This window comes from Pseudomonas californiensis, from assembly GCF_021147775.1.
Lineage (GTDB): Bacteria > Pseudomonadota > Gammaproteobacteria > Pseudomonadales > Pseudomonadaceae > Aquipseudomonas > Aquipseudomonas californiensis.
Genome location: NZ_JAGTPK010000017.1, coordinates 1 through 56,981 on the forward strand (window position 1 = coordinate 1; position 56,981 = coordinate 56,981).

The window sequence follows — 56,981 nt, forward strand, 5'->3', positions numbered from 1 at the left end:
GAATTCTACAGCGTTACAACCGCATGTCAAACTCTTTTTTCTCACCGCTGTCGATCAACTTTCAATCGACCTCCTTCCTCGCTGACTCTCTTCGAGAAACCCTTACAACGCGTTGATCTACAAGGCTTTTTCGTTTCCGTCTACGCCGGAAGTGGGGCGAATTATAGACACTTCAGAGAGGGCGTCAACAGTTAATTTCAAAATGGTCGAAATTAGTGCTTCAGGCTGGTGCAGAGCCGGTCAACAGCCCTGTAATAGCTATATAGAAGCCTCCAAAGCGAACGACGCTTCTATATATAGCTAGATCACGCCCGCCTCCCGCAAGGCCAGGACTTCATCTGCGCCCAACCCCAGTACTGCCTGAAGCACTTGCGTGGTGTGCTCGCCCAACAGCGGAGGTGCGTTTCGATATTCAACCGGCGTTTCGGACAGTCGAATCGGACTGGCCACCTGGGCAACCTTACCGCCAAGCACATGCGGCAACTCGATAGCCAATCCCCGCGCCAGCACCTGCGGGTCTGCAAACACTTGAGCCAGGTCGTTGACAGGCCCGCAAGGGACGCTTGCTGCGCCCAGCTCGCTGACCCACTGCGCCGTCGTCTTGAAGACAGTAGCCTGCCGAATCAGAGGAATCAGCTCGAGACGATTCGCCACTCGCAGCTTGTTAGTAAGGAAGCGTGGGTCATCCGCCCATTGGGGCTGACCGGCCACCTCTGCGAACCGCCTGAATTGGCTGTCATTGCCCACCGTCAGGATGAAATCACCATCCGCGGTAGGAAACGCCTGGTACGGCACGATGTTGGGATGTGCATTACCCAGGCGCTTCGGAGCAACACCCGTGGTCAGGTAATTCATGGCCTGATTGGCCAGACAGGCAACCTGCACATCCAGCAGTGCCATATCAATGTGCTGGCCGATGTCGTGCTGATCACGATGAGCCAGCGCTGCAAGGATCGCCGTCGTCGAATACAGACCGGTGAGAATATCAGTCAGCGCAACACCTACCTTTACCGGGCCGGCGCCTTCACTTCCATCAGCCAGGCCGGTCAGACTCATCAGACCGCCCATTCCCTGAATCATGAAGTCATAGCCTGCGCGCCCGGCATACGGGCCGCTTTGACCAAAACCGGTGATGGAGCAGTAGATCAATCGAGGATTGATCGCCTTGAGCGCGGCGTAATCCAGCCCATAGGCCGCCAGCCCACCGACTTTGAAGTTTTCAATGACGATATCGGACCTGCCAGCCAGTTCACGCACCAGCTTCTGCCCTTCCTCCCGAGTGAAATCAATCGTCACGGACTGCTTGTTACGGTTGGCGGACAGGTAATAAGCAGCCTCTGTCGTGTTCTGACCCTTCGCATCCTTGAGAAACGGCGGCCCCCAGGAACGAGTATCGTCGCCACAACCAGGTCGCTCGACTTTAATGACATCAGCCCCCAGATCGGCAAGGATCTGCCCCGCCCAAGGACCGGCCAGCACTCGGGACAAATCCAGCACCCGAACATGCGAAAGCGCACCCATGATCAGCCCTCCTTAATAGAAGGCCTGAATGCCGGTCTGCGCACGACCCAGGATCAGCGCGTGCACGTCATGAGTCCCTTCATAGGTATTGACCACCTCAAGGTTGACCAAATGACGCGCAATGCCGAATTCGTCAGAGATACCGTTGCCGCCCAACATGTCGCGAGCCATGCGCGCGATGTCCAGAGACTTGCCACATGAGTTGCGCTTCATGATCGAGGTGATCTCAACCGCCGCAGTACCTTCGTCCTTCATCCGCCCAAGACGCAGACACCCTTGCAAGGCCAATGTGATCTCGGTCTGCATGTCGGCGAGCTTCTTCTGGATAAGTTGGGTAGCCGCCAATGGCCGTCCGAACTGCTGACGATCCAGCGTGTACTGCCGTGCCGTGTGCCAGCAAAACTCGGCCGCACCCAACGCACCCCAGGAAATACCATAACGGGCCGAATTCAAGCAGGTAAAAGGCCCCTTGAGGCCGCGCACGTCAGGGAAGATGTTCTCTTCAGGCACAAATACATTGTCCATCACGATCTCGCCGGTGATTGATGCGCGCAAACCGACCTTGCCGTGAATTGCCGGCGCACTCAGACCGGCCCAGCCTTTCTCCAGCACAAAGCCTCGAATATCCCCGGCGTCATCCTTGGCCCACACCACGAATACATCCGCGATCGGACTGTTGGTGATCCACATCTTGCTGCCGGACAGGCGATAACCACCTTCAACCGATCTTGCGCGCGTGATCATCGCTCCCGGGTCGGAGCCATGGTTGGGCTCGGTCAGGCCGAAGCAGCCAATCCACTCCCCAGAGGCCAGTTTGGGCAGGTACTTTTCTTTCTGTGCCTGCGTGCCGAATTCATTGATGGGCACCATGACCAGCGAAGACTGCACACTCATCATTGAGCGATAACCCGAATCAATGCGCTCGACCTCGCGTGCGATCAGGCCATAGCAGACGTAGTTCAGGCCGCTGCCACCAAACTCTTCTGGAATAGTGGCGCCCAGCAACCCAACTTCCCCCATCTCGCGAAAGATCGTCGGATCGGTCTGCTCATGACGAAAGGCTTCCAGCACACGCGGGGCCAGCTTGCTTTGAGCGAACTGCTCGGCAGTGTCGCGCACCATGCGCTCTTCTTCGGTGAGCTGTTGATCCAGTAGCAGTGGATCGATCCAGTTGAAGCTTGCCTTGCCGCTCATAAACCATCCTCACGTGTGCCGATTGTTGTGAGGATGATCCTAGACCCGGATCACTCACCCGACAAACGAGGATTCATCAAGCTGCTGTGCTAATTTCTCACTCCGTAAGCAAAACCTGAGCCCCAATAACCAGTCATCAGTGAGAATAAGGTACATGAGACGCAAAATACCCAGCACCACCGCTCTGGTGAGTTTTGAGTCTGCCGCTCGGCACGAGAGCTTCACCAAGGCGGCGCATGAGCTTTCCCTGACCCAAGGGGCAATTTGCCGCCAGATAGGCGGCCTTGAGGAATACCTCGGCGTGGAGCTGTTCAGACGCTCCCGACGCGGCGTGAAACTGACCGAGGCCGGACTCTCCTACAGTCGACGCGTCGCCACACAACTGGATGCGGTCGAGAGAGACACGCTGTCAGTCATGGGCCAACAGGGCGCCAACGTGATTGAGCTGGCGGTCGTCCCCACCTTTGGCACTCAGTGGCTATTGCCACGCCTGAAGGACTTTCAGCACAAACACCCCGACGTGACCGTCAACCTGACCAACCGCACGCGACCGTTTCTGTTTGCCGACACCGACTTCGACGCAGCCATCTATTTTGGCGATGCTGACTGGTCCGGCACCGAAGCCCATCGTTTGATGAGCGAAAACTCGATGCCGGTCTGCAGCCCCGCGTTTATGACTGGCCGAGACAGCCTCGAAGCGGATGAACTGACCGAACTGCCTTTGCTGCAACAAACCACCCGCCCCTATGCATGGCGTCAGTGGTTCAACGCGCAGGATTTGAATGTGGCGCGGGACATGACCGGACCGCGATACGAGCTTTTCTCGATGCTTGCCCAGGCAGCCATACACGACATGGGCGTTGCACTGATCCCGCCCTTTCTTATCCAGCGCGAGCTGCAAGAAAAACGTCTGGTAATTGCCAACGCTCATTCGCTACCCAGCAACAAGGCCTACCACCTGATGATCCCAGAGCGAAAGGTCGAATCCGCTTCGATGCGCGCGTTTCGAGACTGGCTGATTGATCAGGCGATGAGCTACAGCCTGCCAAATCAGAGGAGTTGAGTCGCAGGTAAAAACGTAGTGCAACTCAAAAACCCCCTACAGATGTAAGCTTTTGTCGCATAAATAGAATCTGCCACTTCCTGCCAAACCTCGCCAAATCCCCAGTGTTTAAAGGGGATATGGCAATAAAACGTGTACGCTGCCTTTGCTGCAACAACAAAGCAAAAAAGCAACGTTTTAGCCCCAATACTCCTGAAATACCCGTAATCAAAGGCCAAAACCGTAATAGTGCGACCATAGGTCACAGGGTGACTTGTAGTTAATTTATAGTCTCGTTACAGAATATGTTGAAGCCAATGAACTTCGACTGCAAAATGCGCCGCTCCCTGTTTTCAGGCGCTTGCCTTGTCAGCGACATGATTTCTGGAGCGTGCCGATTAGCCTCCCAGGCACCAACCGCAGTGCATTGGGCTATTACTGAATACAAGAAGATCCAGCAGGAGATTTGCCGTGCACATTGGTGTTCCTCTCGAAACCCAAACGGGTGAAACGCGGGTTGCTGCCACCCCGGAAACGATCAAGAAGCTGATTGGCCAAGGACATACCGTCACGGTGCAAAGCGGCGCAGGCATTCAGGCCAGCGTGCCGGACAGTGCTTACGAGGCCGCAGGCGCCATAATCGCAGGCGCTTCAGAGGCCTTCGCCGCAGAGCTGATTCTCAAGGTCGTGGCGCCGAATGACGATGAGCTGGCGCTGATCAAGGGCGGCACGATCGTGATCGGGATGTTGAATCCCTTCAACAATACAGTTATCGCCAAGATGGCCGAACGCGGCCTTACCGCCTTCGCCCTTGAAGCCGCTCCGCGCACCTCCCGCGCGCAGAGCCTCGATGTGCTGTCCTCGCAAGCCAACATTGCAGGCTATAAAGCTGTTCTGCTCGGCGCTCAGCATTACCCTCGTTTCATGCCCATGCTCATGACTGCGGCTGGCACCGTCAAAGCCGCTCGTGTACTGATCCTCGGCGCAGGCGTTGCGGGTCTTCAGGCCATTGCTACCGCCAAACGGTTGGGCGCGGTGGTGGAAGCGTCCGACGTGCGCCCCGCTGTCAAAGAACAGATCGAGTCGCTCGGCGCCAAGTTCATCGACGTCCCATACGAGACCGATGAAGAACGCGAATGCGCGGAAGGTGTGGGTGGTTACGCTCGCCCGATGCCAGCCAGCTGGATGCAGCGCCAGGCCATTGCCGTACATGAACGCGCCAAGCTGTCGGACATCGTTATCACCACCGCGCTCATTCCCGGCCGCAAGGCACCCGTATTGCTCAGTGCCGATACCGTCGCTCAGATGAAACCCGGTTCGGTGGTCATTGATCTGGCTGCGGCGCAAGGTGGCAATTGCCCGCTCACCGTGGCCGATCACGTCACTGTCGAGCATGGCGTCACCATTGTCGGCCATACCAATCTGCCTGCTCTTGTCGCAGCGGACGCTTCGGCCCTGTATGCACGCAACCTGCTGGACTTCATGAAACTGCTGTTCGACAAGGACGGCACGCTCTCGATCAACCTGGAAGACGACATTGTCGCCGCGTGCCTGATGTGCCGCGATGGCCAAGTCATCCGCAAGAACGGCTGAGGACATATACATGGAAGACTTGATCTCCCCCGGCATCTACAACCTGATCATCTTTGTACTGGCGATTTATGTCGGTTATCACGTGGTCTGGAACGTTACGCCTGCCTTGCACACCCCACTGATGGCCGTGACCAACGCCATCTCCGCCATCGTGATTGTCGGCGCCATGCTCGCTGCAGCATTGACGGTCACGCCACTGGGCAAGACGATGGGCACGCTGGCCGTCGCGCTGGCAGCCGTTAACGTATTTGGCGGTTTTCTTGTCACCCGGCGGATGCTGGAAATGTTCAAGAAAAAAGCGCCCAAGGTGAAGGATGAGGTGCAGAAGCAATGAGCATGAACCTGGTAACACTGCTGTACCTCATCGCCTCCATCTGCTTCATTCAGGCGCTCAAAGGATTGTCCCACCCCACGACCTCGCGCCGAGGCAACCTGTTCGGCATGCTCGGCATGGGTCTGGCCGTCATCACCACGATCGGGCTGGTGTTCAAGCTGGCAGCAATGTCGACCGCTGAAGGCACAAGCGCCGGGATCGGTTATATAGTCGTAGGGCTTCTGGTGGGCGGCACGGCGGGCTCGATCATGGCCAAGCGCGTCGAAATGACCAAGATGCCGGAGCTGGTAGCGTTCATGCACAGCATGATCGGTCTGGCGGCGGTATTCATCGCGATTGCCGCAGTGGTCGAGCCTCAGTCGCTGGGGATCGTTCGCAATCTGGGCGACGCCATTCCGGCCGGCAACCGACTGGAACTGTTCCTCGGCGCAGCCATTGGCGCGGTTACCTTCTCGGGCTCGGTGATCGCCTTCGGCAAGCTGTCGGGCAAGTACAAGTTCCGGTTGTTCCAGGGCGCGCCGGTGCAGTTCAGCGGCCAGCACAAGCTGAACCTGATTCTGGGCCTTGCCACGCTGTTCTTCGGCCTGACGTTCATGTTCACCGGCAGCCTGACGGCTTTTGCGATCATGCTGGCGCTGGCGTTCGTCATCGGTGTGCTGCTGATTATTCCGATTGGTGGCGCCGACATGCCGGTGGTGGTCTCGATGCTTAACAGCTATTCGGGCTGGGCGGCTGCCGGCATTGGCTTTTCGTTGAACAACTCGATGCTGATCATCGCCGGTTCGCTGGTGGGCTCCTCGGGTGCGATCCTGTCCTACATCATGTGCAAGGCCATGAACCGGTCGTTCTTCAATGTGATCGGCGGCGGCTTTGGTGGCGCAGCGCAGGCTGAAGGGCCAGCCGGTTCAAAAGAGGCACGCCCGGTCAAGTCCGGCTCGGCAGACGATGCAACCTTCCTGCTGACCAACGCCGACAAGGTCATCATCGTGCCTGGCTATGGCCTGGCGGTCGCGCGCGCGCAGCATGCTCTCAAAGAGCTGACTGAAAAGCTGGTGCATCACGGCGTGACCGTGAAGTACGCGATCCACCCGGTCGCCGGGCGAATGCCAGGTCACATGAACGTCCTGCTGGCGGAGGCCGAGGTGCCTTACGATCAGGTCTTCGAGATGGACGACATCAACTCCGAGTTTGGTCAGGCTGATGTGGTGCTGGTACTGGGCGCCAATGATGTGGTCAACCCGGCTGCCAAGAACGATCCCAAATCACCCATCGCCGGCATGCCGATCCTTGAAGCGTTCAAAGCCAAGACCATCATCGTCAACAAGCGCTCAATGGCGAGCGGCTATGCGGGCCTGGATAACGAGCTGTTCTATCTGGACAAAACCATGATGGTGTTCGGAGACGCCAAAAAAGTGATCGAGGACATGGTCAAGGCCGTCGAGAACGCATGACGTCCGCTGCGTAAATACAGCCCCGGTTCGCTGGTCGACCGGGGCTTTTTACATTCTGCGCAACAGTGTTTTACGCTGAGAACCACCATTTAGAGCCTCCAATGCGACCTTGGTAGCAGGACGAGAAATCCTCAACTCTCTAGACTTATCTCTCGCTTTTACCTCCGAGACAGAATCAATGTACCGTGACCGTATCCGCCTGCCCTCTCTGATGAGCAAGGTAATGAGCGCAGCCGACGCCGCTGCCTTGATTGAAAATGGCATGACTGTCGGCATGAGCGGCTTCACCCGCGCCGGTGAGGCCAAGGCTGTACCAAAGGCCTTGGCCGGGCGCGCCAGGGTCACGCCGCTGAAGATCAGCCTGATGACGGGCGCCAGCCTGGGTAACGATCTGGACAAACAGTTGACCGAGTCAGGTGTGCTGTCACGACGCATGCCCTTTCAGGTCGACAGCACACTGCGCCGGGCCATCAACGACGGCACCGTCATGTTCATTGATCAGCATTTGTCCGACACCGTCGAACTGCTGCGCAACCGGCAGATCAAGGCCGTGGACCTCGCTGTTATCGAGTGCGTGGCCATTAACGAGGAAGGCCATCTGGTCTTGAGTACCTCCGTGGGCAACTCGGCCAGTTTCGCCATTCTCGCCAAACAGGTCATCGTGGAGATCAACCTGTCTCAGCCGCTGGAGCTGGAAGGTCTGCACGACATTTATATACCGAGCTACCGTCCGACGCGCCTGCCGATACCGGTGCTTGAAGCAGACTCGCGCATCGGCAGCCATGCGGTGAAGATCGATCCGGCCAAGATCGTGGGCATCGTCATCAGCAATCAGCCTGACTCTCCTTCCACAGTGCTGCCACCCGACGTCGAGACCCAGGCCATCGCCAATCACCTGGTGGAGTTCTTCAAGAAAGAAGTCCGCGAAGACCGGCTGACCAATACGCTCATGCCTCTGCAGGCCGGTATCGGCACCATCGCCAATGCGGTGATGCATGGCCTGCTCGATTCCCCATTCCATGACATGACCATGTACTCCGAGGTGTTGCAGGACTCGACGTTCGAACTGTTCGATGCCGGCAAGCTGAGCTTTGCCTCGGGCAGTTCGATGACGCTGTCTGCGTCCAAACATGCGCAGGTGTTCGCCGACTTCAATCGCTACAAATCCAGGCTCGTGCTGCGTCCTCAGGAAATATCCAATCACCCGGAGGTCATCCGCCGCCTGGGGATTATCGGGATCAACACCGCGCTGGAGTTCGACATTTACGGCAACGTCAACTCCACTCACGTGTGTGGAACACGAATGATGAACGGCATCGGTGGCTCTGGCGACTTTTCACGCAATGCGCACCTGGCGATCTTCGTCACCAAGTCGATTGCCAAAGGGGGTTCGATTTCCAGCGTAGTGCCCATGGTCAGTCACGTGGACCACACCGAACATGACGTCGATATTCTGGTGACCGAACAGGGACTGGCGGATCTGCGCGGCCTGGCGCCCCGCGAGCGCGCTCGCGCCGTCATCGATAATTGCGTGCATCCCGACTACCGCGATGCGCTGAACAGCTACTTCGATGCGGCCTGCGCTCGTGGCGGACACACACCTCATCTACTGAGCGAAGCACTAAGTTGGCACACTAACCTTGAAGAGCACGGACGCATGCTGCCTGTGTGAGGAGGACAGTTTGAAGTGAATATGTGCTTTCCTGATCCGTTTCACGAACTGCATCAACTGGTTTTAAAAAAACTGTACTTCTGTACCGGTCATAAAACTGCCTCAAAAGGTAAAATCCACCACCCCAGACCGTAAAATGCACCACAAAGGTGCCGACCAGTACAGTTGCCCCATTTACGAACAAAACAGTGCCCTTTAACAGTTAACTGAACCCTTACAATACAGATGAACTGTGTCTATTGAAGCTGGCCAATCAGGAGGAAGATGGGCACCAGTCAAGCAACTCACTAATCCCGCCACAAGCGGAAGGAAGTCACACCATGGAACGTACAATCAGTTCCGATCTGTTCAAAGAAAGCACCGTAAACACTGCAACTGGCTCCTTGCCTCTGCGCGTATTCGCTAACCTGATGCTCTGGCAGCGTCGCCTCTCCAGCCGCCATCAACTGGCTCGTCTGGACGCACGTTTGCTGGCTGACGCCGGTATCAGCGAATCCCAGCGTTACGAAGAGCTGAGCAAGCCGTTCTGGCGCTAATTGAGCGCCCGCTGGTCCCGGGCTTCAACAGTCCACCGCCAGCAACCCGAATTGCTTAACACAAGGCCCGTCCATGAGACGGGCCTTGTCGTTTCTGGCTGTATGTGTCTGAAGGCTGAGCTTGCGATAAGTACAGTTTTATATGTTACGAAAATCAGGCAGTACAGTTACCAAATACCTTTAGCCGTCCGGCTTTTCAATGACGCGCAACCATGACAAGGGCTGCGCGGCTGGGATAGGCTGCAAGCCACCTCTACCCTTGCTGCTGACCGCTGGCAGCCAAGGTTTCGATACCCATGCTTTACCCCATTGATGGAACCCGACCATGTCTTTGCTCCGTACCCTTGGCGCTGCCTTTTTGCTGACCGCTGCCGCCAGTGCAAATGCCTCCAGCTTTATCGTGACTACCGACACGGTAGTGGGCGCAGTTGCCGCATCGACCGACGCCACGTCCGACGTCTCTTCCTCGCTGAAAGACGACAAGATCGTTCGCGCAGCACGTGACGAAGCTGCCAGTTTTGTAGCCAGCGCAGGCGAGATTCGTGGCGTTCAGCTTGAAGGTGCACTGCAGCACATTCGTCAGCAGATGCCCCAGTTGCAAGCGACCGACGCACAACTGGCCCAGGCCATTCTGGCGATCTGACGAGTCCTTCCCCGGCAGCGATCCTGCCGGGGTAGCCCTGGCTTGAGCATTGCGCTAGCCTTGGCGCCTGTTTTGCCGGTTCGTGAAAGCCATGCGTTTATTGCACCTTCTGTTCATCACACCCCTCGTCAGCCTGATCTGTATCAGCCCGGCCCAGGCGTTCGATACGACGACACAGAGCCTGGTGAAAACCGGGTACGTCACCAGTCAGGTCACGACCGCCCCTTTCGATAACAAGTTGATCATGGCCGCCCAGGACGATGCAGCAGCGTATGTTGCCAGCGACGGACAACTGCGGGGCGCAAGGCTCGAATCTGCCCTGCACGCCCTGCGCGAGGCTCATGCAAAACTTCATGCCAGCGACCTTGAACTGGCACAGGCAATCCTCGTCCAATAGCCACCTTGCCCTTTTGCCCAACTGGAGACGTTACTAAATGCGTACCCCGCTGATTGCTGTTTCCCTTGGCCTGTTGTTGATGGCCGACTTCGCACAGGCCCAGACAGTTGTGGCCACCAGCAACATCATTGTTCGCGCTTTCGGTCGCACCATTGACTTCACGTCCGACACCACCACTTCGATCCGCGACTCCAAAGTTGTGATCCAGGCCAAGGACGACGCCGCCAGCTACGTAGCGAGTAACGGCGACATTCATGGTGCTCAGTTGGACGCTGCTTTCGATACGCTGCGCGCTCGCGTACCAGAAGCACGCAGTGCCAGTGACCAGACGCTGGCTGAAGCAATCCTCGCACTGTGAGGCGCCTTGGCGTCTGGCTACTTGCTGGTGCGTTGTCGCTTGTCGGGACTAACGCCTTTGCCAGTCTCAGCCTGGAATTACAGACTGACGGTCTCGACAAAGCCCAGCAGCAAGCCAGCCAGACGCTGCTTGACGAAGCCATGCACAAACTGCCGCCCAGCTTCGTTCAGGCGCTTGACCGCAAGGTCGAGGTCAGTTGGTCCAGCGACATGCCAAACAACGCCTACGGGCAGGCAGCCGGCCCTTACCAGCTTTACCTCAACAGCAACCTGCTGGCATCGCTGACCGATGGCTCAGCCGCAAACGCCCAGACAGGTCGGCCACACGGCACCGTTCGCCGGGAAATGCTCGCCACTGTGCTGCACGAACTGACCCACGTCTATGATCGCGCTCGCCTGTGGTCTCCCGCCGAACGCACCGCAATCACCCGCTGTTCGCGCAATAACAGCTCTTTGGGCAACGTTGGCCTGCCCGACAGTTGCCGTGGTCAAACTGAACGCCGCTTCACGATGAGCGATGACCCGCGTCTGCTGGACCTCGCAGGCTGGCAGCAATATGTCGGTCGTCGTGGCGAACGCGAGCAACACAACGGTCAAGTGGCACGCAGCCCCGATATCTACGAGACCACCAGCCCGCTCGAGTTCGTGGCGGTGAACATGGAGTACTTCCTGCTCGACCCGGCTTACGCCTGTCGCCGTCCTGCCTTGTACGCTTATTACAAGGAACGCTTTGGCTGGGCACCCGAAGCCCGGGACGCTTGCCCGACGTATTATCCGTACCTGAATGCGGGCAGTGACTTCGGTAGAGAGCCGCTGGGCAAGCTGGACCCTGAGCGGGTGTATGCCGTCGATTACCTGTTGGCCGAGGCAAACCAGAACTGGGTCAGCCGTTGGGGCCACAGCATGTTGCGTCTGGTCATCTGCAAACCGGGGCGGCCTCGCGGGCCAGACTGCCGGCTGGACCTTGATCAGCATCTGGTGTTGTCGTACCGCGCCTTTGTCGGCGACGTTCAGCTATCCAGCTGGGATGGTTTGATGGGCGCCTACCCTTCCCGGCTCTTCGTCCTGCCATTGGCGCAAGTGATTGACGAGTACACCAAGACCGAACTGCGCAGCCTTGCGTCAGTGCCGATCACGCTGTCTCGCCCCGAGATCGAAGGTCTGGTGCAGCATGCGGCTGAAATGCACTGGAGTTACGACGGCAACTATTACTTTCTCTCCAATAACTGTGCGGTGGAGAACCTCAAGCTGCTGCGCAGCGGTACACACAATCCAAAATTTGTGGGCCTGGACAGCATTTTGCCCAATGGCCTGCTGGAAGTTCTCAAAGGTCGGGGCCTCGCCGATACCAGCGTGCTGGACGACCCGAAGGAAGCGCTGCGCCTGGGTTATCGATTCGACTCGTACCGCGACCGCTATCAAGCCATGTTCGAGATCCTCAAGAAGCATCTGCCGATCAAACAGGACACGGTCGAGGAGTGGCTGACGCTACCGGCCAGCGAACGCAGGCAATGGTTCGAAAAAGCCGACCTGCGCACCAGCGCCGCCATGCTGTTGTTGGAGCAGGCGAGCCTGCGCCGACAATTGCTGTTGGCTCAGGACGAGGTCAAGCAGCGTTATCTGGGCGCTCGGGAGCAGAACAACGGTGGCGTTTCCAAGGCCACTGCCACGCTGCAGGAGCTGTTGGCCAGTAGCGGCTTTCTCAGCCGTCCCGCAGAGTTGCTGGGCACCAGTGGCTATGGTCTGCCGCAAGCCGGGGAATGGCAGCGACTGGAGAGCGAAAGCAGTCAGCGTCAGAAGCAACTCAAGCGTCTGACAGGCGATCTGGATACAGAGGTGCGTGCCTTGCTGGGACCGGAGCGCGCCAAGGAGATCGCGGCGAACGAGGCCAATCTCAAACAGATGGGTGAACACGTTCGCGCACTGCACAAGGCGGCTGGCGGTTTGCAGCTGCCGTAATCAGCGGCTCTTCTTTTTTGGCTTCAAATATTTGGTCAGGCCCTGGAACCAGATTACCAGGGCCGGGTTGCCCTTGATCTGGATGTCCTTGTCCTGAATGCCTTTCATGAAAGCCAGTTGCTTGTTTTTGGCTTGCATCGTTGCGAATCCAAAGGCTGCGTCGCGAAACGAGATGGCAAATGCCGGCTCTGAGACCCGGCCGCTCGCGCTGCTGATGCGTTGATCACGAACCACGAAGTGACGCGCGACTTTGCCGTCGGCGGTCTGCAGCTGGAACGTAAGGTCTTTGCCTGCCAGTTGCTGCTGAAAAGCGGGATTGTTGCGGCTGGCTCGTGCCATCAGCAGCCCCAGCATCCAGAGAAGAAAACGAAACTTCATACACCTGCCTCAGCGCGAAACGATTCGATGGAACGGCGCGGCAGTGTAGCGGGTTCTTTGCGTTAATCCTGTAGGACAAAACGCTTTTCGACGACGATCGGAGCGAAACACCTGTACTTCGGCAGAAGCACCGCCTGTCTCGAGGCGGCGCTCAGGCGAACCGTCAGCGGATGCTGTTGATGCTGCCTTTGTGGCCTGTCACTTTCACGTCCACTTTCTTGAAAATGAAGTAGTCCTTGACGCTGACTTCATAGCGCGGCGCCACGATCAGATCGGCACCGGAGGACTTCACGGCCTTGTAAGCCGCTGCAGCCTTGGTTGTCGAAACAGGATCAGGCAATGCCAGGCCAAGGCCACCACCACCCGCGCCGCCGTAGGCAACGCCATCGGCGAATTGAGTATCGCCGCCGATGCTCAGGAAGTTGAACAGGATGTTGGTGGAGGATTCGCCAGTGATGGTGCCGCCCACTTTGACGTCAGCCTTGAGATCGGTTTTGACCATACCTTCCAGCGGTGCCGTCGGCTGGCTCACGTTGTAGCTCACGCAACCACTGGTAGCGGCGATCAGGGTTGCAACGGCAGCAGACATCCATAGCTTTTTCATTCGTGACTTTCCCAAATATGTGCACTGCGGACCGGAAGGGTCAGCGGGAGCAGGACTTTAAGGGAACGTTCACGTAGAAAAAGTCAGGCATGGCTGCGCTGTAGGAAGGCAGTCGGACACATTCAGGTAGGAAACTTCTTAGGAGAGGTAGGACCAGCCCCTCGCGAGGTCGAAAATTCGAGTGATATAAAAAACGGGCACCCGATGTCATCAGAAGTGCCCGTTTTCGTGACCGCTCGCCTCCCGCCAAGGCGCGCAGCCGGGGTCAAGGATTTACGCTGTCTTTCAGAAATTTCCCTGGCTTGAAGGCGACGGTGTTGCTCGCCTTGATTTTGACTGGCTCACCCGTTTGCGGGTTTTTGCCGGTCCGCGCACCGCGATGGCGCTGCAGGAATGTACCAAAGCCAACCAACGTCACGCTGTCCTTGCGATGCAGGGCGCCGGTGATTTCTTCAAGAATCGCGTTAAGGACGCGGCTGGATTGTTCTTTGGTGAGATCCGCCTTTTCAGCAATGACGGCTGCGAGTTCAGGTTTACGCATTATGAAGCCTCTTTTACGGTTTTTGTTTTTATGTCCTGCGCTGCTTATAACGAGCAGTAGCAAGGTGCCGCGACGGCTCTACGTAGCGGCAGACGGAGTCGAGGATGGCATGCCGACGTTACCCGCGCCAGTGCGTGGGCAACGTTTATTGGAAGAAAAAGGCGACCTATCCGACAAAATGACCACAAGTCATGCCAATAACGCAGGTAAAACCTTGTTAAGTGCGAGTTTTTCCATAACGGCGGCGCCGGTCAACGCATAGCCCAGTACATTCCCCTCGGCGTCGTGACACAGTGCCTTGATGTCGGCCCCCTGCCCTTCGACGCTCCATGTGCCGTTTGAACCCAGCGGCGGTGGCGATACCACCAACGGGCAGGCAGGCGTTTTTACGGTAATCGGCATGGGCCCGTACTTCACGGCAGTCGGGGTGCCAGCCAACGTTTGAGCGAGGGCTCGGGCACAGCTCATAAGAGGCATGACGTAAAGCAGGTTCAGACCATCGACTTCAGCGCAGTCACCCAGCGCGTGGATATTGGCGTGGGATGTCTGCAGCTGACGGTCGACCCGAATGCCTCGACCGACCTGCAAGCCAGCGGCAGCGGCCAGATCAACGCGTGGGCGCAAGCCGATCGCAGACACTACCAGATCGCAGTCAATGACCTGCCCATCCGACAGATGCGCTTGCAGCCCGTCCCCGACGCGTTGCAGCCGCGTCAGTAGAGGCCCCAGATGGAAACGGGCGCCCAGGCTCTCAAGCCCTTTCTGCACAGCTGCGGCGGCCGCAGCGGGCAACAGGGTCGGCATCACGTGTTCGCAAGGCGCTACCAGATCGACTTCGTAGCCGCCCAGGATCAAATCGTTGGCAAACTCACAGCCGATCAGCCCTGCGCCCAGAATCAGGACGCGGCGCTTGCCTGCCGCTGCAGCCCGAAAGCGCGCGTAATCCTGCAAATCATTGATCGGGAAAATCGCATCGCTGGCGTCACCGTCCACCGGCACCCGAATGGTTTCAGCGCCCCATGCCAACACCAGGTCGCGGTAGTAGACGGCTTCTTCGCCAATCCACAAACGCTTGTGGCCGGGGTCTATGCCACTGATTCGGGTGTGAGTACGCACCTCGGCCTTGAGCTGGTCGGCCATGGCCCCAGGCTCTGCCATGCTCAGGCCGTCGGCTTCCTTGTTCTTGCCAAAGCCCGTCGACAGCATGGGCTTGGAATACGAACGGCCGTCATCGGCCGTAATCAGCAGCAGCGGAGTTTCGCCGTCCAGCTTGCGAAACTCCCGAGCAAGGTTATAGCCCGCAAGGCCGGTACCGATGATGACGACAGGTGCGCTCATTGCTTTTTCCCAAATAGAAGAATCAACCGATTTCAATCATTTCAAAGTCCATTTTACCGACGCCGCAATCAGGGCAGAGCCAGTCTTCTGGAACGTCCTGCCATAATGTGCCGGGCGCGATGCCGTCATCAGGCCAACCATCAGCTTCGTTGTAGATAAGGCCACAGACAATGCATTGCCACTTTTTCATGGTTCGTCTCTCTCAATTCAGGCTGGTACAGGCATTACGGTCGATCGCCGCTTGAACGGGCGTTGTACTGATCGACAGCCTCGGATGCAAGCCTGTTTGTGTCACTCGCCGTTTTGGCGACCGTCGGTCGGGCGTACCAATCATGCTAAGCTCGCAGCCTCGTTGGCTGCCGACAATGACTTACCGTGACCCAGCAAAACCCCGCTTTCATTACCCCTGACTGGCTTGAGCGCGAGCAATTGATCAATGCGCCAGCGCCGGTCATTCTCGACTGGCTGTTCAATCAGAATTCTCTGACACGCCGCTTGAATGATCTCTCCAGCGGGGGCTTCAGTGTTGCTCCGGTATATGAAGGCTGGCAGCGCTTGCGCGATGACGAATGCGAGGCGCTGGAGCTGCCCGTCTCCAGTGAGGGCTGGGTGCGCGAGGTGTACTTGCGGGGCAATGGCGCGCCGTGGGTGTTCGCACGCAGCGTAGCGGCCCGTGACGCGTTACAGGACGGTGGTCTGAACATGGGTGAGCTGGGTACCCGCTCGTTGGGCGAATTGCTGTTCACCGACCCGGCATTCGCGCGTGGCAAACTCCAGGTCTGCCGTTACCCTGATGCCTGGCTGCCTCAGGAACAGATCACTCCAGGCCTGTGGGCTCGTCGTTCGCGCTTTCGCCGTGGACCGCTGAGCATACTGGTCGCCGAAGTTTTCCTGCCCATCTTCTGGACCGCGATCCCGAACGAGGAACCCACCTGATGTACCTGTCGCTGCTCAAATCGCTGAACCGGCTGAACCCACGCGCCTGGGACTTTATCCAACTGACACGTATCGACAAGCCTATCGGCATCTACCTCTTGCTGTGGCCGACCTTGTGGGCAGTGTGGATCGCTGGCAAGGGCGCGCCGTCGCTGGCAAACGTGCTGATCTTCGTGGTCGGTGTGTTCCTGATGCGTGCAGCTGGCTGCGTGATCAATGACTACGCCGACCGCAAGGTGGACGGCCACGTCAAACGAACCGAGCAACGCCCGCTGGTCAGCGGCAAGGTTCAGGCACGCGAGGCGTTGGTGCTGTTTGCGGTACTGGTGGGGCTGAGCTTTGTGCTGGTGCTGTTCACCAACAGCACCACGATCTGGCTGTCATTCGGTGGCCTGGCGCTTGCGGCCTGTTACCCCTTCATGAAGCGCTACACCTATTACCCGCAGGTGGTGCTGGGCGCTGCGTTTTCGTGGGGCATGCCAATGGCGTTTACCGCAGAAACCGGCGAACTGCCCGCTGCCGCCTGGTTGCTGTACATCGCCAATCTGCTCTGGACCGTGGGTTACGACACGTACTACGCCATGGTGGACCGCGACGATGATCTGAAAATCGGTGTGAAATCCACCGCCGTGCTGTTTGGCGATGCAGACCGCGTAATCATTCTGACGCTGCAAGGGTTAGCACTGGGTTGCCTGATGCTGGCTGGCGCACGCTTTGAGCTGGGCACATGGTTCCATCTCGGCCTGCTGGTGGCGGCCGGGTGCTTTGCGTGGGAGTTCTGGAGCACACGCCGCCGTGAGCGAGATGCCTGTTTCAAGGCGTTTCTGCATAATCACTGGGCCGGGCTGGCCATCTTTGTGGGTATCGTTGCCGATTACGCACTCCGTTGACGGCCAGGCTGGCTGGCCGCCAGTCTCAAGCGTTACGGCTTGGCGATGTGCCAGACGCCGCCCTTGCCCTCACCCTCGACGTCGCCAGCCTTGGCGTCTTTGATAAAGGTGTACAGCGGCTTGCCGTCGTAAGCCCACTGGCGGGTCTTGTCGTCACGGGTGATGACGGTCCACTTACCTTCAGCCGAGCTGTCCGCGGCAGCGGCGAGAGGCGGCCAGTTGACGGCGCATTGCTCATTGCAGACCGATTTGCCTGTGGTGTCTTTGTCAAAGGTGTAAAGCGTGAGGTCTTTATGGTCGACCAGTTTGCCGCCCTTCGTCATGGCAGGCTCGGCGGCGAAGGCCAGTCCAGACGATGCCAATGTGGCAGCAACCAGCAAACTCTTGAGTACGGTAGAGACGTTAGCCATCAGGTACATCCTCTTTTTGTCATGGAAAAGCGTTCGAGAGAGCAACGCAAGCTTAGCCCCGTAAACAGCGCGCGTGATAGCCTCACCGCTGCTTGTCACACGACTGCAATATTTCCGTTATCTAATGCGCCCCAAGACAGTTAAATGACACGAGGTTCGAGCATGGTTGGCAGAAGCATTCTGATCGTTGACGACGAAGCGCCTATTCGCGAAATGATCGCCGTTGCGTTGGAAATGGCTGGCTATGACTGTATCGAGGCCGAAAACTCACAGCAGGCTCACGCGATCATCGTGGACCGCAAACCGGACCTGATTCTGCTCGACTGGATGCTCCCCGGCACGTCGGGCATCGAGCTGGCGCGCCGCCTCAAGCGTGACGAACTGACCGGAGACATTCCGATCATCATGCTCACCGCCAAGGGCGAAGAGGACAACAAGATCCAGGGCCTGGAAGTCGGCGCAGATGACTACATCACCAAGCCTTTCTCGCCTCGTGAACTGGTTGCACGCCTAAAGGCTGTACTGCGTCGCGCAGGACCGACTGACGGCGAAGCGCCGATTGAAGTGGGCGGCCTGTTGCTCGACCCGATCAGCCACCGGGTGACCATCGACGGCAAGCCTGCCGAAATGGGCCCGACCGAGTACCGTCTTCTGCAGTTTTTCATGACCCATCAGGAACGTGCCTATACCCGTGGGCAATTGCTGGATCAGGTCTGGGGCGGCAATGTGTACGTCGAAGAGCGCACCGTGGACGTTCATATCCGCCGTCTGCGCAAGGCCTTGGGTGATGCTTACGAGAACCTGGTGCAAACCGTGCGCGGTACCGGCTACCGCTTCTCGACCAAGAGCTGACAGCTACTCCGTAGACGCAGGGCAGCGGCCAGTGGGCACCAGACTAGGATGTACCTTTAATTGAACCAAAATTGGCATGGCACCCTGATACGCCACATGTTGTTGCTCATCAGCGCCTGCCTGTTGGTGGGCCTGATCAGTGGACACTATGGCTGGAGCCTGGCCACTGGTCTCGGTGTTTATCTGGCCTGGACCCTCAAACAACTGCTGCGCCTTCACGAATGGCTGAGCAGCCACAAGGCTGACGAACCCCCGCCAGACGGTTATGGCCTGTGGGGCGAGGTCTTTGACAGCATCTACCACCTGCAACGCCGTGATCAGCGTGTGCGGGGCCGCCTGCAAGCCGTGATCGATCGGGTGCAGGAATCAACTGCCGCCCTGAGGGACGCGGTGATCATGCTCGACAGCGAAGGCAATCTGGAGTGGTGGAACCGCGCAGCCGAGACGCTGCTGGGGCTCAAGACGCCTCAGGACAGTGGCCAGCCGGTCACCAACCTGGTGCGTCATCCACGGTTCAAGGAGTACTTCGCGCTGGGTAACTACAGCGAACCGTTGGAAATCCCGTCACCAACCAACGACCATCTGCGCATTCAGCTGTTGATCACCCGCTACGGTAACAACGAGCATCTGATGCTGGTACGCGACGTGACACGTATCCATTTGCTGGAACAGATGCGCAAGGACTTCGTCGCCAACGTATCCCATGAGCTGCGCACACCGCTGACGGTCATTTTCGGCTATCTGGAAACCCTGCTCGACAACGTCGAAGAGGTTAATCCGCGCTGGGTCCGGGCCTTGCAGCAGATGCACCAGCAAGGCGGACGCATGCAGACGTTGCTCAACGACTTGCTGCTGCTGGCAAAACTCGAAGCCACTGATTACCCGTCCGACAACCACCCGGTACTGGTCAGCACCTTGCTCAAGACCATCAAGGCCGACGCGATTGCCTTGTCGGGGAGCAAAGAACAGCAGATCCACCTGACGCTCGACAGTGAGGCATGCCTTAAAGGCAGCGAAACCGAGCTGCGCAGTGCGTTTTCCAACCTCATTTTCAATGCCGTGAAATACACCCCGGCGCAGGGCATCATCCGCATTCGCTGGTGGGCCGACGAGCGGGGTGCGCACCTGAGCGTGCAAGACTCAGGCATGGGGATCGAAGCCAAGCATCTGCCAAGACTGACCGAACGGTTCTACCGGGTAGACACCAGCCGGGCCTCCAATACCGGCGGCACTGGCCTGGGCCTTGCGATCGTCAAGCACGTACTGTTGCGCCATCGTGGCACCCTTGAGATCAACAGTGTTCCAGGCAAGGGCAGCGTTTTTACCTGCCATTTTGCCAGCAGCCAGCTCAGCAAAGCTCCAAGCCTGGATCCAGACTACTAGGCAAGCCCGCTTTCAGCGGCTACATTGCCGGGTTCAAGGCGCCGTCTGCGGCGCAGCACTTCCCCCTTTTAGTTAGAACGGACCCCGTAAAACCCCACCATGGACCCATCCCCTAGTTTTAACCTGTCTTCACTCTTCGCCGATTTCGGCATGATTCTTTTTGCTCTGTTTCTGGTCCTGCTCAACGGTTTTTTCGTTGCGGCCGAATTCGCCATGGTCAAACTGCGCTCGACCCGCGTCGAATCCATCGCAGATCAGAACGGCTGGCGTGGGCATATCCTGCGCAAGGTACACGGCCAACTGGATGCCTACCTTTCGGCGTGCCAACTGGGTATCACCCTCGCCTCCCTCGGGCTGGGCTGGGTGGGCGAACCCGCCTTTGCGCACCTGCTTGAGCCGCTGCTTGCCGCCATGGGTGTGGACACGCCGGAGCTGATCAAGGGCGTGTCGTTCTTTACCGCTTTCTTCATCATTTCGTACCTGCACATCGTGATCGGCGAGCTGGCGCCCAAATCCTGGGCCATTCGCAAACCCGAACTGCTCTCGCTGTGGACGGCTGCACCGCTGTACCTGTTCTACTGGCTGATGTACCCGGCGATCTACCTGCTCAACGCCAGCGCCAACGCGATCCTGCGGATTGCCGGTCAGGGCGAGCCTGGCCCGCATCACGAGCACAGCTATAGCCGCGATGAACTGAAGCTGATTCTGCACTCCAGCCGCGGCCAGGACCCAAGCGACCAGGGCATGCGTGTACTGGCATCTGCCGTGGAAATGGGTGAGCTGGAAGTGGTCGACTGGGCCAACTCGCGCGAAGACCTCGTGACACTGGATTTCAACGCGCCGCTCAAGGAAATCCTCGCCCTGTTCCGCCGTCACAAATTCAGCCGCTACCCCGTGTACGACGCAGAGCGTGGCGAATTCGTCGGTCTGCTGCACATCAAGGACCTGCTCCTTGAGCTGGCGGCTCTGGACCATATCCCCGAGTCGTTCAACCTGGCCGAAGTGACGCGACCGCTGGAGCGCGTATCGCGGCACATGCCGCTGTCGCAGTTGCTGGAACAGTTCCGCAAGGGCGGCGCGCATTTCGCCGTGGTCGAGGAGGCCGACGGCAAGATCATCGGTTACCTGACCATGGAAGACGTACTCGAAGTGCTGGTGGGCGACATTCAGGACGAACACCGCAAGGTGGAGCGCGGCATTCTGGCTTACCAGCCCGGCAAACTGCTGGTGCGTGGCGACACGCCGCTGTTCAAGGTCGAGCGTCTGCTGGGCATCGATCTGGACCACATTGAAGCCGAAACCCTGGCGGGCCTGATCTACGAAACCCTCAAGCGGGTGCCGGAAGAAGAAGAACAGATGGAAGTCGAAGGCCTGCGGATCATCATCAAGAAGATGAAAGGTCCGAAGATTGTGCTGGCCAAGGTGCTGAAGCTCGATTGACCGGTGCGCGGGCCACCACGCCCGCGCAGTCAGTTCCCGCCCACAGCGAAGTCAGGCAAGCTCTGCACCGGCTGGGCGAACTCGTAAGGGATGGAGACCAGCTCGTTGCCCGAGTTGCGCTGCACCACAAAGTGCAAATGCGGACCCGTACTGTTGCCGGTGTTACCAGAGCGCGCCAGCGCAGTACCGACGACGACGTGCTGACCCTCATTGACGCTGACCGAACCGCGCATCAGGTGCAGATAAACGCCCATCGTGCCGTCATTGTGCAGTATCCGCACAAAATTCCCCGAAGCGTTAGATCCCCTGCCCGACTGACTGTTTTCGATTTTTACCACCGTGCCGCCGCGCGCCGCGATGATAGGCGTGCCTTCCGGCATGGCGATGTCCATCGCATAGCGCCCCTTGACCCCATAGTGGCTGTATTTGCCGCCCGGCCCCTGCGTCAGGCGGAACGGCCCGCCGATCCATGGCAGCGGGTACCTGTAGGCCTGCACAGAGCCTTTAGGGTCCCCGAGCGTGGAAGTCAGCATCGAGGCGTAGTTCATTGCCTTGTCGGCGACCTTGGGGCTCAGCACCACGACCCGCTCGTTACTGCGCGCAGGGATGGTCCGGCGTAGCGTCGATGAAGCGCCTGCCACACCCAGCACGTTCTTCACGTTAGAGAGTTTCAGTTCCACCTCGACCGGCGCATACAGGTCATTGCGCACGTAAAGGCTGTGCACGCCTTTTTCCCGGCGGATACTCAGGTGCACCTGCTGCTCGATACGCTCCACCATCCGGTCACGGAACACCAGCACCGACGAACCCGGCGAAGGTCGGTCAGAGAACGATACGACACCATTGGCATCCGTGGTCTTGTAGATCGTGACAGCCCCGGCCATTTGGGTGGCCAGTGTCAGGGCGATCAGGATCAGCAGGCGTTCGAGCATCAGAAGGTTTCTGGTTCATTGGCGATGGGTGCCAAGCCTAGCAGCGTTAAGGGCGCAAGAGGACTCAACGGTATCAATCGGCAACAGAGCAGGCGTCAAGAAATGCGCGCCAGAGAGGGACGGTCATGAACATCGAAAAGGCCGCCCCGTCTCAAGAGCGGCCCTTCAAGGCTGTCAGGCGCCTGGAACGAAGTGTTTCTGGGCGGTGCCGCGAGCAATCAGACGCGACAGGTAGTCGAGCTTCTGCGCATCCTGATCGACGAAACGGAAGCTGACCTGCAGCCATTCGCTGTCAGGTTTCTGCTCAAACGCGGCGACAGAGTGCAGATAGCCGTTCAGACGAGCAATTTCGTTGCTCTCGCCCTGCTCGAGATCCAGCACTGCGCTGTCGAGCACTTGCGGCATGTTTTCGCTGCAGCGCACGACCAGTGTCGCTTCTTTCAGGCTCAAGCCTTTGATGACGCAGGACTGAATACCGTTGGGCAAACGCAACTGACCCTGACCACGGCCTGCTGGCTCAGCAGTCTTGGCGACCACCGGCGGAGCCTTGGCAATGCCACCGGATGCGGCAGGCGCAGGTGCTGAACGCACGACTTCAGCCTTGCCACCGGTCAACGCGCTCAACGAGTCATTCAGCGGCGAGTTCATGCGGGCCGGAGCAGTAGACATGACAGCGTCCAGCTTGCCGACCTTGGCCAAGGCCTTTTTGACCTTGCTCAACAGTTGTTCATTGGTAAACGGCTTGCCGACAAAATCACTGACGCCCGCCTGGATGGCCTGTACGACGTTCTCTTTGTCGCCACGGCTGGTGACCATGATGAACGGAACGGTTTTCAGGTAATTGTCTTGCGCGCGGCACCATTCCAGCAGTTCAAGACCGGACATCTCGGGCATTTCCCAATCGCACAGGATCAGATCGAACGTCTCTTTGCCCAATAACGTTTGAGCCTTGCGGCCGTTGACTGCGTCCTCGGTATGGATTCCGGGAAAATAATTGCGCAGCCCTTTCTTGACCAGGTCGCGAATAAACGTTGCGTCATCCACCACCAACACACTGACCTTACTCATCGACACTCCTGCGGACGTGTTCACCTTTCAGGCGAACTGCGATATGCCAACACGCCCTTTATTTCGGCAAGCATAGCGTTGACTGATAGCCAACTGCCATATTGATTGACTGCGCCAGGAGATTTAATCCGCAGGCGACTGGAAAAATGCTCGTCTGCACAACGAAAAACGCCCGACGAGTGCCGGGCGTTTTCTTGCAGGCAATCTTACTTATCGTCAGCGTCGTCCGGAACATTAGCCTTTTCGCTCGATATGCCCTGAACCTCTTCCTTCATACGCTTGAGGCCCATGTGACGCACATCGGTGCCGCGCACCAGATAAATTACCAGCTCGGAGATGTTACGGGCGTGGTCACCGATGCGTTCCAGCGAACGCAGCACCCAGATCACGTTGAGTACACGAGAGATCGACCGAGGGTCTTCCATCATGTAGGTCGCCAGCTCGCGCAGTGCGGTCTTGTACTCACGGTCGATGATCTTGTCGTACTGAGCGACCGACAGGGCCAGTTCTGCGTCAAAACGAGCGAACGAGTCGAGCGCATCGCGCACCATGTTGCGCACCTGATCGCCGATGTGCCGCACTTCGACGTAACCGCGTGGTGCCTCGCCTTCTTCGCACAACTGAATGGCACGACGGGCGATCTTGGTGGCTTCGTCACCGATGCGCTCAAGGTCGATCACCGACTTGGAGATGCTGATGATCAGACGCAGGTCAGAAGCCGCAGGCTGACGACGAGCCAGAATGCGCAGGCACTCTTCGTCGATGTTGCGCTCCATCTGGTTGATGCGGTCGTCGACTTCACGAACCCGCTGCGCAAGGCCCGAGTCGGCCTCGATCAGCGCGGTGACCGAATCATTGACCTGCTTCTCGACCAGCCCACCCATTTCGAGCAAATGGCTGCGAACATCTTCGAGTTCAGCGTTGAACTGTTGGGAAATGTGATGCGTGTGGCTGTCTTTGTGGATCATGCTAGATGTCCTTGGAACGTCCGGTTAAATGCGAAAACGCAGCAGTGGTTCAGGTCTGACGAAGCACGTCCTAGCCATAACGACCGGTGATGTAGTCTTCCGTCTGTTTTTTTGCCGGGTTGGTGAACAACGTATCTGTGTCCCCGAACTCGACGAGTTTGCCCATGTACATGAACGCGGTGTAATCCGACACCCGAGCCGCCTGCTGCATGTTGTGGGTGACGATCACAATGGTGTATTTGGATTTCAGTTCGTAGATCAGCTCTTCAACTTTCAGCGTCGAAATCGGATCAAGTGCCGAACAGGGTTCGTCGAGCAGCAGCACTTCCGGCTCCACGGCGATGGTTCGAGCAATGACCAGACGTTGCTGCTGACCACCGGACAAGCCCAACGCCGACTCATGCAGTCGATCCTTGACCTCATCCCACAGTGCAGCGGCTTTCAAGGCCCACTCGACCGCTTCGTCGAGTACGCGCTTTTTGTTGATGCCTTGAATTCGCAGCCCGTACACCACGTTTTCATAAATGGTCTTGGGAAACGGATTCGGCTTCTGGAACACCATGCCAACGCGACGTCGCAGCTCCGCGACTTCCTCGCCCTTGGTGTAGATATTGTGGCCGTACAGATTGATTGCACCCTCCACACGGCAACCGTCCACCAGATCGTTCATACGGTTGAAGGTGCGCAACAGTGTTGACTTGCCACAGCCCGACGGTCCGATGAACGAGGTCACCTTCTGTTTGGGAATATTGAGGGCGATGTCGAACAGTGCCTGCTTCTGGCCATAGAACAGATTCAGGCCGGGCACTTCGATGGCGACCGTCTCTTCGGCAAGGTTCAAGCCTTGCTTGTGACGCCTCAGGGCCGACATGTTCATGCCGTGAGTCGGGCTTTCATGCTGCATGGATTGCTCCTCTGCGAACCATTCGTTTCATAGAGCCGCCCGCCTTGTTCAGGGGTCGGCAACAGGATCAGTTGTCGAGCGCCTTGTACTTCTCTCGCAGGTGGTTGCGAATCGCGACTGCCGACAGGTTGAGCAAGGCGATCACCAGCACCAGCAACAGCGCCGTGGCATACACCAGCGGCCGAGCCGCCTCGACATTGGGGCTCTGAAAGCCCACGTCATAAATATGGAAACCCAGGTGCATGATCTTCTGATCGAGATGCAGGTACGGATAATTGCCGTCCAGCGGCAGCGATGGGGCCAGCTTGACGACACCCACCAGCATCAGCGGTGCCACCTCGCCTGCTGCTCGTGCCACGGCCAGAATCAACCCGGTCATCATGGCCGGGCTGGCCATCGGCAGGACAATCTTCCACAAGGTTTCGGCCTTGGTTGCGCCCAGCGCCAGCGACCCTTCGCGCAGGGTCAGCGGAATGCGCGCCAGCCCTTCCTCCGTCGCCACGATCACCACGGGAACCGCCAGCAAGGCCAGCGTCAGCGATGCCCAGAGCAAGCCCGGCGTACCGAATGTAGGGGCCGGCAACGCTTCGGGGAAGAACAAGCGGTCCACCGAACCACCCAGCACGTAGACGAAAAAGCCCAGCCCGAAGACCCCATAGACAATCGCCGGCACACCCGCCAGGTTGTTCACGGCGATGCGGATCAATCGAGTGAGCGGCCCTTGACGGGCGTATTCCCGCAGATACACCGCTGCGAGAACACCGAACGGCGTCACGATGATCGCCATGATCAGGGTCATCATTACCGTGCCGAAAATGGCCGGAAAGATGCCCCCTTCGGTATTGGCTTCGCGTGGGTCGTCGCTGAGAAATTCCCACAACTTCTGGACGTAGAACTCCAGCTTGGTAAAGGTCCCCATCGCATTGGGCTGATAGGCATGGACCACCTTGCCCAGATTGATCTCGATCTCTTTGCCATTGGCGTCGCGAGCCGTGAGGCTGTCACGGTCGAACGCCTGGTGCAGCGTGCCGAGGCGCTCTTCGATTACTTTGTAACGCGCATCCAGTTCAGCGCGCTCGACCGCCATGTCCGCTTGCGCGGCCGCGTCCAGCCTGCCATCGAGTTCCAGCTTGCGGGCCTGAAGACGCAGGCGTTCGATGCCGTGGTTGATGGCGCCAATGTCTTTCTTTTCCAGCGCGTACAACTCGTCAGCCAGCTTTTCGACGCGCTTGATGCGTTCCTGCAGCGTCGGCCAGGCAGCGTCGCCTTCGGCCACAACCTTGCCGCCTTCTTTGACGTTGACCAGATAACCGTAAAAATTGCCCCACTCGCGACGCTCAAGGGTCATGAGATCAGCAGGGCGGCGTTGATCCGTCAGCCATTCACCCAACACCCAGGTGAAATCGCTGGGATTGATGTCCCGGTTGCCGACCTTGAACAACTCGCGGGTCATGAACTCAGGGCCAGTATCGGGCACCGGCAGTCCAGCCTGCTTCAGGCGGGCACGCGGTACTTGTTCCTGCTCGACAAGCTCACCGATCAAAACCTGCTTTTCCTGACCGGGCACGTCGTATTGCGCGGCCACCAGATCGGCAGGCCAGAAATGGCCCAGACCACGCACGGCAATCACTGTCAGCAGGCCGATGGTCATGATCACTGCGATGGATACGGCGCCCGCACTCATCCAGACGCCAGGGGCGCCGCTACTGAACCAGCTCTTGAGGGAGTTCCGTTTCACGAACTGCTACCTTCCTTAAAGCGACGAGTATTGCTTGCGCAGGCGCTGACGAATCAGCTCTGCAAGGGTGTTCATCACAAAGGTGAACATCAGCAGCACCAGCGCGGCCAGGAACAGCACACGGTAATGACTGCCACCCACTTCAGACTCGGGCATTTCCACCGCCACGTTGGCCGCCAGCGTGCGCATGCCTTCGAACAGGTTCATGTCCATGATCGGTGTGTTACCTGTGGCCATCAGCACAATCATGGTTTCACCTACCGCTCGCCCCATGCCGATCATCAAGGCCGAGAAGATCCCCGGGCTGGCGGTCAGAATCACCACCCGTGTCAGGGTTTGCCACGGCGTCGCGCCCAAGGCCAGCGAGCCCAGCGTAAGGCTGCGCGGCACGCTGAACACGGCGTCTTCGGCGATCGAATAAATGTTCGGGATAACCGCAAAGCCCATGGCAATGCCGACCACCAGTGCGTTGCGCTGATCATAAGTAATGCCCAGATCCTCACGGATCCAGGTGCGCATGTCGCCATTGAAGAGCCAGCTTTCCAGATGCGGGCTCATGCTCAGCGAGAACCAGCCCACCAATAGCACGACCGGGATCAGGATGGCGCTTTCCCAACCATCGGGCACCCGCAGACGGATTGAATCAGGCAGGCGAGTCCAGAAAAAGCCCGCCAAAAGAATGCCAATCGGCGTCAGCAGCAACAGGCTGAAAACGCCCGGCAGATGCACTTCCAGGTACGGCGCCAGAAACAGACCGGCAAAGAAACCGAGAATCACGGTCGGCATCGCTTCCATCAGCTCGATCACCGGCTTGACCTTGCGACGCATGCCCGGCGCCATGAAATAGGCCGTATAGATCGCGGCGGCAACGGCCAGCGGAGCCGCCAGCAACATCGCGTAGAAAGCGGCTTTCAGGGTGCCGTAGGTCAGCGGTGCGAGGCTGAGCTTGGGCTCGAAGTCGGAGTTGGACGCGGTGGATTGCCAGACGTACTTGGGCTCGTCGTAGTTTTCGTACCAGACCTTGCCCCACAGCGAACTCCACGACACCTCTGGGTGCGGGTTGTCCAGCGTCAACGGCAGCAACGTGCTGCCACTTTCGACCAATACCTGATTGGCCCGCGGCGAAAGCGCCACGATACCGGGGCCGTCTACCACCTGATCGACCAGCAAAGTACGATGAGCGGTGCTGTGAAAAACGCCCAGCTTGCCTGAGGCATCGAGTGCGATGAAGCCCTTGCGGCGCTGCTCGGGGCGAATCTGGACAATGGGAGCGCTGCTCATTTTGAAGTCGCGAACACGCATGAGGCGCTGTTCGCCGTCCGTATCGCGCGCCATGAACCACTGGCTTATATGGCCCCTGGAGTTGCCGATAATCAGCGAGATGCCACCGACCAGTTGTGAGCTGGCGGTGATCTCGGCATTACCGTCTTCCAGTAATTTGTAGCGGCCATTGAGCGTGCGCTCACGCAAGCTGAAAACGTCGGCCTGCGCCCGGCCGTTGATCACATACAACCATTGCTGGCGCGGGTCGATATAGATCGCTTTGACCTCGGCCGACATTTGCGGCAGCTCAATGCGGCTCTGCTCGCGGGTCACCTCGCCCGTCATCATGTTTTCGGTCTGTTCAAGCGCAATGACGTGCAACTGAGTGCCGGTAGAGCCGGCAATTTTCAGGCTTTCGCCGTCCGCACTGACCGTCACGTGTTCGACCGCACGACCTTGTTCGTCCAGCACCAACGGGGTTTCGCCATACGGCCAGGCGACGCTGGGCGTGATGGTTTTCTGGTTATCCGGGTAGGTCGTCAGGTAAGAGTGCCTGAAAATCAGCACTTGGCCGTTGGACAGACCCAAGGCAATCAGCGGCGCGCCCGGCTGGTCCTTGCCGATCGAGACGACCCTGGCGCCGGCCGGCAGCGGCAGTGCAACGCGATGCAACAACGCACCGTCCTGGACATTGAAGAAGATCACCTCGCCCTTGTCAGAGATCCGCATGCCGATCTGGTTCTGTTCTTCGATCGAGATCATCAGCGGCTTGCCGGCGTCCTGCATCCAGGCGGCGTTCAATGGCGATGCAGCGGTCAATGTCGCCCCTTTGAACAGCGGCGCAACCACGTAAGCGAGGTAGAAGAAGATCAAGGTAATGGCGGCGAGCACGGCAAGGCCACCGACAGCAACGTACCAGTGAGTCAGACGATCCTTGAACGCACGAACACGGCGCTTGCGCAGCATCGCAGGCGTATTGAAGTCGATACGCTCTGGCGGGGGGCTTTGATTCTTCACTGATTTGGCCAACTCATTCATGCGCACACACCGTAGCGGTCTTGTATGACAAAAACATTACAGCAACGTGACGCAAGAAAGCCCACCGTCCAACAACTTGGCGGTGGACTGCTCCAGGATGACAAGGCCGTGCTCCCAGAGGGATGCATCGAGCCCCGCTTGTTCGATTACTGCTTCGCCGCTACGCCACTGGCGCCCTGCAGGCCAAGGTCACTCAACGCCTTTTCCACCACCCGCGCAGGCAGCGGAATGTAACCGTCTTTCATCACCACTTCCTGGCCCTGCCTTGAGAGCACCAGCTTTATGAACTCTGCTTCCAGCGGGGCCAGCGGCTTGTTGGGAGCCTTGTTCACGTAAACGTACAGAAAGCGCGACAACGGGTACGTGCCATTCAGGGTGTTGGCCTCGTTGTCCTCGACAAACTCGCCGCCTTCTTTCTTGGCCAGCGGGACTGTTCTGACGTTTGAAGTCTTGTAGCCGATACCTGAATAGCCAATGCCATTAAGCGAATTGCTGATGGAGCTGACCACCGAAGCCGAGCCAGGCTGCTCATTGACGTTGGGCTTGAAGTCGCCTTTGCACAACGCCACTTCCTTGAAATAGCCGTAGGTACCCGACACCGAGTTGCGGCCAAACAGCTGGATAGGCTTGCCTGCAAGATCACCGGTCACCCCGACATCGCCCCAGGTTGTCGCGTCGGCTTTGGCGCCACACAGACGGGTCACCGAAAATATCGCGTCCACTTGCTGAAGGGTCAGACCCTTGATGGGGTTGTCCTTGTGAACGAACACGGCCAACGCATCCACCGCCACCGGAATGGCCGTCGGCTTGTAACCGTGTTTCTGTTCGAATGCCGACAGCTCGCCGTCCTTCATTCTGCGGCTCATGGGCCCGAGGTTGGCAGTGCCTTCACTCAGCGCAGGAGGCGCAGTCGATGAGCCAGCAGCCTGAATCTGAATGTTCACGCTGGGGTATTCTTTTTTGTAGGCCTCGGCCCACAAGGTCATCAGGTTTGCCAGGGTGTCAGAACCCACACTGGAGAGATTGCCCGACACACCGCTGGTCTTGGTGTAGGCCTTGATGGCAGGGTCGACGGCAGCGAACGTATTGGCAGCGGCAACTCCGGCGGCAGCCAATGTCAGTGCAGTCATCAAGCTCTTGAGTGTCATCCTTGCGCTCCTGGCAGGGGTGTAGAGGTCCACGACCCCCTGAGAAGGTCGATGTTGTGACCACTCTATGAATTGATTGTGACAATAAGATGAAAAGGCCATCACCCTTGATCAGGTGATGGCCTTTCGTGACGAACACGGTGCTGCGGCGTGCCAGAGAATAACCGTCAGCGTTTTTTCGACAACAGAAAAACGCCGATCGCCATTCCCACGCCACACAGGATTGCTACATACCAGGACGGCCCCATCGGGCTGTTCTTGAGCATGAACGTGACCACCATTGGCGTCAGACCGCCAAAGATGGCGTAGGCCAGATTGTAAGAGAACGACAGGCCTGAAAAACGCACCACTGGCGGGAAGGCCTTGACCATCACATAAGGCACCGCGCCGATAGTGCCCACGAACAGGCCAGTGATGGCATACAGCGGGAACAGCACGCCAGGGTTGGTACCCAGGATGTGATAGAACGTCCAGGAGCTGACCAACAGACCCGCACTGCCCAACAGGAAGACCCAGCCTGCCCCGATCCGGTCTGCCAGCGCGCCAGCACCGATGCAACCCAGGCTCAGAAAGACAATCGCCAGGCTGTTGGCTTTAAGCGCAGTGGCCGCCGGAAAACCATAAACGGTCTGCAGGATGGTCGGCGTCATCAGGATCACAACGATGATGCCCGCCGAAAGCAGCCAGGTCATGAGCATCGACAGGGCAACAGCGCCACGATGGTCACGCAATACCGCTTTGAGCGGCACCTCATCGGCCAGCGCCTTGCGCTGTTGCAGCTCAGCGAACACAGGCGTTTCGTGCAGCAGGCGACGCAGGTAAACCGACATCAAGCCAAACACACCGCCCAGCAGGAAAGGAATCCGCCAGGCGTAGTCAGACACTTCGAGCGGTGTGTAAATGCTGTTGATCGCGGTCGCAACCAGCGAGCCCAGCAGAATGCCAGCGGTCAGACCCGCCGTCAGCGTGCCGCAGGCGTAGCCGATGTGGCGTGCAGGGACGTGCTCGGACACGAACACCCAGGCGCCCGGTACTTCACCGCCAATTGCAGCACCCTGAATGACGCGCATCAGCAACAGCAGGATAGGTGCCCACATGCCGATCTGAGCGTAGGTCGGCAGCAGACCCATGATCAGGGTCGGTACTGCCATCATGAAAATGCTCAGCGTGAACATTTTCTTGCGCCCCAGCAGGTCGCCGAAGTGCGCCATGATGATGCCGCCCAGCGGTCTTGCCAGATACCCGGCCGCGAAAATGCCGAAGGTCTGCATCATGCGCAGCCATTCAGGCATGTCCACCGGGAAGAACAGCTTGCCGACCACCGCTGCAAAAAAGACGAAAATGATGAAGTCGTAAAACTCCAGCGCACCGCCAAGAGCAGAAAGGGACAACGTTTTGTAATCGCTGCGCGTCAACGGTCGTGACGGCTGCGCAGAATCAGAGGGAACAGATGACATGACAAGGCTTCTCTATTACGTGTTCTCGAATGGGCAAGCGACAGCTACGCTGGCTGCGGCGGGATGGCATGCAGAAGCGATTGTCCGGGGCAACTGTGCAGATAGGCACCAAAATTGCGTGTACAGGCAGTCTTGTCACCTGTAGTGGCAGCAAGATAGCAAATTGTTTCAAAAAACACATGACTGCAACTGCATCACGGCAAAATGAAAACCAACCGGTCGTTCTATGACGCAACGCCCGATATACTCGCAGGTCGTCAGCCGTCGTGGGAATTTGTGCAAAAACGTCTGAATCAGCGGTTTTCGCAGAGTTTCCCTCAAGGGCCACCTCGGGGCATGGACACATAATGTTCATACCCGAGGGATTGAATGGTCTGTTAACCGCGGCAAAAAATAATGAGAGTCATGGGTCAGAGGCACCCTAGGCATGATCGAGCTCGAACAAGAAGATCCAACTCCGCAAGGTGACCTTGCGCTGCAAATCACCGCTCTTCCCCGTGAAACCAACGGCTTTGGCGATATTTTCGGGGGCTGGCTGGTTTCTCAGATGGACCTGGCAGGCACTGCCATGGCCAGCAAAGTGGCAGGCGGACGCGTTGCGACCGTGGCCATTGATCGTATGGCGTTTCTGGTCCCGGTCGCTGTCGGCGAACAGCTGTCCTTCTACACACGCACCCTTGAGGTCGGACGCACGTCGATCAAGATGATGGTCGAGGTATGGAGCGATGACCCGTTGACCAGTGAATGGCGCAAGGTCACCGAGGCCGCGTTTGTATTCGTGGCCATCGATGCCAGCGGCCGGACGCGCTCGGTCCCTGCACGGCGGTAACCGTCGTTCTGCCGGAGGCTGCCGTCCGGGTAAACTCACACCGTCAAGCGCGGTCTATTTTCGTCACTGTCCTTGAGTGAGAACTACGTATGCCTACATTACCAGTTGAACCCGTCGTTGAATCCGTCAAATACGACGAGCTGAACTGCTGGCGCATCCGTCATCAGGACGCGGAACTGCTGGTCGCCCAGCAAGGCGCGCATATCCTCAGCTACCAGCGGGATGGGCAGGAACCCCTGATCTGGCTGAACGAGAAGGCAGCGTTCAAGCAGTGCAAGCCCATTCGTGCGGGTATGCCGATCTGCTGGCCATGGTTTGGCAATCTGGAGCGTAACCCTGAAAGCGTGCAGGCCATGCGCGACAGCAGCGAACCGGCCAAGGCTCACGGCGAAGTGCGCGCGCTGGACTGGGAGCTGCTGGGTATCGGCCAGGACGGCGATGCCCTGTTAGTGGAATTCGTACTGCCGCAGGCCGAAGGGCAACTGCCGGGCTGGCCGCACAACGTGGCCCTCAAGCTCAGCATCCGGCTGGACCACGCACTGAACGTCAGCCTGATCAGTTACAACTGCGGCACCGAAGCCGTCACCCTCAGCCAGGCGCTGCACACCTATTTTGCAGTCAGCGACGTTCGTCAGATCAGTGTCGAAGGGCTCGACGGTCTGCGCTATATCGAGACGCTGGAAAACTGGGAAGAACGTGAGCAGACAGGCGACCTGACATTTACGGGCGAAACCGACCGCATCTATCAGGACACGCCCGGCGTGCTGAGCATTGTCGATCCGCAGTGGAAGCGCCGGATCCACATCCGCAGCATCGGTTCCAGTTCGGCAATTCTGTGGAACCCGTGGACCGAGAAGACCGCACGCTTCACCGACATGGCGCCGGATGGCTGGCAACGCATGGTCTGCGTCGAAACCGCCAACGTGCTGAGTGATGTGGTGACGCTGGCTCCAGACGACATGCACATTCTTGGGGTGAGCATCTGGAGCGAAGCGGACTGATCAGCGTGGCGTCAGAGGTCCGACTCGACCACCACGCGGACCTTTGACGCGTCCATCGCATAGGCTGCATCGGCCAGATCGTTACTGATCTTCTCGACCTTGAGGGTGCCTTCGACCCACAAAGGTGTGTAGATATCATCCAGCTTCAAGCCTTTGGGGTAACGCACCAGCACCAGTTGATTCGGGGGCGGCGGCGGCACGTGGATGCAGGCACCGGGATAGGGCACGAGAAAGAACAGCGTGCTATGACCTTTGGCGTCGGTTTCCAACGGTACGGGATAACCGCCAAGACGGATCGTCTTGCCATTCATGGCAGGTACGGTCTTGGCCGAATACATCACAGCAGTTAAGCCCTTGCTTTGCTTCAAACCACCCTTGCTGTCGAACGTCCCCATTGCTTCCGGGGAGTTGTGGTCGATTTCAGGCATGGCTTCCAGGGCTTTTTGATCCGACTTGGGCATGAGTTCAAGCCAATCGGTCTCCGGCAACTGGGCGTGTGCAAGCCCGGACACCAGCAGCAAGGTCATCAACAGAACGCGGCGCATGATAGAGCTCAACAAGGCAACAGGAATTGCCGCGCATTTTAGCCCTCTGCGCACCACAAAGCAGAGGGCTGACGCGTGACCTTTACTTCTTTTTGATCAGGCCGTAGATAACCAGCAGGATGATTGCACCGACCAGCGCGCCCAGGAAGCCTGCGCCTTGACCTGCCTGATAAATGCCCAGAGCCTGGCCACCGTAGGTCGCTGCAAGCGAACCGGCGATACCCAGAACGATGGTCATGATCCAACCCATGCTGTCATCGCCCGGCTTCAGAAAGCGAGCCAACAGGCCGACGATAAAGCCGATAAAGATGGTTCCAATGATGCCCATGCCGTTTCCCTCTGTGTGAAGTGAACATGCCAAGACCCTTTGCAGCCTTGGCTTACTGCTATCTGAGAACACCGCGGGGGAATGGTTCCGGCGTGAACCGAAGTTTGCGGCACGCAGACGCATTCTTCATGAACAGCCGGTGACCTGCTGGTGAAAGCACCCGTGAGTAGGAGCGAGCCGGGACACGCTATCCTGGTCGCGAAGACTGACCTGCGCCTGTCAGCCTTTGATCAGTGCCTGGACCTGTTTGACCTGACGGTCCAGCGTGGCGCGATCGGCGCTGCGCACGGTCGCGTGGCCCACCTTGCGGCCCGCCTTGAACGCCTTGCCGTAGTGATGCAAATGGCAGTCTTCGACGGCAATGACCTTGCTGACATCCGGCACTTCACCGATGAAATTCAGCATGGCGCTCTCACCTACCTTGGCCGTGGAGCCCAGCGGCAAGCCCGCAACCGCCCGCAAGTGGTTTTCGAACTGACTGCATTCGGCGCCTTCGGTGGTCCAGTGGCCGGAGTTGTGCACGCGTGGCGCGATTTCGTTGGCTTTCAGACCACCATCGACTTCGAAAAATTCGAAAGCCAGCACACCCACGTAATCCAGCTGCTGGAGGACACGACCGGCGTAGTCTTCAGCCAAGGCCTGCAACGGATGATTCGTGCTGGCGATGGACAGACGCAGAATGCCGCTGTCATGGGTGTTGTGCACCAACGGGTAAAAACGGGTTTCTCCGTCACGGGCGCGGACCGCGATCAACGACACTTCGCCCGTGAATGGCACGAAGCCTTCCAGCAGGCAAGGGACGCTGCCCAGCTCGGCAAATGTATCGACCACATCGGCAGGCACACGCAGAACCTTCTGACCCTTGCCGTCGTAACCCAGCGTACGGGTTTTCAGAACGGCAGGCAGGCCGATGGTTGCGACCGCAGCGTCGAGATCAGCCTGGGACTGAATGTCGGCGAACGCAGGCGTCGGGATGCCAAGATCCTTGAACATGCTCTTTTCGAACCAGCGATCACGGGCAATGCGCAGCGCGTCTGCACTCGGGTAAACCGGTACGAACTGCGACAGGAATGCGACGGTTTCAGCCGGGACACTTTCAAATTCGAAGGTCACCAGATCGACCTCGTCGGCCAACTGGCGCAGGTGATCCAGATCACCGTAATCGGCACGCAGATGTTCGCCCAGCGCGGCTGCACAGGCATCCGGCGCGGGGTCGAGAAAAGCGAAGTTCATGCCCAGCGGAGTGCCCGCCAGAGCCAACATGCGGCCCAACTGGCCGCCACCGATTACACCGATCTTCATGGAAAAACCTCAGGCGTGGCGTGGGTCTGGATTGTCCAGGACGCTGTCTGTCTGCTCAGCACGGAATGTCTTCAGCGCTATGTGAAATTGTGGATGCTTTGCACCCAGGATGCTCGCCGACAGCAGGGCTGCGTTGATCGCGCCCGCCTTGCCGATTGCCAGGGTCGCCACCGGAATACCGGCTGGCATCTGCACGATCGACAGCAGTGAGTCGACGCCCGACAGCATGGAAGACTGCACCGGAACACCCAGCACAGGCAGGTGTGTCTTGGCCGCACACATGCCAGGCAAATGCGCCGCGCCACCCGCACCGGCGATGATCACCTCAATGCCGCGGCCTTCAGCCTGCTCGGCATACTGAAACAGCAGGTCCGGCGTGCGGTGAGCTGACACCACTTTGACTTCATAAGGAATGCCGAGCTTTTCCAGCATGTCCACGGTGTGGCTAAGGGTGGACCAATCGGACTTGGAGCCCATGATCACGCCAACCAGTGCGCTCATCGTCGTGCCTCTCATCGGGCGCCCGCAGGCGCGTCTGAAAACAACAAGCCACGCAGGAAAACCAGCGTGGCTTGTTGTACGAATAATGACCGATTCAACCGGCCAAAGGCCGCGCAGTATACCTCAATGCGCCAGGATGACAGCCCCTTCGACGACCAACCGCTCAAGGTTTTTGCACGCGGCGAAAACCTTCCTTCAAGTGCATACAACAGCAACGGCGAGCGTCCTGCCTTCCATGCAGGACATACCTACACACGCAGCTGCCTGTGCCGACTCACACGCCACACATTTTGCTATTAGCTGATTACGTCGATCCATGAAGGACCGACCGGACCTTTTACCTGCTCAAGGATGAGTAACCATGTTCAAAGCAATCGCAACTTCTCTATTGATGGCGGTTACGCTATCGCTGTGCCACGGCGTACTGGCCAACGATCTGCCCGACGGCCCGCCCTCCAAGCGGCCTCTGTTCTTCTACCTCGTTATCCATGATGACCTGCCCCAGGCGAAGATCGACAGCCTTGTCGAGAATCACTTTGCCTGGCTGATAAAAGACCTGGAGAGTTTTACGGGGCGTCGGATCAATCTGGAATTCATTCGTAATGCTCCGGCCTTGACTGACTTCTCCTATAAGGGAGACGACACGGACCAATTGTCTGCTCTTTGGAAAAAACAGGTCGATCAGTACATGAACACCCACAATCTGCCGCGCAACCACACCACCAAGTACCTGCTGCTTACCAACAACAGTATCAACTCGAAAGTCATGGGCTTTGCAATAGACAAAGGCTATGCCGGTATCGCATCACTGGAAACCTATCCGGCGCCTGCGCACGAGCTGGGTCATATGCTGGGTGGTCATCATGACTCGGCAGAAGTGCTTTACCAGAACGGCTGGTGGTGCGAAACCAATCTGATGCCAACCCGGGTCAACCTGCGCGCCAATTGCTATGTGTTCAGCGACGAGAACAAACAACGCATCGCCGCTCACCTGAGCGAATACCCCTGAGTGAATACGGGCCGCTCACGCTGCAAAAACCTTTTGAAATTACGTGGCGGCCCGTGTCAGGCCTGTTCCTGGGCAGCCGCGCTTTCCAGCTTGCGCCACAGCAGGCGGACGTTGGCCTTGCGGACCAGGGCGCAGCGGTACAGGCGAATCTCCAGTGGTACATGCCACTGCGGCCCGCCGCATACCACTAGCTCGCCACGTGCCAGTTCGGCTCGTACGCTGAGCTGCGGCACCCAGGTAATACCCAGCCCCTCGAGCGCCATGCTTTTAAGGCTGTCCGCCATCGCAGTTTCATACACCGTCGTAAAACGCAGGTTGCGCTGGCGCAGCAGCAGGTTGACCGAACGGCCGAGAAAGGCACCCGCGCTGTACGCCAACAACGGCACACTGGCCTCACCTTCCATGTCGAACAACGGTTGACCGCTGGCGTCCGCAGCGCAGACCGGCAGCATCTGAGTCTGGCCAAGGTGCAGTGATGGAAAGATCTCGGCATCCATCTGCAATGCCGCGTCGGGATCGTAGAACGCCAACATCAGGTCGCAACCGCCTTCGCGCAGCGCGTGAACGGCATCGCCCACGTTGGTTGCCACGAGACGCGTCGCGATGTTCAGACCTTCATTACGCAGTTGGGCAATCCAGCGCGGGAAGAAGCCGAGCGCCAGCGAGTGGGCCGCCGCGACCTGCATGACCTCGCCCTGCCCGCCTTCCAGGTGGTGAAGATGGCGAACGACTTCACCCAGCTGTTCAACCACCGTGCGTGCTGTCACCAGAAACAGCTGACCAGCTGCCGTCAACTCGATGGGCGTTCGCGAGCGATTCACCAGGGTAAGGCCCAGCGCGGACTCAAGGCTGCGGATTCTTCTGCTGAAGGCTGGCTGCGTGACAAAGCGACGCTCGGCGGCCTGGGAAAAACTGCGGGTGGCCGCCAGCGCGCTGAAATCCTCCAACCATTTGCTTTCCAGATTCATCAGGTCCCTCCGGACACCATTGTCTTCAACAGCGGGCGGATCAGGGTCGTGTATGCCCACGTCAATTAAAGCCGACAGGATGAAGACGGCGCGCACAGCAAAGCCGATACATGAATCAACAACATTGGGTATGGAACGACAACGCCCACAGGTGCGACGTTTTGCCGCCTTTACGTACCATGATTGCTCCGGGTCACATTCTCATTATGCCGTTCTTGCATAGGCCAGCGGTTAAAGGCATTAGCCAAATTAAGAGGTGAAGCCCAATATTCGCGGCGTTCCGGCATTGTCCGTGCCTTTTTTGAGACTTTTTTTATCATGTCCTCGCCTGCATCACTGCGCATCGAAAAAGACCTGTTGGGTGTTCTCGAAGTCCCTGCCGCTGCTTATTACGGCATTCAGACCCTGCGGGCGGTGAACAATTTTCACCTCTCCGGCGTACCGCTGTCGCACTATCCGAAGCTGGTCGTGGCCCTGGCCATGGTCAAGCAGGCAGCAGCTGATGCAAACAACCAGCTCGGACATCTGACCGACGCCAAGCATGCAGCTATAAGCGAGGCCTGCGCACGGTTGATCCGCGGCGACTTTCACGACCAGTTCGTCGTCGACATGATTCAGGGCGGCGCCGGTACGTCGACCAACATGAATGCCAACGAGGTCATTGCCAACATCGCCCTGGAATCCATGGGCTTCGAGAAGGGTGAGTACAAACACCTGCACCCGAACAACGATGTGAACATGGCGCAGTCGACCAACGATGCCTATCCGACGGCCATCCGCCTGGGTCTGCTGCTGGGTCACGACGCGCTGCTCGCCAGCCTCGACAGTCTGATCCAGGCATTCGCGGCAAAGGGCCAGGAATTCAATCACGTTCTGAAAATGGGCCGCACCCAGTTGCAGGATGCGGTCCCGATGACCCTGGGCCAGGAATTCCGCGCCTTCGCCACCACCCTGACAGAAGACCTGAACCGTCTGCGCAGCCTCGCGCCTGAACTGCTGACCGAGGTCAATCTGGGCGGCACGGCTATCGGCACCGGCATCAACGCCGACCCTGGCTATCAGAAGCTTGCCGTAGATCGCCTCGCAACCATAAGCGGCCAGCCGCTGGTACCGGCAGCCGACCTGATCGAAGCCACGTCGGACATGGGCGCCTTCGTACTGTTCTCGGGCATGCTCAAGCGCACAGCGGTCAAGCTGTCGAAGATCTGCAACGACCTGCGCCTGCTGTCCAGCGGCCCACGCACCGGCATCAACGAAATCAACCTGCCTGCCCGTCAGCCCGGAAGCTCGATCATGCCCGGCAAGGTCAACCCGGTCATTCCAGAAGCGGTCAACCAGGTGGCCTTCGAAATCATCGGTAACGACCTGTCGCTGACCATGGCCGCAGAGGGCGGGCAGCTGCAGCTCAACGTCATGGAGCCGCTGATCGCCTACAAGATCTTCGACTCGATCCGCCTGCTGCAGCGCGCGATGGACATGCTTCGTGAACACTGCATCGTCGGCATTACCGCCAACGAACAGCGCTGCCGTGAACTGGTCGAGCACTCGATCGGTCTGGTCACAGCACTGAACCCGTACATCGGCTACGAAAACTCGACGCGGATCGCCCGCATCGCTCTTGAGACAGGCCGCGGCGTACTGGAACTGGTGCGTGAGGAAGGCTTGCTCGATGACGCGATGCTCGACGACATCCTGCGTCCGGAAAACATGATCGCTCCTCGTCTGGCTCCATTGAAGGCCTGACAGGAATGAACTGCGCAACAAGCTCACCAGATTGAGGGCCTAGACACCCCTCAATTTTTTGAGGGTCTGGGAGTGATTCTCCAGACCCTTTTTTTTGCCTCGAACGCGACGGGATCCAATTTCTGGCCCGACGCCTCTGGCACAACGCTTTCGTGGGTTATCACGAAAGTACTCATTCATCGTCGCGAATGAAGAATCAGTCACACAAGAAAGCGACTACAGACGTAAAAACTTTGCACCGGTATAGTGCGCCCCCTCAAAAGTAGCGAGGAATAACAAAAATGCTGGAAATGATTAACGACTTCCTCTCAGGCAAAGTACTGATTGTACTCATCGTAGGCCTGGGTAGTTACTTCACGATCCGTTCACGTTTCGTTCAGTTTCGACACTTTTTCCATATGTTCGCGGTTTTTCGCGACAGTTTGAAAAGCAGCTCGGGCCAACTGAGTTCATTCCAGGCCCTCATGCTCAGCCTCGCTGGCCGCGTAGGTGCCGGTAACATCGCAGGTGTCGGCATCGCCGTGACCCTCGGTGGTCCGGGCGCCGTGTTCTGGATGTGGGTCACCGCACTGGTCGGCATGTCCAGCAGCTTCATCGAGTGTTCGCTCGCTCAGCTTTACAAACGCAAAGACTCCGAAGGCCAGTTCCGCGGCGGTCCGGCGTATTACATTCAGCACGGCCTGGGCAAGCGCTGGCTGGGTATGGTCATGGCTGTACTGCTGCTGGTGACCTTCGGCTTCGCCTTCAACGGCTTGCAGTCCCACGCAGTAACAGACTCGCTGAACAGCGCGTTCGGTGTCAGCACCACCACCACCGGTATCTGTCTGGTCGTGCTACTGGGTTTGGCTTTCATCGGCGGCATCAAGCGCATCGCTGCCATTTCCGACCTGCTGGTTCCGGTCAAGACCCTGATCTACATCGCAGTGACCGTCTACGTGATCGTTCTGCAGATCGATCATGTACCTGGCATGTTGATGACCATCGTCAAAAGCGCCTTCGGTCTTGACCCTGTGTTTGGCGGCCTGATCGGCAGCGCCATCGTGATGGGTGTGAAACGTGGCGTATTCGCCAACGAAGCCGGTCTGGGCAGCGCACCCAACGTGGCAGCCGTAGCTCAGGTCGAACACCCGGTTGCCCAGGGCGTGGTTCAAGCGTTCAGCGTGTTCCTCGACACCTTCGTCATCTGCACCTGCACCGCGTTGCTGATTCTGCTCTCCGGTATCTACAACGTCGGCTACGACGGCAACGGTATCGTTCTGGCACAGAACTCGCTCGCAGCCGTGGTCGGTGACTGGGGTCGTGTCTTCATCAGCGTTGCGCTGGCTCTGTTTGTGTTCACCTCGATCCTCTACAACTACTATCTGGGTGAAAACAGCCTGCGCTTCCTGTTTGGCGAGAAGCTCAAGGCCATCGTGATCTACCGCATCGCAGTACTGGCACTGATTCTCTGGGGCGCCGTCGTCGACCTGAAAGATGTGCTGGCATTCGCGGACATCACCATGACCCTGCTGGCGTTCGTCAACCTGATCGCGCTGGCCATGCTGTTCAAGGTCGTCAAGCGCATCCTGGTTGACTACGATACGCAGCGTCGGGCGGGCATCAAGACGCCGGTGTTCGATTCCAGTCAGTTCCCGGACCTGGATCTGGACCGCAGCGCATGGCCTGCCAACCCGAGCCACACGCCGACAAACGAAATTGAAGTGGCAGCCAAGCCAGCTCCTCAACCACGATAATCAACCGAGCGCCGCGCAGGAGAAGAACCATGCCTCATGATGTACACCCACCCGCACAGCGAGTGATGGTTCTTTATACCGGCGGCACCATCGGCATGCAGGCCAGCGCCAACGGCCTTGCGCCTGCATCGGGTTTCGAGGCCAGAATGGCCGGGCAACTGGCCGAGCTACCGGAACTGGTCGTGCCGCAATGGCGCTTTCGCGAAATGGCACCCCTGATCGACAGCGCCAACATGACGCCCGCCTACTGGCTTCGTCTGCGCGAAGCGGTAATCGAAGCGGTGGACGTGGAAGGCTGCGATGCAGTGCTGGTGCTGCATGGCACCGACACCCTCGCGTACAGCGCGGCGGCAATGAGCTTCCAATTGCTGGGCCTTGATGCGCCGGTGGTGTTCACCGGTTCGATGCTACCGGCCGGTGTGCCGGACAGCGATGCGTGGGAAAACGTCAACGGGGCACTGCTGGCACTGGGCAGCGGTTTGCCAGCAGGTGTCCAGCTGTACTTCCACGGTGAACTGATGGCGCCCACCCGCTGCGCGAAAATTCGCAGCTTTGGGCGTCATCCGTTCGCGCCTTTGCAACGTTCCCGTGGCGGACATTCGGCAATTTCGTTGCCCGACGCAATGAACTACCGCCAGCCGAAGACACTGGCCAGCGTCGCTGTCCTGCCATTGTTTCCGGGTGTTGGTGCCGCTCACCTTGATGGTCTGATCAACAGCAACATTCAAGGCCTGGTGCTTGAATGTTTCGGCAGCGGCACTGGCCCCAGCGATGATCCGCGCTTCATCGAGAGCCTGGAGCGCGCCCGCGCACTGGGCATTTGCGTGGTCGCCATCACGCAATGTCACGAAGGGGGCGTCGAGTTCGATGTCTACGAAGCGGGCAGTCGTCTGCGCAGTGCGGGCGTACTTTGCGGTGGCGGCATGACCCGTGAAGCCGCGCTGGGCAAATTGCATGCGCTGCTCGGTTCGGACCTGAAGATCGACGAGAGCCGCCGTCTGGTGGAACTCGACTTGTGTGGAGAGCTGCGTTAAGCAGCTCTCCATCCGCCCTGTCGACTCAGGATTGGCCTGAGTCAACATCGCTAACTGCCATCACCTCGCGAACACCCTTCTCTCACGAAATCCTGCTCTCCTCCTGCGCACCTCGAAGCATTGAATCCAGATTGCGTTCGATGTTTTCGCACAGTGCCGTCATCTGAATTTCATGCTCACTGGCGCGGAATGGGCTCTGCAAGTCTGTGCCGATTTTCTCGATGGCCAGCAGCATGAAACCCACCACAGTCGAGGCCAGTGGCGTAAACCAGCCAAGCGTCTCCACCAGACCGATCGGAACGATCAGGCAGAACAGCGTGATGAACAGTCGAGGGAATGCCACATACGGGTAAGGCAGCGGCGTATTGGCAATACGCTCCATGCCGCCCTGGCAGTTGGAAATATCCACCATCGTCGATTCGAGACGCGCCAGACGGATGCTGTCCAGAAGACCTGCCTGGTACTCCCTGGCCAGCATTGCAGCCGAGACGTTAAGCAGGTCGTTGGGGAAGTTGTTGGTGTCGAAGCGACGCTCGAACTCTTCGCGAGGGATCAGCATCTGCACTTCATCGTTGCAGGAAACACCTTTCAGGTGCGCGGACAGACATTTCACGTAGGCAACGTGACGGCGCAGCAGATCAGCCTTGACCGGGTTAATACCATTTTCGTCATCTTCAACCAGTGTCAGTACCTGCCGGGCGAAGCTGCGCGAGCTGTTGACCAGCGCACCCCATAACGTGCGGGCTTCCCACCAGCGGTTGTAGGCGCTGGAATTGCGGAAGCTGGTCAGGACCACCAGCGCCGAACCCAGCAGGGTCAGCGGCATCGACGGCAGTGTGATCTTGCGCTCCAGGTACAACATGAAGTCGACGGTGACGATCACGTCCCAGATCAGCAGCCAGAACAGTGACCAACCTACGTAACCGATTGTTTTGCCCAGGAACCGGATTTTCGAAATGATCGTTTGCTGCAAAGGACTACCCCATCGATAAAAAAGCGAGACTGCGTGCGTACCACCTCGCTACTGCATGGGCTTTGAATGCCAATGCTGCAGATGGTTCGCAGACAGCCCGCTTTATATCGAAAGGTTACATGGGGTCAGCAGCCGCTCAAGGCCGCTTGCGGACGCTCGCCAGCGAAGAAGATCGGGCGCAGCTGCACGCCGACAACGTTACCGGCATACGCCATCACCAGCCAGAGCCAGCCGTGCAGGCTGCCGGAGGCGATGCCGCTGAAATACGCCCCGATGTTGCAGCCGTAAGCCAGGCGAGAGCCATACCCCAGCAGCAATCCGCCGATGACCGCAGCAACCAGTGAGCGCGTGGGAATATCGAGACTCGGCGCAAAACGCCCGGCCAGTCCTGCCGCCAGCAAGGCGCCCAGCATGATGCCAATGTCCATGACGCTGGTGACGTCCTGCCAGACCGGTGCGGCAAGTGCCTTCGCGTTCGCCGCGCTCTGCCAGAACACCCAGCTTGCGACATCAACACCCAGACTGCTGGCCACTTTGGCGCCCCACAAGGCGAAGGCCGAGGTGATGCCCCATGGCCGGCCCGCGAGTGCCAGTGTGGCGTAGTTCAGAACGGCCAGCGCCACTGCGCCCCAGACCAGCATCCATGGCCCGCGCACGAAGCGTTTCAGGCCATGGTGCTCACTCGTCACCGGCGCCTCAAGCTGGCCATGGCGACGCTTTTCGAGGCGCACGGTGATGAACGCGATCAGGCCGAACAGCGCCAGATTGCCGATCAAGGCCGGGACCACGCCGAAGCTCTTGACCACAGAGATGGCCGGAAACGAAGGCAGCGCAAACCACCAGTCAACGTGATGCGTGGCAATAAGCGACCCAAGGATAAAGAACAGCAGCGTGACCAGCATCCGCGCATTACCGCCACCGGCAGTGAACAACGTGCCCGACGCACAGCCGCCGCCAAGTTGCATGCCGATACCGAAAATGAAAGCACCTACCACCACCGAAACGCCAACTGGCGCCACAAGACCTGTAACCGGCTGTCCGAACAGCGAACCAGCGCCCAGTGCCGGGAAGAAGAGCAGCACGGCAACTGCCAGCATGACCATTTGCGCACGCAGCCCGGCGCCACGTCGCTCGCGGATGAATACACGCCAGGCTGAAGTAAACCCGAACGCGGCATGGTAGAGCGTCACGCCCAGCGCCGCGCCGACAACCCACAGCAGAACCTGACGAGTGCCGACGCTGAGCAGCAGAAACTGCGCGCCCATCAGCAGCAGAAATAAAGCCGCCAGAGGCGCGCCGTAGGTACGCCCCGGTGTTGCAGAAAGAGAAGTGTTCATGGGTATCTCAATGACAAGTCGCCGAAAGCGACGATTATACGGGCACAGCTGGCCTACTCCGACCAGACCTTGCGCAACCTGTTCAGTGCATCGGCTATGTCGACTTCCGGCACGGCGGCAAAACCCAGCACCAGCCCGGCGCGGTTATCCATCGGCTCGGAGGAATCCGGCAGCCAATAGCCGCTCAATGCGCTGATATCTACTCCAACCCGCGCCGCCTTTCCGATCAGTTCCTGCTCCCGGGCCAGACTGTCTACCTTGACCATGACGTGCAGCCCTGCGGTGACTCTGGGCATGGCAGCGCAGCCGGGAATGTCCTTCGGCCAGTTTGCCAGCAATGTGTCGCGTCGGCTCAGGGATGCACGACGCATGCGACGAATGTGTCGCTGGAAATGGCCCAAGGCAATGAATTGCGCCATGACCCGCTGCGTGCTGATCTCGGTGTGGCGCATGTCCACCGCCTTGCGCTGAGCAAATGGTTGGACCAACGCCTCAGGCAACACTAGATAACCGAGGCGCATCGCCGGAAAGGCTATTTTGCCAAACGTGCCCACGTAGAGCACCCGCCCGCCGCCATCCAGCGCAGCCAAAGGTGCCAGAGGCGCACCGCTGTAGCGATATTCGCCATCGTAATCATCTTCGACGATCCAGCCCCCTCGCCTTTCAGCCCACGCCAGCAATTCCAGACGCCGAGCCAGGCTCATGACTACCCCAGTCGGGTACTGATGCGATGGGGTGACGTACGCCAGCGTGCAGTCGGTGCGCTCAAGCGCCGCACAGCAAAGCCCTTCGCTGTCGACCGCAATCCCCGTCAAACGCGCACCTGCGACCGCAAACGCGTGACCAGCAGCACGGTAGCCGGGGTTTTCTATTGCCACGCCTTTTCCGACCTCGACCAGCAACTGCGCGCACAGGCTGATGGCATGCTGGGCACCATTGGTGATCACAATCTGTTCGGCGGTGCATTGCAGCCCGCGAGAAGAACGCAGATAGATAGCGATCAATTCCCTGAGCCGCCATTCACCCGCAGGCGCGCCGTAGCTCAAAAGAGCGTGATCGGGCTTGCGCCAGAACGCCGCCTGCAGCTTGCCCCAGATGTCGAACGGGAACAGATCGAACGCAGGGATACCGACACGAAACGCTCTGGGTGCACCTGTCAGCGGCGCGCTCATGTGATGCTGCTCGATCAGCTCAAGCGCGGCGCCCGATACGGCTTTTTCTTCCAGCTTTTGCACGTCCGTTGAAGGCATTTTCGCTGTGGATAAGCCTGTGGAAAACCCCGTAAGAGCTGTGGACACTTTTTCGTTCGATTTTCGTTCAAGCGCAACGCGAGTCTTTGACAGCTGGATGACATAGGTCCCGTCACCGACCCGCGTCTCGGTAAAACCTTCCGCATACAGCTGGTCGTAGGCGCGCATCACGCTGTTGCGAGAAATCGCCAAGGCCTCGGCCAGCTCTCGACTTGCAGGCAACCGGGTGCCGCTGCCCAGGCGAGCATCCAGAATCTGCTGGCGCAGCGCTTGATAGAGCTGCTTGCTGAGCCCCTGGCTGCGATCCAGTTTGATGCCCGTCAGCGTGGACGGAAACACAGCGGGATCGACGGACATGAAATTGGTCCTATGAAATCTGGTGAAAGTGGATCTTACAACAAACCAATAGCTTGCCTAGGATCGCACCATCAGCCAGGAAGAATTGCCATGTACACGCCCGCCGCATTCAATGAAGACACCCTGCCCGTTCTGCACGCGCATATCGACCACACTCGTCTGGCGATTCTGATCAGCCAGGATCAGGATGGCATGCAGGCCACGCACTTGCCGCTTCTGTTGCGCAGGGATCACGGCCCTTATGGCACGCTTTACGGCCACGTGGCCAAGGCCAATCCGCAGTGGCGAACGATGGCCGGCCTGGCCGACACTCTGGTGATATTTACCGGTGACGACGCTTATGTAAGCCCCTCTTATTACCCCAGCAAGGCGGAGCACGGCAAAGTCGTACCGACCTGGAATTACACCGCCGTTCACGCCTACGGTCAGGCCGAAGTATTTACTGACCCGGAACGTTTGAAGCAGTTGCTGAACGACCTGACCAATCGGCATGAGTCGGGTCGGGCACAACCTTGGTCGATCGACGACGCACCGGCCGATTACATCGCCAAAATGCTCGGCGCCATCGTCGGTTTTGCCCTGCCCATCCAGCGCCTGGAGGGCAAACACAAACTCAGCCAGAACCGCAGCGCCGAGGATGTAGCCGGTGTACGTGACGGCCTCGCGGCCAGCACGCTTGCCAATGATCAGCAAATCGCCCGCTTGATGAGCACAGGGAGAGAGTCATGACCGACATCCAGATCCGCCGAGTGACAGCAGACGATCAGCAGGCCTGGCTGCCGTTGTGGCAAACCTACCTGCGGTTCTACAAGACCGAATTGGGCGAAGACGTCAGCGCAGAGACGTGGCGCCGCCTGCTGGACCCGAGCGAACCAACCCACTCGGCATTGGCCTGGCGAGGTGCAGATGCCGTAGGCATGGTGAATTTCATCTATCACCGCTCCAACTGGAGCATTAAAAATGCCTGCTACCTGCAAGATCTGATTGTTGCTCCCGAACAGCGCGGCACCGGCATCGGCAGGCAATTGATCGAATACGTCTACGCCGCCGCCAAAGCCGATGATTGCGATAAGGTGCATTGGCTGACGCACGAAACCAATGCCACGGCGATTCAGTTGTATGAGCGAATTGCAGATCGCGGCGGTTACATCCAGTTTCGCAAGCCTCTTTGATACAGGAAGTGATTCATGTCTGACACATTATTGGACTGGCAAGCCGCAACGCTGCCTGGCGCACACACCCTGACGGGCCGTTTCATCCGCCTGGAAAAACTCGATGTCGCGCGTCATGGCGATGACCTGTGGGCCGCCCTGCAAGGCCCCGATGCCGATCTCAAGCTCTGGGACTATCTGCCTTATGGCCCATTCGCGGAGCGCAGCGCGTTTGACGCGTGGCTGACACGTCATGCCGCAGACACCGATCCGTGGTTTTACGCCGTGGTCAATCAACAGACCGGTGCCACCGAAGGCGTGATCAGCTTTCTATCGATTGTTGCCGCACACGGGCGCATAGAAATCGGGCATGTCACTTTCGGCGCGGCCATGCAGCGCACGCCTAAAGGCACCGAAGCCATTTACCTGTTGGCCAGGGAAGCCTTTGCACTGGGCAATCGCCGACTGGAGTGGAAGTGCAATAACAACAATGCACGCTCCAAACGTGCCGCGGATCGCTTTGGCTTCAGCCATGAGGGCATCTTTCGTCAGCACATGGTCGTCAAGGGTCAGAGCAGAGACACCGCCTGGTACTCGATTCTCGACAGCGAATGGCCCGAACTGCAGAAAGCGTTCGAGGGCTGGCTGGCAGCGGACAACTTCGTCGACGGTCAGCAGATCAAAGGGCTGGAGACGTTCAGACAGGCATCGGATGGCTGACAGACAGCCTTCGACGCCCGACGCGCGCACTCCTGAAAGGGCGGGTTTCCAGCCAAACATTGGGCGGTGGCCCGGTGCTCACAAGCAGCGGGTACATCGGCTTGATGGGGTGCGGCTGAGCAAAACGGATAAAAAAAGGGAGCCACAAGGGCCCCCAGAGGTAATCGATTCGGTTATTTGAATAGCATCGAAGGCTGATCAGCCTTCGATTTCGATCAGGATTTCGCCCGGGTTGACGCGGTCACCTTTGGCAACGTGAATCGCGACGACTTTGCCTGCGATCGCTGCCTGGACTTCGGTTTCCATCTTCATTGCTTCGGTGATCAGTACGGCCTGACCGGTCTTAACCCTATCGCCTTCCTTGACCAGCACGTCGACGATGTTGCCTGGCATGGTGGTGCTGACATGACCTGGCTCGTGCGCCTGTTTGCGCTTGCTGGCGCCACCGCTGACGAACTCGTTGAGGGGTTCGAACACCACCTCTTCCGGCATGCCATCAATGGACAGGTAGAAGTGACGCTTGCCCTCGGCCTTGACGCCCACACCCGTGATGTCCACACGATAGGTCTCGCCATGCACGTCGATGACGAACTCGGTCGGTACGCCCTCGCCGCCTGGCCTGGCCACCCCACCCGCTTCTGGAATTGGCAGCAGCACTTCAGGCGCCAGGGTCCCGGCAGCGCGCTCTTCAAGAAACTTGCGACCAATGTCCGGGAACATGGCGAAGGTCAGTACGTCTTCTTCAGACTTGGCCAAGGGACCGATATCGGCACGCAGCTTGGTCATTTCCGGCTTGAGCAGGTCCGCTGGCCGAACATCGATCAGCTCTTCGCTGCCAATGGCCTGACGACGCAGCTTTTCGTCCACCTGGCCGGGCGCCTTGCCGTAACCGCCTTGCAGGTAGAGCTTCACTTCGTTGGTGATGGTCTTGTAACGCTCACCGGCCAGCACGTTGAAAAACGCCTGAGTGCCAACAATCTGCGAGGTTGGCGTCACCAGTGGTGGATACCCAAGGTCTTTGCGGACGCGCGGAATCTCGGCCAGTACTTCGCTCATGCGATTGAGCGCACCCTGCTCCTTGAGCTGATTGGCGAGGTTGGAAATCATCCCGCCCGGCACCTGGTTAACCTGCACACGGGTGTCGACAGCGGTGAACTCGCTTTCGAACTGGTGGTACTTTTTGCGCACCGCATAGAAATACAGACCGATTTCCTGCAACAGCTCCAGGTCCAGCCCGGTATCGAATTCGCTGCCCTTGAGGGCCGCGACCATGGACTCGGTCCCCGGATGGCTGGTGCCCCAGGCGAAGCTGGAGATCGCGGTGTCGATATGATCGGCGCCGCTTTCAATCGCTTTCAGCTGACACATCGCCGCCAGGCCTGCGGTGTCATGGGAGTGGATGAACACCGGTAACGATTGCTCGGCTTTCAAGGCCTTGACCAGCTCACCGGTCGCGTAAGGCGTGAGCAGGCCGGCCATGTCCTTGATCGCGACCGAGTCGCAGCCCATGGATTCCATCTGCCGGGCTTGCGCAACGAAGGCTTCAATGGTGTGAACCGGGCTGGTGGTGTAAGCGATGGTGCCTTGGGCATGCTTGCCCGCAGCCTTCACAGCCTCGATGGCAACCCGCAGGTTACGCACGTCATTCATCGCGTCGAAGATGCGGAACACATCAATGCCGTTGACTGCCGCCTTGGCCACGAACGCCTTGACCACGTCGTCACTGTAATGGCGGTAGCCCAGCAGGTTCTGGCCGCGCAGCAGCATCTGCAAACAGGTGTTGGGCAAAGCGGCACGCAGTTGGCGCAGGCGCTCCCACGGGTCTTCCTTGAGAAAGCGCACACAGGCGTCAAACGTTGCGCCGCCCCACATTTCCAGCGACCAATAGCCGACCTGGTCGAGTTTGTCGCAGATTGGCAGCATGTCTTCAGTGCGCATGCGGGTGGCCAGCAAGGACTGATGGGCGTCACGCAGGATGGTGTCGGTTACAAAGATCTTCTTGGTCATTCTTGTCTCCTTATAGCGGCAAGCTTCACGCTGCGCACTGCATGGAAAGCGGAGTCGCTTTCACATGTTGCGCGTAACGGACAGCTGGCAGCTGCATTCAAAGGCCTGCGTGGGCGGCGATGGCGGCGGCGATGGCCAGGGCCAACTCTTCGGGTTTGCGCTTGATCGAGTAATTGGTCAGCTCAGGGTGGCTCTCAACGAAACTGGTATTGAATTCACCGCTGCGAAATTCCGGGTTACGCAGAATTTCCTGATAATAAGCAGCCGTGGTCTTCACACCCTGCAAGCGCATGTCATCCAGTGCACGCAGGCCCCGGTCCATGGCCTCTTCCCAGGTCAACGCCCAGACAATCAGTTTCAGGCACATCGAGTCATAAAAAGGCGGGATCGTATAACCCGTGTAAATCGCCGTATCGGTGCGCACACCTGGCCCACCAGGCGCGTAATAACGCGTGATCTTGCCGAAGCTGGGCAGAAAGTTGTTCTTCGGGTCTTCAGCATTGATACGAAACTGCAGGGCAAACCCGCGATGGATGATGTCCTCTTGCTTGACCGAGAGCGGCAGGCCGGACGCCACGCGAATCTGTTCGCGAACAATGTCGATACCGGTGATTTCTTCGGTAATGGTGTGCTCGACCTGGACCCGGGTGTTCATCTCCATGAAGTACACCTCACCTTCGGCGAGCAGAAACTCCACGGTGCCCGCATTCTCGTAGCCCACTGCCTTGGCCGCCCGCACCGACAGGTCACCGATGTAGGCGCGCTGCTCGGGTGTCAATTGAGGGCTGGGGGCAATTTCGATGAGCTTCTGGTTGCGCCGCTGAATCGAACAATCGCGCTCGAACAGGTGCACGACATTGCCGAAGCTGTCGCCCAGAATCTGGGCTTCGATGTGCTTGGGATTGACGATGCATTTTTCGAGAAACACCTCGGCCGACCCGAACGCCTTTGTGGCTTCGGAAATCACCCGAGGAAACGCCTGTTCAAGCTCTTCGCGACTGTTGCAACGACGAATACCCCGTCCACCGCCGCCAGATGTGGCCTTGAGCATGACCGGATAACCGATGCGCTCGCCTTCGACCAGCGCTTCTTCGATGTCGGCCACATTACCTTCAGTGCCCGGTGTGACCGGTACACCGGCCTTGATCATGCTGCGCCGCGCTTCGGTCTTGTCGCCCATGCGGCGGATCACTTCCGCCGAAGGCCCAATGAATTTGATTCCGCGTTCGGCGCAAATATCGGCCAGCTCGGCATTCTCGGACAGAAAACCATAGCCTGGGTGCAGTGCATCACAGCCGGTTTCCACGACAAGGTTGACCAGTTTGCGTGGGTTCAGATAACCCGCGAGAGGTTCGGCACCAATGCTATAGGCTTCGTCAGCACGTTTGACATGCAAGGCATGGCGGTCGGCATCGGAATAGATCGCCACCGAGCGAATGCCCATCTCGGCGCAGGCGCGCACGATACGAACGGCAATCTCTCCACGGTTGGCGATCAGAATTTTTTTTATCACTGGCGTTTCCTCGACCCTAAGGACAAACAACCGGTTTGAGCCGGAGCATGCAGGCTGCATGACGCGATGCAATCGCCGCTGTTGTGTAACGAGACATGTGACGCGATGCCGCAGGGACACCCTATTCCTGATCGAGAATTAATAAAAATGAGTAAAAGTTGGGTCATGTATAAGTAAAAGCTTATAGTCAGATCTCGAACGTCTGCACGAGACATCTAATAATGCGTAAGTCATTGATGCGTATGACATTGCGTCAGCTGCGCATTTTCAACGAAGTGTGCGATCTGCGCTCCTATAGCCGTGCAGCAGAAGAAATGTCGCTGACTCAGCCTGCCGTCAGCCTGCAGATACGCCAGCTCGAAGAGCTGGTGGGTCAGCCACTGTTTGAGTATGTCGGTAAAAAGCTGTACCTGACCGAAGCCGCCGAAGCCTTGCAACTGGCCAGCCGGGACATCTTTGGCCGGCTTGAGAACCTCGACATGCAGCTCTCGGACCTGCAAGGCTCACTGCAAGGCCAACTGAAACTGGCCGTCGAGTCGAGCTGCAAGTATTTCACCCCGCATTTGTTTGCCGCGTTCAAACGCAAGCACCCGGAAGTCAGCCTGAGCCTGATGGTGGTCAATCGGGCACAGATCATCCGGCGTCTCTCGGACAACCGCGATGATCTGGTGGTGATGTCGATGGTGCCGCAGGACATGGGGCTGGAATTTCTGCCGTTCCTCAACAATCCGATCGTTGCGGTGGCTCCTGCGGATCACCCGCTGTGCAGCCAGCAGTCGCTGAGCCTGAAGGACCTGGAGCCGTGGCCGCTGTTGACCCGCGAAATCGGCTCGGGTACGCGCAGGGCCTGCGAGGAATACTTCAAGGAAAAGCGCGTGCATTTCACGCAGACGCTGGAGGTGTCTTCAAGCGAGGCGCAACGCGAATGCGTGGTCGCCGGGCTGGGGCTGGCGCTGCTGACGCGCCATGCGGTCTGTCAGGAACTCGCCACCGGCGCCCTTGTAGAGCTGCCAGTGGCCGAGCTGCCTTTGTATCGAAGCTGGTGCGTGGTGCAAGCCAAGGACAAACGCCTGTCTCCGGTGGCCCACGCCTTTCTGGCGTTCATCCGTACTGAACGTGCGCAGATCAGCCAGCTTGTCGAGCGCTTCGACGGACGTCCACGGTCGGCTTGACGGTCTGCCAGACTTCGCCGGTCACGCCTTCCATGTAGTCGCAGAGCTCCTGATTGAGTTGACGCGCCTCGCAATAGCTTTCAATCGCACGGCGGAATTCCATGCGGCGCTGGTCTTCCTGCTGACGACGGTTTTTCACAGTGCTGTTGGGTAAATCATCGTAATGCCGAGCCATGACCTGTCTCCCAGTACGTTTTGCGGGAGTACAGAATGCAGCGCAGTGGTGACAGTGAGGCGGCACGCAGGTGACAGTACGATGAAATTTTGATCAGCGGCGAAGCTTTTCAGTCTTCGTGGGTCTTGATCGACTTGGGCGACAATCGTAGCCCACGCAGGCTGCGTTTGACGCTCTTGAGGTGGTTGACCAGACTCGGCCCGCGCGCCATCGCAACGCCCATCGCCAACACGTCAATCACCACCAGATGCGCGATACGCGAGGTCAGCGGCGTATAGATCTCAGTGTCTTCGTGCACATCGATTGCCAGGTTGACCGACGACAATTCGGCCAATGGGGTCTGGCTTGGGCACAGTGTAATCAATGTCGCACCGCTCTCGCGTACCAGGTTGGCAGTGATCAGCAGGTCCTTCGAGCGACCGGACTGAGAGATGCATACCGCGACATCAGTAGGCTTGAGCGTAACGGCGGACATCGCCTGCATGTGCGGGTCGGAATACGCCGCGGCAGTCAGCAGCAAGCGGAAGAATTTATGCTGCGCATCCGCCGCAACCGCACCCGAGGCACCAAACCCGTAGAACTCGACGCGGTTGGCACCCGCCATGGCTGTGACGGCCAGTTGCAAAGCGTGCGGATCAAGGTTCTCGCGCACTTCCATCAAGGTGTGCAGCGTGGTGTCGAAAATCTTCAGGCTGTAGTCAGCGACCGAATCGTCTTCGTGTATCGCGAACTGCCCGAAACTCGCGCCTGCGGCAAGGCTCTGGGCCAGCTTGAGCTTGAGGTCCTGAAACCCGGTGCAACCGATGGCTCGGCAGAAGCGCACGATGGTCGGCTCACTGATACCGACGCTATGGGCCAGGTCCGCCATGGAACTGTGCATCACAGTCGCAGGGTCGAGCAGCACATGGTCGGCTACCTTGAGCTCCGACTTGCGCAGCAGATGACGGGACTGGGCGATGTGTTGCAGCAGATTCAAGAGGCAGACTCGATAAGGTAAGAGGGGCTGGTTGTAGCTTTCTTGTAGTTATACTACATGACCTGCGAGCCGCCCAGTTAAACGAGCCTGGAACGTCTTACACAGGCCTTGGGCGGATGAATCACAAAATTTTGTGGGAATAATCCTACATTAAGTCCGCTGCCACGCAACATCAGTACGACATCAAAACGATGTGTCGAGGACATCGACCATCGCCGCCGCCTCGATCGGACGACTGATCAGGTAGCCCTGAACCTCATCGCAACCCTGCATTTTAAGGAAGTCCAGCTGGCTCTGGTTTTCTACACCTTCGGCGACGACCTTCAGACCCAGGCTGTGAGCCATGGAAATGATCGCCTGAATGATTGCCGCATCTTCGGTGCCTTCCCCCAGCCCGCTGATGAACGCCTGATCGATCTTCACGTAGTCCACCGGGAAGCGCTTGAGGTAGCTCAATGAAGAGTAGCCGGTACCGAAATCGTCGATGGCCAATTTCACACCCAGTTCGCGCAACTGCTGAAAGGTCGCAATGATGTGCTCCACACTGTCGAGCAGCTGGCTTTCGGTCAGCTCAAGCTCAAGAAACTGAGGCTCCAGGCCGGTTTCTTCAAGCACTTGGCGCACCAGGCTGACCAGCTTGCCCTGACGCAACTGATGCACCGACAGGTTCACCGAGATACGGATCGGCGCAATGCCCTGCCGTTGCCATTCGCACGCCTGCCAGCATGCGGTGCGCAGGACGAACTCACCAATGGCGCCTATCAGTCCGGTTTCTTCGGCCAGCCCTATGAACTCGCCCGGCGAAACCATGCCGCGCTCGGGATGGCGCCAGCGAACCAGGGCTTCAGCAGCGTCCAGACGTCCCGTCTTGAGGCACAACTTGGGCTGATAGAAAACCTGCAGCTGTTTGTCCTCGATAGCGCGGCGCAGCTGGATTTCCAGTTGCAGGCGCTCAAGCGTGCTGGCCTGCAGGCTGTCAGTAAAAAACTGAAAGTTGTTGCCGCCCAGATGCTTGGCGTGTTGCATGGCCATGTTGGCCTGGCTGACCAGCGCCGATATATCGCGGGCCGAATCCGGTAACAGGCTGATGCCCACCGAAGCACTGACTACCAGTTCATGACCTTCCACCGACAGCGGCGAACGCAGCTTGCTCAGCAGGCGACTGGTGACCCGGACCAGGCTGGACAGGTTGCCGTAGGCGTCGAACAACACGGCAAACTCATCGCCGGACAAACGCGCAATGGTGTCAGCTTCCGGCATGGCGTTACTCAAGCGGCGGGCGACCTGCTTGAGCAGTTGATCCGCCACCTCATGGCCCAGACTTTCGTTGAGCAGCTTGAAACGGTCCAGGTTGATGTGCAGCAGTGCCAGACTTCGTCCGCCCTGACGCACCCGCTCGCGGGCCTGGCGCAAACGCTCGGTAAACAGTGAGCGATTGGCAAGGCCGGTCAGTTCATCGAAATGCGCAAGGTAGCGCATACGCTCTTCGGTTTCCCGCCGCGATGAGAGATCGGCGAAAAAGCCAACGATATGGCTCATATTGCCAGCACTGTCTCGCACAACATTAAGTTGCAGCCATTGCGGATCAGCTCGCCGTTCTTGCGGGTTTCAACCAGTTCGCCCTGCCAGTGGCCGGTCTGTTCCAGCGCTTGATGAATCACTGCAAAATGACGACGCGCGTCCCGGCTACTGGCAATCTCGATGACTTTTTTACCTACGATGTCTTCCGGCAGATAGCCGCTGACCCGGCTGAACGCCTGATTGATGGTCAGGATGTAATAATCGGGATCAAAGATCACAATGCCTTCGCTGGCAGCGTCAAAGACCGTTGCCGCAAGCCTCGGCGGGCTCTTGCTCAAGGCCTGATTGGCTGCTTCCAGTTCAAGCGTACGCTGGGCCACGCGATCCTCAAGACCGGCCTGTGCCTCTAGAAGCCCGCGCTCGGCCTCGCGGCGCTGCTCGACTTCCCGCGCCAGGTCTTCATTAAGCTGATCGCCCGTTGCCTGGGCCTGCTGCAAATGTTCGATCAACGCCTGATTCTGAAAGCGAGTGAGCAGACTGCGCTGCATCAGGCGATTGATCTGCCACGCCACCACACTCAATGCGCACAGCAGTATCAGGCCCAGCCAGCCCCAGCCACGCAACGGTACGTTGCCACCCCAGAACAGATACAGGATCGGCGGCAGCAGGCACGGCAGGCTGAAGGTCAGGAAGGCAGGGATGCTGACGGCATAACCCACACTGGCAGACAGCATCGCGGCACCGATCATGCCGAATACCCAGGCCTGCTGCTGCAGGTTCTCCACCGGCACCAGCACCATGGCAGCCGTGCCCAGGGTCAGGCCGCTGACACAGGCTCCCAGCAGAAAC

53 protein-coding genes and 1 pseudogene (1 of these 54 running past the window's edge) are annotated in these 56,981 nt (G+C 58.5%); 25 read left to right on the forward strand and 29 right to left on the reverse strand.

What is annotated here, in order from left to right:
• Positions 1–300: 300 nt before the first annotated feature.
• Positions 301–1,524, reverse strand: coding sequence for a CaiB/BaiF CoA transferase family protein (locus KDX37_RS17295; RefSeq protein WP_231654034.1), 1,224 nt, complete (start codon positions 1,522–1,524; stop codon positions 301–303).
• A 9-nt stretch (positions 1,525–1,533) separates the two neighbouring features.
• Positions 1,534–2,715 carry an acyl-CoA dehydrogenase gene (locus tag KDX37_RS17300; RefSeq protein WP_231653931.1) on the reverse strand — a complete coding sequence of 394 codons (1,182 nt, stop codon included), beginning with the start codon at positions 2,713–2,715 and terminating at the stop codon, positions 1,534–1,536.
• Between the two features lie 154 nt (positions 2,716–2,869).
• Between KDX37_RS17300 and KDX37_RS17305 the strand changes: the two genes are divergently transcribed.
• From KDX37_RS17305 to KDX37_RS17350, 10 genes are all read left to right on the forward strand, one after another.
• The gene (locus tag KDX37_RS17305) at positions 2,870–3,778 is read left to right on the forward strand and encodes a LysR family transcriptional regulator (protein ID WP_231653932.1); all 909 of its coding nucleotides are present in this window, start codon (positions 2,870–2,872) and stop codon (positions 3,776–3,778) included.
• Between the two features lie 450 nt (positions 3,779–4,228).
• Complete coding sequence (locus tag KDX37_RS17310) at positions 4,229–5,350, forward strand: Re/Si-specific NAD(P)(+) transhydrogenase subunit alpha (protein WP_231653933.1); 1,122 nt, start codon at positions 4,229–4,231, stop codon at positions 5,348–5,350.
• A 10-nt stretch (positions 5,351–5,360) separates the two neighbouring features.
• Positions 5,361–5,684, forward strand: coding sequence for an NAD(P) transhydrogenase subunit alpha (locus KDX37_RS17315; RefSeq protein ID WP_231653934.1), 324 nt, complete (start codon positions 5,361–5,363; stop codon positions 5,682–5,684).
• Positions 5,681–7,135, forward strand: coding sequence for an NAD(P)(+) transhydrogenase (Re/Si-specific) subunit beta (locus KDX37_RS17320; protein WP_231653935.1), 1,455 nt, complete (start codon positions 5,681–5,683; stop codon positions 7,133–7,135). Before KDX37_RS17315 ends, KDX37_RS17320 begins: the two co-directional genes overlap by 4 nt.
• 178 nt (positions 7,136–7,313) lie before the next feature.
• Positions 7,314–8,807 (forward strand): acetyl-CoA hydrolase/transferase family protein, encoded by a 1,494-nt coding sequence (locus KDX37_RS17325; protein ID WP_231653936.1) that lies wholly within the window; start codon positions 7,314–7,316, stop codon positions 8,805–8,807.
• Positions 8,808–9,127: 320 nt separating this feature from the next.
• Complete coding sequence (locus KDX37_RS17330) at positions 9,128–9,343, forward strand: DUF1127 domain-containing protein (protein ID WP_231653937.1); 216 nt, start codon at positions 9,128–9,130, stop codon at positions 9,341–9,343.
• A 325-nt stretch (positions 9,344–9,668) separates the two neighbouring features.
• Entirely contained in the window at positions 9,669–9,986 is a 318-nt protein-coding gene (locus tag KDX37_RS17335) for a DUF2388 domain-containing protein (protein WP_231653938.1), read from the forward strand.
• Between the two features lie 91 nt (positions 9,987–10,077).
• A complete protein-coding gene (locus KDX37_RS17340) occupies positions 10,078–10,383 on the forward strand; it encodes a DUF2388 domain-containing protein (RefSeq protein WP_231653939.1) in 306 nt (101 codons plus the stop codon).
• A gap of 37 nt (positions 10,384–10,420) precedes the next feature.
• Positions 10,421–10,741, forward strand: a complete 321-nt coding sequence (locus KDX37_RS17345; RefSeq protein ID WP_231653940.1) for a DUF2388 domain-containing protein — start codon at positions 10,421–10,423, stop codon at positions 10,739–10,741.
• Positions 10,738–12,699, forward strand: coding sequence for a DUF7844 domain-containing protein (locus KDX37_RS17350; protein WP_231653941.1), 1,962 nt, complete (start codon positions 10,738–10,740; stop codon positions 12,697–12,699). The genes KDX37_RS17345 and KDX37_RS17350 overlap by 4 nt, the downstream gene beginning before the upstream one ends.
• On the opposite strand, the gene KDX37_RS17355 is transcribed toward KDX37_RS17350, so the two are convergent.
• The 5 genes from KDX37_RS17355 to KDX37_RS17375 form a co-directional block, all read right to left on the reverse strand.
• Positions 12,700–13,077, reverse strand: coding sequence for an SCP2 sterol-binding domain-containing protein (locus tag KDX37_RS17355; RefSeq protein WP_231653942.1), 378 nt, complete (start codon positions 13,075–13,077; stop codon positions 12,700–12,702).
• 163 nt (positions 13,078–13,240) lie between these two features.
• Positions 13,241–13,681, reverse strand: coding sequence for a hypothetical protein (locus KDX37_RS17360; RefSeq protein WP_231653943.1), 441 nt, complete (start codon positions 13,679–13,681; stop codon positions 13,241–13,243).
• A 265-nt stretch (positions 13,682–13,946) separates the two neighbouring features.
• Complete coding sequence (locus KDX37_RS17365) at positions 13,947–14,222, reverse strand: HU family DNA-binding protein (RefSeq protein ID WP_231653944.1); 276 nt, start codon at positions 14,220–14,222, stop codon at positions 13,947–13,949.
• A gap of 189 nt (positions 14,223–14,411) precedes the next feature.
• On the reverse strand, positions 14,412–15,560 hold the full coding sequence (locus KDX37_RS17370) for an NAD(P)/FAD-dependent oxidoreductase (protein ID WP_231653945.1): 1,149 nt from the start codon (positions 15,558–15,560) through the stop codon (positions 14,412–14,414).
• A gap of 22 nt (positions 15,561–15,582) precedes the next feature.
• Positions 15,583–15,750: a rubredoxin gene (locus KDX37_RS17375; RefSeq protein ID WP_002555879.1), complete on the reverse strand. Its 168-nt coding sequence runs from the start codon at positions 15,748–15,750 to the stop codon at positions 15,583–15,585.
• Between the two features lie 185 nt (positions 15,751–15,935).
• On the opposite strand from KDX37_RS17375, the gene KDX37_RS17380 reads away from it, so the two are divergent.
• The gene (locus KDX37_RS17380) at positions 15,936–16,496 is read left to right on the forward strand and encodes a chorismate--pyruvate lyase family protein (protein ID WP_231653946.1); all 561 of its coding nucleotides are present in this window, start codon (positions 15,936–15,938) and stop codon (positions 16,494–16,496) included.
• Positions 16,496–17,386 carry a 4-hydroxybenzoate octaprenyltransferase gene (gene ubiA, locus KDX37_RS17385; protein ID WP_231653947.1) on the forward strand — a complete coding sequence of 297 codons (891 nt, stop codon included), beginning with the start codon at positions 16,496–16,498 and terminating at the stop codon, positions 17,384–17,386. Before KDX37_RS17380 ends, ubiA begins: the two co-directional genes overlap by 1 nt.
• A gap of 32 nt (positions 17,387–17,418) precedes the next feature.
• On the opposite strand, the gene KDX37_RS17390 is transcribed toward ubiA, so the two are convergent.
• Positions 17,419–17,796 (reverse strand): COG4315 family predicted lipoprotein, encoded by a 378-nt coding sequence (locus KDX37_RS17390; RefSeq protein ID WP_231653948.1) that lies wholly within the window; start codon positions 17,794–17,796, stop codon positions 17,419–17,421.
• A 162-nt stretch (positions 17,797–17,958) separates the two neighbouring features.
• Between KDX37_RS17390 and phoB the strand changes: the two genes are divergently transcribed.
• The 3 genes from phoB to KDX37_RS17405 all read left to right on the forward strand — a co-directional run bounded on the left by phoB (position 17,959) and on the right by KDX37_RS17405 (position 21,471).
• Complete coding sequence (phoB, locus tag KDX37_RS17395; RefSeq protein ID WP_004881608.1) at positions 17,959–18,648, forward strand: phosphate regulon transcriptional regulator PhoB; 690 nt, start codon at positions 17,959–17,961, stop codon at positions 18,646–18,648.
• Positions 18,649–18,708: 60 nt separating this feature from the next.
• The gene (gene phoR / locus KDX37_RS17400; protein WP_264759292.1) at positions 18,709–20,031 is read left to right on the forward strand and encodes a phosphate regulon sensor histidine kinase PhoR; all 1,323 of its coding nucleotides are present in this window, start codon (positions 18,709–18,711) and stop codon (positions 20,029–20,031) included.
• A gap of 99 nt (positions 20,032–20,130) precedes the next feature.
• The gene (locus KDX37_RS17405; protein ID WP_231653950.1) at positions 20,131–21,471 is read left to right on the forward strand and encodes a hemolysin family protein; all 1,341 of its coding nucleotides are present in this window, start codon (positions 20,131–20,133) and stop codon (positions 21,469–21,471) included.
• Between the two features lie 29 nt (positions 21,472–21,500).
• Here KDX37_RS17405 and KDX37_RS17410 read toward each other — a convergent pair whose 3' ends face one another.
• From KDX37_RS17410 to KDX37_RS17445, 8 genes are all read right to left on the reverse strand, one after another.
• The gene (locus KDX37_RS17410; RefSeq protein WP_231653951.1) at positions 21,501–22,403 is read right to left on the reverse strand and encodes a peptidoglycan DD-metalloendopeptidase family protein; all 903 of its coding nucleotides are present in this window, start codon (positions 22,401–22,403) and stop codon (positions 21,501–21,503) included.
• Between the two features lie 174 nt (positions 22,404–22,577).
• Positions 22,578–23,471 carry a response regulator gene (locus KDX37_RS17415; protein ID WP_231653952.1) on the reverse strand — a complete coding sequence of 298 codons (894 nt, stop codon included), beginning with the start codon at positions 23,469–23,471 and terminating at the stop codon, positions 22,578–22,580.
• A gap of 206 nt (positions 23,472–23,677) precedes the next feature.
• A complete protein-coding gene (gene phoU, locus KDX37_RS17420) occupies positions 23,678–24,439 on the reverse strand; it encodes a phosphate signaling complex protein PhoU (RefSeq protein ID WP_231653953.1) in 762 nt (253 codons plus the stop codon).
• A gap of 70 nt (positions 24,440–24,509) precedes the next feature.
• Positions 24,510–25,343 carry a phosphate ABC transporter ATP-binding protein PstB gene (gene pstB / locus KDX37_RS17425; RefSeq protein ID WP_231653954.1) on the reverse strand — a complete coding sequence of 278 codons (834 nt, stop codon included), beginning with the start codon at positions 25,341–25,343 and terminating at the stop codon, positions 24,510–24,512.
• Between the two features lie 67 nt (positions 25,344–25,410).
• A complete protein-coding gene (gene pstA / locus KDX37_RS17430; RefSeq protein ID WP_231654035.1) occupies positions 25,411–27,027 on the reverse strand; it encodes a phosphate ABC transporter permease PstA in 1,617 nt (538 codons plus the stop codon).
• 69 nt (positions 27,028–27,096) lie between these two features.
• Positions 27,097–29,382 (reverse strand): ABC transporter permease subunit, encoded by a 2,286-nt coding sequence (locus KDX37_RS17435; RefSeq protein ID WP_231653955.1) that lies wholly within the window; start codon positions 29,380–29,382, stop codon positions 27,097–27,099.
• A 146-nt stretch (positions 29,383–29,528) separates the two neighbouring features.
• Positions 29,529–30,530: a phosphate ABC transporter substrate-binding protein PstS family protein gene (locus tag KDX37_RS17440; protein ID WP_231653956.1), complete on the reverse strand. Its 1,002-nt coding sequence runs from the start codon at positions 30,528–30,530 to the stop codon at positions 29,529–29,531.
• Positions 30,531–30,697: 167 nt separating this feature from the next.
• Complete coding sequence (locus tag KDX37_RS17445; protein ID WP_231653957.1) at positions 30,698–31,987, reverse strand: MFS transporter; 1,290 nt, start codon at positions 31,985–31,987, stop codon at positions 30,698–30,700.
• 427 nt (positions 31,988–32,414) lie between these two features.
• Between KDX37_RS17445 and KDX37_RS17450 the strand changes: the two genes are divergently transcribed.
• Both KDX37_RS17450 and KDX37_RS17455 read left to right on the forward strand, forming a co-directional pair.
• Positions 32,415–32,816 (forward strand): acyl-CoA thioesterase, encoded by a 402-nt coding sequence (locus KDX37_RS17450; RefSeq protein WP_003316086.1) that lies wholly within the window; start codon positions 32,415–32,417, stop codon positions 32,814–32,816.
• An 89-nt stretch (positions 32,817–32,905) separates the two neighbouring features.
• A complete protein-coding gene (locus tag KDX37_RS17455; protein ID WP_231653958.1) occupies positions 32,906–33,817 on the forward strand; it encodes a D-hexose-6-phosphate mutarotase in 912 nt (303 codons plus the stop codon).
• A gap of 11 nt (positions 33,818–33,828) precedes the next feature.
• On the opposite strand, the gene KDX37_RS17460 is transcribed toward KDX37_RS17455, so the two are convergent.
• The 4 genes from KDX37_RS17460 to purE form a co-directional block, all read right to left on the reverse strand.
• A complete protein-coding gene (locus KDX37_RS17460; RefSeq protein WP_231653959.1) occupies positions 33,829–34,362 on the reverse strand; it encodes a DUF3299 domain-containing protein in 534 nt (177 codons plus the stop codon).
• Positions 34,363–34,444: 82 nt separating this feature from the next.
• Positions 34,445–34,690 carry a GlsB/YeaQ/YmgE family stress response membrane protein gene (locus KDX37_RS17465; protein ID WP_231653960.1) on the reverse strand — a complete coding sequence of 82 codons (246 nt, stop codon included), beginning with the start codon at positions 34,688–34,690 and terminating at the stop codon, positions 34,445–34,447.
• 219 nt (positions 34,691–34,909) lie between these two features.
• On the reverse strand, positions 34,910–35,992 hold the full coding sequence (locus KDX37_RS17470; protein ID WP_231653961.1) for a 5-(carboxyamino)imidazole ribonucleotide synthase: 1,083 nt from the start codon (positions 35,990–35,992) through the stop codon (positions 34,910–34,912).
• Between the two features lie 9 nt (positions 35,993–36,001).
• On the reverse strand, positions 36,002–36,493 hold the full coding sequence (gene purE / locus KDX37_RS17475; protein WP_231653962.1) for a 5-(carboxyamino)imidazole ribonucleotide mutase: 492 nt from the start codon (positions 36,491–36,493) through the stop codon (positions 36,002–36,004).
• Positions 36,494–36,854: 361 nt separating this feature from the next.
• Between purE and KDX37_RS17480 the strand changes: the two genes are divergently transcribed.
• Positions 36,855–37,502 (forward strand): zinc metalloprotease, encoded by a 648-nt coding sequence (locus tag KDX37_RS17480; RefSeq protein ID WP_231653963.1) that lies wholly within the window; start codon positions 36,855–36,857, stop codon positions 37,500–37,502.
• A gap of 56 nt (positions 37,503–37,558) precedes the next feature.
• Here the strand turns inward: KDX37_RS17480 and KDX37_RS17485 are convergent, their stop codons facing one another.
• Positions 37,559–38,470: a LysR substrate-binding domain-containing protein gene (locus KDX37_RS17485; RefSeq protein ID WP_231653964.1), complete on the reverse strand. Its 912-nt coding sequence runs from the start codon at positions 38,468–38,470 to the stop codon at positions 37,559–37,561.
• A 318-nt stretch (positions 38,471–38,788) separates the two neighbouring features.
• Here KDX37_RS17485 and aspA point away from each other — a divergent pair, with 318 nt between their 5' ends.
• The 3 genes from aspA to KDX37_RS17500 all read left to right on the forward strand — a co-directional run bounded on the left by aspA (position 38,789) and on the right by KDX37_RS17500 (position 42,980).
• Entirely contained in the window at positions 38,789–40,213 is a 1,425-nt protein-coding gene (aspA, locus tag KDX37_RS17490; RefSeq protein ID WP_231653965.1) for an aspartate ammonia-lyase, read from the forward strand.
• 281 nt (positions 40,214–40,494) lie between these two features.
• Positions 40,495–41,946 carry an alanine/glycine:cation symporter family protein gene (locus KDX37_RS17495; protein ID WP_231653966.1) on the forward strand — a complete coding sequence of 484 codons (1,452 nt, stop codon included), beginning with the start codon at positions 40,495–40,497 and terminating at the stop codon, positions 41,944–41,946.
• A gap of 29 nt (positions 41,947–41,975) precedes the next feature.
• On the forward strand, positions 41,976–42,980 hold the full coding sequence (locus KDX37_RS17500) for an asparaginase (RefSeq protein ID WP_231653967.1): 1,005 nt from the start codon (positions 41,976–41,978) through the stop codon (positions 42,978–42,980).
• An 82-nt stretch (positions 42,981–43,062) separates the two neighbouring features.
• On the opposite strand, the gene KDX37_RS17505 is transcribed toward KDX37_RS17500, so the two are convergent.
• The 3 genes from KDX37_RS17505 to pdxR form a co-directional block, all read right to left on the reverse strand.
• The gene (locus KDX37_RS17505; protein WP_231653968.1) at positions 43,063–43,953 is read right to left on the reverse strand and encodes a bestrophin family protein; all 891 of its coding nucleotides are present in this window, start codon (positions 43,951–43,953) and stop codon (positions 43,063–43,065) included.
• Between the two features lie 125 nt (positions 43,954–44,078).
• The gene (locus KDX37_RS17510) at positions 44,079–45,290 is read right to left on the reverse strand and encodes a YeeE/YedE family protein (protein WP_231653969.1); all 1,212 of its coding nucleotides are present in this window, start codon (positions 45,288–45,290) and stop codon (positions 44,079–44,081) included.
• A gap of 53 nt (positions 45,291–45,343) precedes the next feature.
• A complete protein-coding gene (gene pdxR / locus KDX37_RS17515; RefSeq protein WP_231653970.1) occupies positions 45,344–46,897 on the reverse strand; it encodes a MocR-like pyridoxine biosynthesis transcription factor PdxR in 1,554 nt (517 codons plus the stop codon).
• Positions 46,898–46,987: 90 nt separating this feature from the next.
• Here pdxR and KDX37_RS17520 point away from each other — a divergent pair, with 90 nt between their 5' ends.
• From KDX37_RS17520 to KDX37_RS17530, 3 genes are read left to right on the forward strand one after another with little or no spacing between them, the layout of a single operon-like run.
• A complete protein-coding gene (locus KDX37_RS17520) occupies positions 46,988–47,626 on the forward strand; it encodes an FMN-binding negative transcriptional regulator (protein ID WP_231653971.1) in 639 nt (212 codons plus the stop codon).
• Positions 47,623–48,069 (forward strand): GNAT family N-acetyltransferase, encoded by a 447-nt coding sequence (locus tag KDX37_RS17525; protein WP_231653972.1) that lies wholly within the window; start codon positions 47,623–47,625, stop codon positions 48,067–48,069. Before KDX37_RS17520 ends, KDX37_RS17525 begins: the two co-directional genes overlap by 4 nt.
• A 15-nt stretch (positions 48,070–48,084) precedes the next feature.
• Positions 48,085–48,768 (forward strand): GNAT family N-acetyltransferase, encoded by a 684-nt coding sequence (locus tag KDX37_RS17530; RefSeq protein ID WP_231653973.1) that lies wholly within the window; start codon positions 48,085–48,087, stop codon positions 48,766–48,768.
• 198 nt (positions 48,769–48,966) lie between these two features.
• Here KDX37_RS17530 and oadA read toward each other — a convergent pair whose 3' ends face one another.
• Both oadA and KDX37_RS17540 read right to left on the reverse strand, forming a co-directional pair.
• Positions 48,967–50,775 carry a sodium-extruding oxaloacetate decarboxylase subunit alpha gene (oadA, locus tag KDX37_RS17535; protein WP_231653974.1) on the reverse strand — a complete coding sequence of 603 codons (1,809 nt, stop codon included), beginning with the start codon at positions 50,773–50,775 and terminating at the stop codon, positions 48,967–48,969.
• A gap of 97 nt (positions 50,776–50,872) precedes the next feature.
• Complete coding sequence (locus KDX37_RS17540; protein WP_231653975.1) at positions 50,873–52,288, reverse strand: acetyl-CoA carboxylase biotin carboxylase subunit; 1,416 nt, start codon at positions 52,286–52,288, stop codon at positions 50,873–50,875.
• A gap of 236 nt (positions 52,289–52,524) precedes the next feature.
• On the opposite strand from KDX37_RS17540, the gene KDX37_RS17545 reads away from it, so the two are divergent.
• Complete coding sequence (locus KDX37_RS17545; protein WP_231654036.1) at positions 52,525–53,460, forward strand: LysR family transcriptional regulator; 936 nt, start codon at positions 52,525–52,527, stop codon at positions 53,458–53,460.
• Here the strand turns inward: KDX37_RS17545 and KDX37_RS17550 are convergent.
• From KDX37_RS17550 to KDX37_RS17560, 3 genes and pseudogenes are all read right to left on the reverse strand, one after another.
• Complete coding sequence (locus KDX37_RS17550) at positions 53,414–53,599, reverse strand: PA3496 family putative envelope integrity protein (RefSeq protein WP_231654037.1); 186 nt, start codon at positions 53,597–53,599, stop codon at positions 53,414–53,416. The genes KDX37_RS17545 and KDX37_RS17550 overlap by 47 nt on opposite strands.
• Positions 53,600–53,744: 145 nt before the next feature.
• On the reverse strand, positions 53,745–54,611 hold the full coding sequence (gene hexR / locus KDX37_RS17555) for a transcriptional regulator HexR (RefSeq protein ID WP_231653976.1): 867 nt from the start codon (positions 54,609–54,611) through the stop codon (positions 53,745–53,747).
• A 183-nt stretch (positions 54,612–54,794) separates the two neighbouring features.
• Positions 54,795–56,981: pseudogene (locus tag KDX37_RS17560) on the reverse strand (putative bifunctional diguanylate cyclase/phosphodiesterase); it runs 305 nt beyond the window's last position.

What these genes read in the sequence shown, in the direction of transcription:
- KDX37_RS17315 (WP_231653934.1), top strand. Translation starts at nt 5,361, where the DNA reads ATGGAAGACTTGATCTCCCCCGGCATCTACAACCTGATCATCTTTGTA.
- KDX37_RS17510 (WP_231653969.1), bottom strand. Translation starts at nt 45,290, where the DNA reads ATGAACACTTCTCTTTCTGCAACACCGGGGCGTACCTACGGCGCGCCT.
- KDX37_RS17445 (WP_231653957.1), bottom strand. Translation starts at nt 31,987, where the DNA reads ATGTCATCTGTTCCCTCTGATTCTGCGCAGCCGTCACGACCGTTGACG.
- aspA (WP_231653965.1), top strand. Translation starts at nt 38,789, where the DNA reads ATGTCCTCGCCTGCATCACTGCGCATCGAAAAAGACCTGTTGGGTGTT.
- KDX37_RS17455 (WP_231653958.1), top strand. Translation starts at nt 32,906, where the DNA reads ATGCCTACATTACCAGTTGAACCCGTCGTTGAATCCGTCAAATACGAC.
- KDX37_RS17320 (WP_231653935.1), top strand. Translation starts at nt 5,681, where the DNA reads ATGAGCATGAACCTGGTAACACTGCTGTACCTCATCGCCTCCATCTGC.
- KDX37_RS17355 (WP_231653942.1), bottom strand. Translation starts at nt 13,077, where the DNA reads ATGAAGTTTCGTTTTCTTCTCTGGATGCTGGGGCTGCTGATGGCACGA.
- phoB (WP_004881608.1), top strand. Translation starts at nt 17,959, where the DNA reads ATGGTTGGCAGAAGCATTCTGATCGTTGACGACGAAGCGCCTATTCGC.
- KDX37_RS17365 (WP_231653944.1), bottom strand. Translation starts at nt 14,222, where the DNA reads ATGCGTAAACCTGAACTCGCAGCCGTCATTGCTGAAAAGGCGGATCTC.
- purE (WP_231653962.1), bottom strand. Translation starts at nt 36,493, where the DNA reads ATGAGCGCACTGGTTGGCGTGATCATGGGCTCCAAGTCCGATTGGTCC.
- KDX37_RS17360 (WP_231653943.1), bottom strand. Translation starts at nt 13,681, where the DNA reads ATGAAAAAGCTATGGATGTCTGCTGCCGTTGCAACCCTGATCGCCGCT.
- phoU (WP_231653953.1), bottom strand. Translation starts at nt 24,439, where the DNA reads ATGATCCACAAAGACAGCCACACGCATCACATTTCCCAACAGTTCAAC.
- KDX37_RS17330 (WP_231653937.1), top strand. Translation starts at nt 9,128, where the DNA reads ATGGAACGTACAATCAGTTCCGATCTGTTCAAAGAAAGCACCGTAAAC.
- KDX37_RS17410 (WP_231653951.1), bottom strand. Translation starts at nt 22,403, where the DNA reads ATGCTCGAACGCCTGCTGATCCTGATCGCCCTGACACTGGCCACCCAA.
- KDX37_RS17465 (WP_231653960.1), bottom strand. Translation starts at nt 34,690, where the DNA reads ATGGGCATCATTGGAACCATCTTTATCGGCTTTATCGTCGGCCTGTTG.
- KDX37_RS17415 (WP_231653952.1), bottom strand. Translation starts at nt 23,471, where the DNA reads ATGAGTAAGGTCAGTGTGTTGGTGGTGGATGACGCAACGTTTATTCGC.
- KDX37_RS17480 (WP_231653963.1), top strand. Translation starts at nt 36,855, where the DNA reads ATGTTCAAAGCAATCGCAACTTCTCTATTGATGGCGGTTACGCTATCG.
- KDX37_RS17335 (WP_231653938.1), top strand. Translation starts at nt 9,669, where the DNA reads ATGTCTTTGCTCCGTACCCTTGGCGCTGCCTTTTTGCTGACCGCTGCC.
- KDX37_RS17300 (WP_231653931.1), bottom strand. Translation starts at nt 2,715, where the DNA reads ATGAGCGGCAAGGCAAGCTTCAACTGGATCGATCCACTGCTACTGGAT.
- pstA (WP_231654035.1), bottom strand. Translation starts at nt 27,027, where the DNA reads ATGAGTGCGGGCGCCGTATCCATCGCAGTGATCATGACCATCGGCCTG.
- KDX37_RS17450 (WP_003316086.1), top strand. Translation starts at nt 32,415, where the DNA reads ATGATCGAGCTCGAACAAGAAGATCCAACTCCGCAAGGTGACCTTGCG.
- KDX37_RS17370 (WP_231653945.1), bottom strand. Translation starts at nt 15,560, where the DNA reads ATGAGCGCACCTGTCGTCATCATCGGTACCGGCCTTGCGGGCTATAAC.
- KDX37_RS17375 (WP_002555879.1), bottom strand. Translation starts at nt 15,750, where the DNA reads ATGAAAAAGTGGCAATGCATTGTCTGTGGCCTTATCTACAACGAAGCT.
- KDX37_RS17495 (WP_231653966.1), top strand. Translation starts at nt 40,495, where the DNA reads ATGCTGGAAATGATTAACGACTTCCTCTCAGGCAAAGTACTGATTGTA.
- KDX37_RS17525 (WP_231653972.1), top strand. Translation starts at nt 47,623, where the DNA reads ATGACCGACATCCAGATCCGCCGAGTGACAGCAGACGATCAGCAGGCC.
- pdxR (WP_231653970.1), bottom strand. Translation starts at nt 46,897, where the DNA reads ATGTCCGTCGATCCCGCTGTGTTTCCGTCCACGCTGACGGGCATCAAA.
- KDX37_RS17500 (WP_231653967.1), top strand. Translation starts at nt 41,976, where the DNA reads ATGCCTCATGATGTACACCCACCCGCACAGCGAGTGATGGTTCTTTAT.
- KDX37_RS17305 (WP_231653932.1), top strand. Translation starts at nt 2,870, where the DNA reads ATGAGACGCAAAATACCCAGCACCACCGCTCTGGTGAGTTTTGAGTCT.
- KDX37_RS17545 (WP_231654036.1), top strand. Translation starts at nt 52,525, where the DNA reads ATGCGTATGACATTGCGTCAGCTGCGCATTTTCAACGAAGTGTGCGAT.
- KDX37_RS17325 (WP_231653936.1), top strand. Translation starts at nt 7,314, where the DNA reads ATGTACCGTGACCGTATCCGCCTGCCCTCTCTGATGAGCAAGGTAATG.
- KDX37_RS17530 (WP_231653973.1), top strand. Translation starts at nt 48,085, where the DNA reads ATGTCTGACACATTATTGGACTGGCAAGCCGCAACGCTGCCTGGCGCA.
- KDX37_RS17345 (WP_231653940.1), top strand. Translation starts at nt 10,421, where the DNA reads ATGCGTACCCCGCTGATTGCTGTTTCCCTTGGCCTGTTGTTGATGGCC.
- KDX37_RS17460 (WP_231653959.1), bottom strand. Translation starts at nt 34,362, where the DNA reads ATGCGCCGCGTTCTGTTGATGACCTTGCTGCTGGTGTCCGGGCTTGCA.
- KDX37_RS17440 (WP_231653956.1), bottom strand. Translation starts at nt 30,530, where the DNA reads ATGACACTCAAGAGCTTGATGACTGCACTGACATTGGCTGCCGCCGGA.
- KDX37_RS17390 (WP_231653948.1), bottom strand. Translation starts at nt 17,796, where the DNA reads ATGGCTAACGTCTCTACCGTACTCAAGAGTTTGCTGGTTGCTGCCACA.
- KDX37_RS17405 (WP_231653950.1), top strand. Translation starts at nt 20,131, where the DNA reads ATGGACCCATCCCCTAGTTTTAACCTGTCTTCACTCTTCGCCGATTTC.
- KDX37_RS17470 (WP_231653961.1), bottom strand. Translation starts at nt 35,992, where the DNA reads ATGAAGATCGGTGTAATCGGTGGCGGCCAGTTGGGCCGCATGTTGGCT.
- pstB (WP_231653954.1), bottom strand. Translation starts at nt 25,343, where the DNA reads ATGCAGCATGAAAGCCCGACTCACGGCATGAACATGTCGGCCCTGAGG.
- KDX37_RS17485 (WP_231653964.1), bottom strand. Translation starts at nt 38,470, where the DNA reads ATGAATCTGGAAAGCAAATGGTTGGAGGATTTCAGCGCGCTGGCGGCC.
- oadA (WP_231653974.1), bottom strand. Translation starts at nt 50,775, where the DNA reads ATGACCAAGAAGATCTTTGTAACCGACACCATCCTGCGTGACGCCCAT.
- ubiA (WP_231653947.1), top strand. Translation starts at nt 16,496, where the DNA reads ATGTACCTGTCGCTGCTCAAATCGCTGAACCGGCTGAACCCACGCGCC.
- KDX37_RS17520 (WP_231653971.1), top strand. Translation starts at nt 46,988, where the DNA reads ATGTACACGCCCGCCGCATTCAATGAAGACACCCTGCCCGTTCTGCAC.
- KDX37_RS17340 (WP_231653939.1), top strand. Translation starts at nt 10,078, where the DNA reads ATGCGTTTATTGCACCTTCTGTTCATCACACCCCTCGTCAGCCTGATC.
- KDX37_RS17435 (WP_231653955.1), bottom strand. Translation starts at nt 29,382, where the DNA reads ATGAATGAGTTGGCCAAATCAGTGAAGAATCAAAGCCCCCCGCCAGAG.